General features: G+C 73.0%; 45 protein-coding genes and 3 pseudogenes (1 of these 48 running past the window's edge). 28 read left to right on the top strand and 20 right to left on the bottom strand.

Translation table 11 applies throughout. The features are described from left to right. The 5 genes from ACH4N1_RS29050 to ACH4N1_RS29030 all read left to right on the top strand — a co-directional run. Positions 1–54, top strand: the 3' portion of a protein-coding gene (locus ACH4N1_RS29050; protein WP_398101729.1) for a MarR family winged helix-turn-helix transcriptional regulator. It extends 396 nt beyond the left edge of the window; only the last 54 of its 450 coding nucleotides appear in the window; its start codon lies beyond the left edge, outside the window; the stop codon is at positions 52–54. 282 nt (positions 55–336) lie between these two features. Further along, entirely contained in the window at positions 337–2,166 is a 1,830-nt protein-coding gene (locus tag ACH4N1_RS29045; protein WP_398101726.1) for an ABC transporter transmembrane domain-containing protein, read from the top strand. Beyond that, positions 2,163–3,989 carry an ABC transporter ATP-binding protein gene (locus ACH4N1_RS29040; protein WP_398101723.1) on the top strand — a complete coding sequence of 609 codons (1,827 nt, stop codon included), beginning with the start codon at positions 2,163–2,165 and terminating at the stop codon, positions 3,987–3,989. The genes ACH4N1_RS29045 and ACH4N1_RS29040 overlap by 4 nt, the downstream gene beginning before the upstream one ends. A 468-nt stretch (positions 3,990–4,457) precedes the next feature. Next, on the top strand, positions 4,458–4,928 hold the full coding sequence (locus ACH4N1_RS29035; protein ID WP_398101720.1) for a DUF5709 domain-containing protein: 471 nt from the start codon (positions 4,458–4,460) through the stop codon (positions 4,926–4,928). A gap of 87 nt (positions 4,929–5,015) precedes the next feature. Continuing rightward, positions 5,016–5,270, top strand: coding sequence for a type B 50S ribosomal protein L31 (locus ACH4N1_RS29030; protein WP_398101717.1), 255 nt, complete (start codon positions 5,016–5,018; stop codon positions 5,268–5,270). A gap of 26 nt (positions 5,271–5,296) precedes the next feature. On the opposite strand, the gene ACH4N1_RS29025 is transcribed toward ACH4N1_RS29030, so the two are convergent. Beyond that, positions 5,297–6,091: a metal-dependent hydrolase gene (locus tag ACH4N1_RS29025; RefSeq protein WP_398101715.1), complete on the bottom strand. Its 795-nt coding sequence runs from the start codon at positions 6,089–6,091 to the stop codon at positions 5,297–5,299. A gap of 145 nt (positions 6,092–6,236) precedes the next feature. Here ACH4N1_RS29025 and ACH4N1_RS29020 point away from each other — a divergent pair, with 145 nt between their 5' ends. Next, positions 6,237–8,750 carry a DUF3516 domain-containing protein gene (locus ACH4N1_RS29020; protein WP_398101712.1) on the top strand — a complete coding sequence of 838 codons (2,514 nt, stop codon included), beginning with the start codon at positions 6,237–6,239 and terminating at the stop codon, positions 8,748–8,750. A 46-nt stretch (positions 8,751–8,796) separates the two neighbouring features. Next, positions 8,797–9,663, top strand: a complete 867-nt coding sequence (locus ACH4N1_RS29015) for an acyl-CoA thioesterase (RefSeq protein WP_382784642.1) — start codon at positions 8,797–8,799, stop codon at positions 9,661–9,663. On the opposite strand, the gene ACH4N1_RS29010 is transcribed toward ACH4N1_RS29015, so the two are convergent. Then, positions 9,609–10,562 (bottom strand): DUF6397 family protein, encoded by a 954-nt coding sequence (locus ACH4N1_RS29010; protein WP_398101709.1) that lies wholly within the window; start codon positions 10,560–10,562, stop codon positions 9,609–9,611. The genes ACH4N1_RS29015 and ACH4N1_RS29010 overlap by 55 nt on opposite strands. Before the next feature lie 127 nt (positions 10,563–10,689). Continuing rightward, positions 10,690–11,103 carry a roadblock/LC7 domain-containing protein gene (locus tag ACH4N1_RS29005; RefSeq protein WP_398101707.1) on the bottom strand — a complete coding sequence of 138 codons (414 nt, stop codon included), beginning with the start codon at positions 11,101–11,103 and terminating at the stop codon, positions 10,690–10,692. A 105-nt stretch (positions 11,104–11,208) separates the two neighbouring features. On the opposite strand from ACH4N1_RS29005, the gene ACH4N1_RS29000 reads away from it, so the two are divergent. Beyond that, positions 11,209–11,637 (top strand): PPOX class F420-dependent oxidoreductase, encoded by a 429-nt coding sequence (locus tag ACH4N1_RS29000; protein ID WP_398101705.1) that lies wholly within the window; start codon positions 11,209–11,211, stop codon positions 11,635–11,637. A 48-nt stretch (positions 11,638–11,685) separates the two neighbouring features. Here ACH4N1_RS29000 and ACH4N1_RS28995 read toward each other — a convergent pair whose 3' ends face one another. From ACH4N1_RS28995 to ACH4N1_RS28975, 5 genes are all read right to left on the bottom strand, one after another. Next, positions 11,686–12,291: a GTP-binding protein gene (locus ACH4N1_RS28995; protein ID WP_398101703.1), complete on the bottom strand. Its 606-nt coding sequence runs from the start codon at positions 12,289–12,291 to the stop codon at positions 11,686–11,688. Positions 12,292–12,537: 246 nt separating this feature from the next. Continuing rightward, positions 12,538–12,951, bottom strand: a complete 414-nt coding sequence (locus tag ACH4N1_RS28990; RefSeq protein WP_398101700.1) for a DUF742 domain-containing protein — start codon at positions 12,949–12,951, stop codon at positions 12,538–12,540. A gap of 21 nt (positions 12,952–12,972) precedes the next feature. Then, entirely contained in the window at positions 12,973–13,410 is a 438-nt protein-coding gene (locus ACH4N1_RS28985) for a roadblock/LC7 domain-containing protein (protein WP_398101698.1), read from the bottom strand. Then, on the bottom strand, positions 13,407–16,019 hold the full coding sequence (locus ACH4N1_RS28980) for a nitrate- and nitrite sensing domain-containing protein (protein ID WP_398101696.1): 2,613 nt from the start codon (positions 16,017–16,019) through the stop codon (positions 13,407–13,409). The genes ACH4N1_RS28985 and ACH4N1_RS28980 overlap by 4 nt, the downstream gene beginning before the upstream one ends. Before the next feature lie 46 nt (positions 16,020–16,065). Continuing rightward, positions 16,066–16,857 (bottom strand): MHYT domain-containing protein, encoded by a 792-nt coding sequence (locus ACH4N1_RS28975; RefSeq protein WP_398101694.1) that lies wholly within the window; start codon positions 16,855–16,857, stop codon positions 16,066–16,068. Positions 16,858–17,009: 152 nt separating this feature from the next. Between ACH4N1_RS28975 and ACH4N1_RS28970 the strand changes: the two genes are divergently transcribed. After that, entirely contained in the window at positions 17,010–17,609 is a 600-nt protein-coding gene (locus ACH4N1_RS28970) for a class I SAM-dependent methyltransferase (RefSeq protein ID WP_398101691.1), read from the top strand. A gap of 120 nt (positions 17,610–17,729) precedes the next feature. Here ACH4N1_RS28970 and ACH4N1_RS28965 read toward each other — a convergent pair whose 3' ends face one another. Beyond that, positions 17,730–18,626 carry an oxygenase MpaB family protein gene (locus ACH4N1_RS28965; protein ID WP_398101688.1) on the bottom strand — a complete coding sequence of 299 codons (897 nt, stop codon included), beginning with the start codon at positions 18,624–18,626 and terminating at the stop codon, positions 17,730–17,732. Positions 18,627–18,725: 99 nt separating this feature from the next. Here ACH4N1_RS28965 and ACH4N1_RS28960 point away from each other — a divergent pair, with 99 nt between their 5' ends. Then, positions 18,726–19,055, top strand: coding sequence for a hypothetical protein (locus tag ACH4N1_RS28960; RefSeq protein ID WP_398101685.1), 330 nt, complete (start codon positions 18,726–18,728; stop codon positions 19,053–19,055). Between the two features lie 137 nt (positions 19,056–19,192). After that, entirely contained in the window at positions 19,193–20,041 is an 849-nt protein-coding gene (locus ACH4N1_RS28955; RefSeq protein WP_398101682.1) for a hypothetical protein, read from the top strand. Positions 20,042–20,089: 48 nt separating this feature from the next. Here the strand turns inward: ACH4N1_RS28955 and ACH4N1_RS28950 are convergent, their stop codons facing one another. After that, complete coding sequence (locus ACH4N1_RS28950; RefSeq protein ID WP_398101679.1) at positions 20,090–20,272, bottom strand: hypothetical protein; 183 nt, start codon at positions 20,270–20,272, stop codon at positions 20,090–20,092. A gap of 234 nt (positions 20,273–20,506) precedes the next feature. Between ACH4N1_RS28950 and ACH4N1_RS28945 the strand changes: the two genes are divergently transcribed. The 3 genes from ACH4N1_RS28945 (at position 20,507) to ACH4N1_RS28935 (ending at position 26,139) form a co-directional block, all read left to right on the top strand. Further along, on the top strand, positions 20,507–23,368 hold the full coding sequence (locus ACH4N1_RS28945) for a DEAD/DEAH box helicase (RefSeq protein WP_398101676.1): 2,862 nt from the start codon (positions 20,507–20,509) through the stop codon (positions 23,366–23,368). After that, entirely contained in the window at positions 23,365–24,660 is a 1,296-nt protein-coding gene (locus ACH4N1_RS28940) for an SWF or SNF family helicase (protein ID WP_398101673.1), read from the top strand. Before ACH4N1_RS28945 ends, ACH4N1_RS28940 begins: the two co-directional genes overlap by 4 nt. Positions 24,661–24,795: 135 nt before the next feature. Continuing rightward, positions 24,796–26,139 carry an esterase-like activity of phytase family protein gene (locus ACH4N1_RS28935; protein ID WP_398101671.1) on the top strand — a complete coding sequence of 448 codons (1,344 nt, stop codon included), beginning with the start codon at positions 24,796–24,798 and terminating at the stop codon, positions 26,137–26,139. A gap of 164 nt (positions 26,140–26,303) precedes the next feature. On the opposite strand, the gene ACH4N1_RS28930 is transcribed toward ACH4N1_RS28935, so the two are convergent. Together ACH4N1_RS28930 and xylA are read right to left on the bottom strand one after the other, a co-directional pair. Further along, positions 26,304–26,777: a hypothetical protein gene (locus ACH4N1_RS28930; protein WP_398101668.1), complete on the bottom strand. Its 474-nt coding sequence runs from the start codon at positions 26,775–26,777 to the stop codon at positions 26,304–26,306. 321 nt (positions 26,778–27,098) lie between these two features. Then, positions 27,099–28,265, bottom strand: coding sequence for a xylose isomerase (xylA, locus tag ACH4N1_RS28925; protein WP_398101665.1), 1,167 nt, complete (start codon positions 28,263–28,265; stop codon positions 27,099–27,101). Between the two features lie 116 nt (positions 28,266–28,381). Here xylA and xylB point away from each other — a divergent pair, with 116 nt between their 5' ends. From xylB to ACH4N1_RS28890, 7 genes are all read left to right on the top strand, one after another. Continuing rightward, positions 28,382–29,827 (top strand): xylulokinase, encoded by a 1,446-nt coding sequence (gene xylB / locus ACH4N1_RS28920; protein WP_398101662.1) that lies wholly within the window; start codon positions 28,382–28,384, stop codon positions 29,825–29,827. A 14-nt stretch (positions 29,828–29,841) separates the two neighbouring features. Further along, positions 29,842–31,071, top strand: a complete 1,230-nt coding sequence (locus ACH4N1_RS28915; protein WP_398101659.1) for an ROK family protein — start codon at positions 29,842–29,844, stop codon at positions 31,069–31,071. Positions 31,072–31,213: 142 nt separating this feature from the next. Next, a complete protein-coding gene (locus ACH4N1_RS28910) occupies positions 31,214–32,482 on the top strand; it encodes a GAF domain-containing protein (RefSeq protein WP_398101656.1) in 1,269 nt (422 codons plus the stop codon). A 175-nt stretch (positions 32,483–32,657) separates the two neighbouring features. Continuing rightward, entirely contained in the window at positions 32,658–34,181 is a 1,524-nt protein-coding gene (locus tag ACH4N1_RS28905) for an aldehyde dehydrogenase family protein (protein WP_398101653.1), read from the top strand. Positions 34,182–34,391: 210 nt separating this feature from the next. Next, positions 34,392–35,188 (top strand): IS5 family transposase gene (locus ACH4N1_RS28900; RefSeq protein WP_398101650.1). Its coding sequence is split into 2 segments (ribosomal slippage): positions 34,392–34,724 and positions 34,727–35,188, totalling 795 coding nucleotides; the frame shifts between segments, so codons are not numbered across the junction. A 183-nt stretch (positions 35,189–35,371) separates the two neighbouring features. Then, complete coding sequence (locus ACH4N1_RS28895; RefSeq protein ID WP_398101647.1) at positions 35,372–36,196, top strand: alpha/beta fold hydrolase; 825 nt, start codon at positions 35,372–35,374, stop codon at positions 36,194–36,196. A gap of 69 nt (positions 36,197–36,265) precedes the next feature. After that, a complete protein-coding gene (locus ACH4N1_RS28890) occupies positions 36,266–36,589 on the top strand; it encodes a putative quinol monooxygenase (protein WP_398101644.1) in 324 nt (107 codons plus the stop codon). 1,044 nt (positions 36,590–37,633) lie between these two features. On the opposite strand, the pseudogene ACH4N1_RS28885 reads toward ACH4N1_RS28890, so the two are convergent. Next, positions 37,634–38,392: pseudogene (locus tag ACH4N1_RS28885) on the bottom strand (RICIN domain-containing protein); the annotation flags it as partial. A gap of 1,136 nt (positions 38,393–39,528) precedes the next feature. Next, positions 39,529–39,984, bottom strand: a complete 456-nt coding sequence (locus ACH4N1_RS28880; protein ID WP_398101641.1) for a hypothetical protein — start codon at positions 39,982–39,984, stop codon at positions 39,529–39,531. Positions 39,985–41,331: 1,347 nt separating this feature from the next. Here ACH4N1_RS28880 and ACH4N1_RS28875 point away from each other — a divergent pair. From ACH4N1_RS28875 to ACH4N1_RS28860, 4 genes are all read left to right on the top strand, one after another. Continuing rightward, entirely contained in the window at positions 41,332–42,816 is a 1,485-nt protein-coding gene (locus ACH4N1_RS28875) for an MFS transporter (RefSeq protein ID WP_398101638.1), read from the top strand. Beyond that, positions 42,813–44,792, top strand: a complete 1,980-nt coding sequence (locus ACH4N1_RS28870; protein WP_398101635.1) for an alpha/beta hydrolase family protein — start codon at positions 42,813–42,815, stop codon at positions 44,790–44,792. Before ACH4N1_RS28875 ends, ACH4N1_RS28870 begins: the two co-directional genes overlap by 4 nt. A 246-nt stretch (positions 44,793–45,038) precedes the next feature. Continuing rightward, positions 45,039–46,982: a RiPP maturation radical SAM C-methyltransferase gene (locus ACH4N1_RS28865; protein ID WP_398101632.1), complete on the top strand. Its 1,944-nt coding sequence runs from the start codon at positions 45,039–45,041 to the stop codon at positions 46,980–46,982. A gap of 103 nt (positions 46,983–47,085) precedes the next feature. After that, positions 47,086–47,772 carry a DUF5825 family protein gene (locus ACH4N1_RS28860; RefSeq protein WP_398101629.1) on the top strand — a complete coding sequence of 229 codons (687 nt, stop codon included), beginning with the start codon at positions 47,086–47,088 and terminating at the stop codon, positions 47,770–47,772. Between the two features lie 103 nt (positions 47,773–47,875). Here ACH4N1_RS28860 and ACH4N1_RS28855 read toward each other — a convergent pair whose 3' ends face one another. The 3 genes and pseudogenes from ACH4N1_RS28855 to ACH4N1_RS28845 form a co-directional block, all read right to left on the bottom strand. Beyond that, entirely contained in the window at positions 47,876–48,946 is a 1,071-nt protein-coding gene (locus ACH4N1_RS28855) for a hypothetical protein (protein WP_398101626.1), read from the bottom strand. Between the two features lie 19 nt (positions 48,947–48,965). Further along, positions 48,966–49,550: a TerD family protein gene (locus ACH4N1_RS28850; protein ID WP_398101623.1), complete on the bottom strand. Its 585-nt coding sequence runs from the start codon at positions 49,548–49,550 to the stop codon at positions 48,966–48,968. 188 nt (positions 49,551–49,738) lie between these two features. Then, positions 49,739–49,996, bottom strand: a pseudogene (locus ACH4N1_RS28845) (ion transporter); the annotation flags it as partial. Between the two features lie 392 nt (positions 49,997–50,388). Between ACH4N1_RS28845 and ACH4N1_RS28840 the strand changes: the two are divergent. Beyond that, a complete protein-coding gene (locus tag ACH4N1_RS28840; RefSeq protein WP_398101622.1) occupies positions 50,389–51,330 on the top strand; it encodes an oxygenase MpaB family protein in 942 nt (313 codons plus the stop codon). Continuing rightward, the gene (locus ACH4N1_RS28835) at positions 51,327–52,832 is read left to right on the top strand and encodes an aldehyde dehydrogenase family protein (protein ID WP_398101619.1); all 1,506 of its coding nucleotides are present in this window, start codon (positions 51,327–51,329) and stop codon (positions 52,830–52,832) included. The genes ACH4N1_RS28840 and ACH4N1_RS28835 overlap by 4 nt, the downstream gene beginning before the upstream one ends. 53 nt (positions 52,833–52,885) lie before the next feature. On the opposite strand, the gene ACH4N1_RS28830 is transcribed toward ACH4N1_RS28835, so the two are convergent. Continuing rightward, positions 52,886–53,512: a TetR/AcrR family transcriptional regulator gene (locus ACH4N1_RS28830; protein ID WP_398101616.1), complete on the bottom strand. Its 627-nt coding sequence runs from the start codon at positions 53,510–53,512 to the stop codon at positions 52,886–52,888. Positions 53,513–53,640: 128 nt separating this feature from the next. Between ACH4N1_RS28830 and ACH4N1_RS28825 the strand changes: the two genes are divergently transcribed. Beyond that, entirely contained in the window at positions 53,641–54,780 is a 1,140-nt protein-coding gene (locus ACH4N1_RS28825) for an acyl-CoA dehydrogenase family protein (protein ID WP_398101613.1), read from the top strand. 143 nt (positions 54,781–54,923) lie between these two features. Here ACH4N1_RS28825 and ACH4N1_RS28820 read toward each other — a convergent pair whose 3' ends face one another. Continuing rightward, positions 54,924–56,756, bottom strand: a complete 1,833-nt coding sequence (locus ACH4N1_RS28820) for an AMP-dependent synthetase/ligase (RefSeq protein WP_398101610.1) — start codon at positions 56,754–56,756, stop codon at positions 54,924–54,926. Positions 56,757–57,040: 284 nt separating this feature from the next. Further along, positions 57,041–57,250: pseudogene (locus ACH4N1_RS28815) on the bottom strand (hypothetical protein); the annotation flags it as partial. Positions 57,251–57,671: the final 421 nt, after the last annotated feature.

Raw genomic sequence — 57,671 nt, 5'->3', positions numbered from 1 at the left:
CTCGGCGATCTGCTGGACACGTTGATCGGCGGGACGGCGGCTCCCCCCTGCTGAGGCGTCCACGCACCGCACGAGGGCAGGCCACGGCCGCCGCTCCGGGATACCGGAGGGGCGGCCGTCGCCGTTGGGACGACTTTCCGACGACGGGCCGGCCGCACCGGGTGCCGACGGCGGGTCCCTCGGGACGGTGACCGCTTCCGGTGGCAGCCGGATCCACGCGGTGCCGCGGAAAACCGGTTGATTCCGACCACCCTGCGGAGCGAACCTTTCACGGTTTGCTGTCGCCGCTCACCGCGGTCCCCTCCCCCCATCCCTGACACGAGCCACCAGGACGTCATGAAGATCCGAGACCTTCCCTATCCAGACCCGGGTGTGCCCGACGCCCGCTCGGGGCCGCGATTCCTGTGGTGGCTCGGACGCAGTCAGCTGGGCGGTCAGCTCACCTCCCTGGCCTGGGGCCTGCTGCACTTCACGGCCGTCTCGGCCCAGCCGTTCTGCGTCGGGTTCGCCGTCGAGGCGGTCGTCGACCGCTCCGGCGCCCGGCTGGCCCTCGCCGGTGGGCTGATGGCCCTGTTCGGCGCCGCCACCGCGCTCGGGGACACCTTCCTGCACCGCGCCGCCGTCACCAACTGGATCACCGCGGCCGCCCGCGTCCAGCAGCTCCTCGCCCGCAAGGCCTCGCAGTTGGGCTCGGCGCTCAGCCGGCGGGTCGCGGCCGGGGAGGTGGTCGCCGTCTCCACCGGCGACGTCGAGAAGATCGGCTGGTTCGTCGAGGCCGTCTCCCGCTTCACGGCAGCCGCCCTCACGGTCGTGTTCGTCTGCGTCGGCCTGGTGGTCTACCAGCCGGCCCTCGGCGTCGTCGTCGCCGCGGGCCTGCCCGTCGTCGCCTTCGCGGCGCTGCCCCTGCTGCCCCGCGCGACCCGTCGGGCCGACTTCCAGCGGGAGAAGGCCGGACGCGCCACCGAACTGGCCTCCGACACCGTGGCGGGCCTGCGGGTACTGCGGGGCATCGGCGGCGAGGACCTCTTCCTCGACCGCTACCGCCGCGCCTCCCAGGAAGTCCGTCACGCGGCCGTGCGCAGTGCCCGCATGTGGTCGCTGATCAGCGCCGTCCAGGTCCTGCTGCCGGGGCTGCTGCTGATCGCGGTGGTGTTCTACGGCGTCCACCTGGCCCGCGCGGGCCGGATCTCCGTCGGCGAACTCGTCACCGTCTACAGCTCCGTCATGGTCCTGGCGTATCCCCTCAGGCACTTCGAGGAGATCGCGATGGCCTATTCCTTCTCCCGCCCGTCGGCGAAACGCGCCGCCCGCGTCCTGTCGATGGAGCGGGTCACGGACGCGGGCGGATCACGCGCCGCGGACCTGCCCTCCGGTGACCTGTACGACCCGGCCACCGGCCTGCTCGCCCCGGCCGCACGGCTCACCGCCGTGGTGTGCGGCGACCCGGACGCCGCCGGACGGCTGGCCGAACGCCTCGGCGGCCACCCTGCCGAGAACGGCCCGTCCGTGCTGCTCGGCGGGGTCCCGCTGGACGAGTTGCCGCTGGACAGCGCGCGCGCCGCCGTCCTCGTCCAGGACAAGGACCCGGTGCTGCTGTCGGGCTCGCTGCGCGACCTGCTCGACGTGCCCGCCTCGGGCGCGGTCGGCGCGGCCGCGGCGCTGGCGGCCGCCCGCTGCGGGGACGTCCTCGACGCCCTCGTCCAGGGATCGCTGGACGTGGACGATCCGATGGACGCCCACATCACCGAGCGGGGACGCTCCCTGTCGGGCGGCCAGCGCCAGCGGCTGGCACTGGCCCGGTCGCTGTTCACGGACCCGGAGGTCCTCGTCCTGGACGAGCCCACCTCCGCCGTCGACTCGCACACCGAGGCACGGATCGCCGAGGGGCTGCGGGAGATCAGGACGGGGCGCACCACGGTCCTGTTCACCTCGTCCCCGCTGCTGCTGGACCGGGCCGACCGCGTGGTCCTCGTCCACGAGGGCGTGGCCGTCGCCGCCGGTGTGCACCGCGAACTGCTGCACACCGAGCCGCGGTACCGCGCGGTGGTCACCCGCGAGACCGACGAGGAGACCGCGCTGAGCGGTGTGCTGGACGAACCGCACGGACTGCACGGACTGCACGAACTGAAAGACACAGCACGGCACGAGATCGAGGAGTCCGCATGATCGGCGTGGCGCCACCGGCCTACGATCCGGCCGCACCGACGACAGCCAACACGCTGCCCGTCGGCGCCCCCGCGACCGTACGCGCCTATGTGGCCGAACTGCTGCGCCGGCACCAGCGTGCGTTCGGGATCCTCCTGGCCGTCAACACGGTCGCCACCGTCGCCTCGATGGTGGGCCCGTGGCTGCTCGGCGACGTCGTGGAGCGGCTGTCGGAAGGAGCCCGCGAACTCCACCTGGGCCTCATCGCGACGCTGTTCACCCTCGCCCTCGTCGTCCAGGCCGTCTTCGTGCGGCAGGTGAGGCTGCGCGGTGCGATGCTCGGCGAGCGCATGCTGGCCGACCTGCGCGAGGACTTCCTCGTCCGGGCGGTGCGGCTGCCGCCGGGCGTGCTGGAGCGGGCCGGCACGGGTGACCTGCTGTCGCGCATCACCACCGACATCGACCGGCTGGGCAACGCCATGCGCGAGGCCGTGCCGCAACTGACGATCGGCGTGATGTGGGCGGCGCTGCTGCTCGGCGGACTCGTCGTGACCGCTCCGCCACTGGCACCGGCCGTACTGGTCGCGGTGCCCCTGCTGGTGGCCGGCTGCCGCTGGTACTTCAAGCGGGCCCCGGCCGGCTACCGCTCGGAGGCCGCCGGTTACGCCTCCGTCTCCGCCGCGCTCGCCGAGACCGTGGGCGCCGGCCGTACCGTCGAGGCCCACCGCCTGGGCGACCGCCGCGTCGGACTGTCGGAACTGCGGATCAAGCAGTGGACGGCCTGGGAGGACTACACGCTGTGGCTGCGGTCGGTCCTCTTCCCGGTCATCAACCTCGTGCACGTCACCGTCCTGGGTTCGGTCCTCATGCTCGGCGGGGTGTTCGTCCTGCAGGGCTGGATCGAGGTCGGTCAGCTGACCACGGGCGCGCTGCTCGCCCAGATGCTCGTCGACCCGGTGAACCTGATCCTGCGCTGGTACGACGAGCTCCAGGTCGCGCAGGTGTCGCTGGCCCGGCTCGTCGGGGTGCGCGACATCGAGCCGGACGCCGGTGACTCCGGGCTGGAACCGGACGGGCGGGACGTGCTCGCCGAGCGGGTCCACTTCGGCTACCGCGAGGGCGTCGACGTGCTGCGCCAGGTGTCCCTGGAGGTCGCGCCCGGCACCCGGCTGGCCCTCGTCGGCCCCTCCGGCGCGGGCAAGTCCACGCTGGGCCGGCTCCTCGCGGGCATCTACGCGCCCAGGGACGGCCGGGTCGCCCTCGGTGGCGCGGAACTGTCCCGGATGACCGCCGAACGCGTCCGCTCGCACGTGGCGCTCGTCAACCAGGAGCACCACGTCTTCGTCGGCTCGCTGCGCGACAACCTCCGGCTGGCCCTGCCCCACGCCCGCCTCGAGGAGGAACGGCCTGATCAGGACGGCGCCGGGCCGGAGGAGGAGGCCGCGCTGTGGGCGGCGCTCACCGCGGTCGACGCCGACGGCTGGGCGCGCGCCCTGTCCGACGGCCTGGACACGGAGGTCGGCTCGGGCGGGCACGTGCTCACCCCGGCACAGGCCCAGCAGATCGCGCTGGCCCGCCTGGTCCTCGCCGACCCGCACACGCTGGTCCTCGACGAGGCGACCTCGCTGCTCGACCCGCGCGCCGCCCGTCACCTGGAACGCTCCCTCGCCCGCGTCCTGGACGGCCGCACCGTGGTCGCCATCGCCCACCGCCTCCACACCGCGCACGACGCGGACGTCATCGCCGTCGTGGAGAACGGCCGCATCAGCGAGCTGGGCAGCCACACCGAGCTGGTCGCCGCGGACGGGGCCTACGCGGCCCTGTGGCGGTCCTGGCACGGCTGAGGAGGCGGATCCGGGGCTCGGGCGGACAGGAACCGGTCGCGGCCGGCCCGCAACCGGACAGCCGGGCGGGAGCCGGCCGCCCGGCTCACCCGGGGCGGACACGACGGCCGGACCACCGCGGGACGGGCGGCTGCCCCACGAGACCGGATCACCGCCGGACGAACGGAGGAGGGCACCGCACCGGGGTGACGACGCCGCGCAGGACCGGTGGGACCTCCGTCGGCGGACCCCCGGAGCCGCCACCCCCGCGGCGCCGGGGGAGGCCCTCCGCCCGCGTCCGAGCGTCCCGGCGCGGCTCTGGCGTTGCGCACTCCCGAAGGGGGGTGGAACGCTGGAGAACGGCACCCCCGCGGCAGGCAGCCGGGCCGGTCGATCCGGCGCGCACCGCCGCCGGTCGGTGTCCCGTGCCACGGTCGCCCACCGCCGACCTCGCGGTGAGGACGGGCCCGTCACCCCCTGGAGGTACCCGTGAACAGCGCCGACGGATGGGGAGACGACGTCTACCAGCCCGACGCCTCCGAGGTCCAGGACGACGCCGGACTTCTCGACGCGGAGGACACTCTGGAGAACGACGGCGTCGGCGATCCCCTGGACCGGGGATGGTCGCCTCCTGAGCGGCCCTGGGCCGTGGAGCACTCCGGTGTGACGGCCGCGGAGCGCCGGCAGGGCGAGACCCTGGACCAGCGGCTCGCGGAAGAACTGCCCGACCTCGTCGCACCCGACGGCGACGGCCTCGGCGACTGCGACGGCACCGACGGGGAACTCCTGGACAACGAGGTCGGCGCCGTCCGCTCCGGCCGGCTCGTCGCACCGGACGAGGGAGCCCACGAGGACGAGGAGAGTGCCCTGGTCGCCACCGACGTCGGTATCGACGGCGCTGCCTCCTCCGCGGAGGAGGCAGCCATGCACATCGTCGACGAGGACACCCTGCCCGGCTGATCGGCATCGTCCGTCCGGTCCGGCCGCCACGGCCCACCCGTGCCGGTCGGGCCCGCACCCACCGCACGCACTGTCCGAGGAGCACCCATGCAGCAGGACAAGCAGCCCGACTACCACTCGGTCGTCTTCCGCGACCGCACCGCCGGCTACGCCTTCCTGACCCGGTCCACCGCGACCAGCGACCAGACGATCGAATGGGACGACGGGGAGACCTACCCCGTCGTGGATGTCGAGATCTCCTCGGAGAGCCACCCCTTCTACACCGGCAAGGCCCGCACCGTGGACACGGAAGGCCGCGTCGCCCGCTTCGAGCGGCGCTACGGGGAAGGCACGCAGACCTGAGCCGATCCCGTCGGCCCCGGCAGGACTCAGATGTAGTTGAGCGCGGCCGCGCCGCCCACTCCTCCGAGCACCATGAACACGGGCATCAGCACCTTCAGCTCGACCCAGCTTCCGGCCCGGAACCGCATCGCCTTGGGCGGGCCGATCGGGTACCAGCGCTTGCGCCCGATGGGTATGGGCCACAGAACCGGACAGCCCGAGACGGTCAGCGCGTCCCCGATGTCGTGGACCAGGGCGCCGAGCACGATCGGCAGTCCGAGCCAGAGGTACTCCTGGCCCGGGTCCGTGAACAGCCAGTCCGACCCGTTGCCCGGCTTGTCCAGCACACCGGCGATGATCCACGCGGTCGCCGCCGCCAGCAGCCACACCAGCACGTCGCTGCTGGACCCCCGCGTCGCCCGCCACAGCAGGCCCTCGATCGCCAGGACCATGTGGACGAAGAGCAGTGCCAGAACCGCCCAGCGTCCACCGGTGATCGCCAGCGCCGAGGAGCCCGCACCGATCATCACCGCCCACAGCCAGGTGTGCGTCAGGGTGCGGTGCCCGCCGGAACGCCGCGGGTCGCCCTGCTTGCGCGTGCTCTTGTAGACGGCGTAGGAGAGCTTGTCCACGATCTCGCACAGCCAGCGCGAGAGGGGTCCGAAGGCGCGGGAGATCGTCGCGGCCTTGTGGTCGAGGTCCGGGGCCAGAGCAGCGCCGGCGCAGATCAGCGCACCGGCGAGCAGCACCGGCCACGGCATCGAGTGGCCGGCCGCGGCTGCCGCCGCGCCGACGCCGAGCCAGGCGGCGGCGCCCGACAGTGAGTGTGCTGGTCCCATCATGGCCGTTGCCCGCCCTATTCCTCGTGCGCCGCTGTCCAGTTGACCGGGTGCGATGACGCTCCGTCGGCGACACAGCGTAGCTGCCGTGATCTTCGGTCTCGCATCCGATTCCCCCGTTGCTCACCGGGGCAGGCAAGATGGGGGCGTGACCCTCATCGATCAGTTGCCGCCGACCGCAGATCCCGACGCCCTGTACGAAGCCTTCGAGTCCTGGGCCCAGGAGCGCGGACTGACGCTCTACCCCCACCAGGAGGAGGCGTTGATCGAGGCGGTCTCCGGGGCGAACGTGATCGTGTCGACGCCGACCGGCTCCGGCAAGAGCATGATCGCGGCGGGTGCGCACTTCGCGGCCCTCGCCCGTGACGAGGTCACCTTCTACACCGCTCCGATCAAGGCGCTGGTGTCGGAGAAGTTCTTCGAGCTGTGCAAGATCTTCGGCACGGAGAACGTCGGCATGCTCACCGGTGACGCGTCCGTCAACGCCGACGCCCCGGTCATCTGCTGCACCGCCGAGGTGCTCGCGTCGATCGCGCTGCGCGACGGCAGGCACGCGGACGTCGGCCAGGTCGTCATGGACGAGTTCCACTTCTACGCGGAGGGCGATCGCGGCTGGGCCTGGCAGATCCCGATCCTGGAACTGCCCCAGGCCCAGTTCATCCTCATGTCGGCCACGCTCGGCGACGTGTCCTTCTTCGAGAAGGACCTCGCCCGGCGCACCGGCCGGCCCACCGCGGTGGTCCGCTCGGCGACCCGGCCCGTACCGCTGTCCTACGAGTACCGCTTCACGCCGCTCACGGAGACGCTCACCGAGCTGCTGGAGACGAAGCAGGCTCCCGTGTACATCGTGCACTTCACCCAGGCGCAGGCGGTGGAGCGGGCGCAGGCGCTGATGAGCATCAACATGTGCTCGCGAGAGGAGAAGGAGCGGATTGCCGAGCTGATCGGGAACTTCCGCTTCACCACCAAGTTCGGCCGCAACCTGTCGCGTTACGTACGGCACGGCATCGGCGTGCACCACGCCGGCATGCTCCCCAAGTACCGGCGACTCGTGGAGAAGCTCGCCCAGGCCGGCCTGCTGAAGGTGATCTGCGGGACGGACACGCTCGGCGTCGGCGTCAACGTGCCGATCCGCACCGTGTTGTTCACGGCGCTGACGAAGTACGACGGCAGCCGTGTCCGCACGCTGCGGGCCCGTGAGTTCCACCAGATCGCGGGCCGGGCCGGCCGGGCCGGCTTCGACACGGCGGGCCTGGTGGTCGCGCAGGCGCCCGAGCACGTCGTCGAGAACGAGAAGGCGCTCGCGAAGGCGGGCGACGACCCGAAGAAGCGCCGCAAGGTGGTCCGCAAGAAGGCGCCCGAGGGCTTCGTCGGCTGGACCGAGAGCACCTTCGAGAAGCTCATCGCCTCCGACCCGGAACCGCTGGCCTCCCGCTTCCGGGTCACGCACACGATGCTGCTGTCGGTCATCGCACGCCCCGGCAACGCCTTCGAGGCGATGCGGCACCTGCTGGAGGACAACCACGAGCCGCGCAAGCAGCAGCTGCGGCACATCCGGCGCGCGATCGCGATCTACCGTTCGCTGCTGGACGGCGGGATCGTGGAGAAGCTCGACGCGCCGGACGCCACGGGCCGCGTCGTGCGCCTGACGGTGGACCTCCAGCAGGACTTCGCGCTGAACCAGCCGCTGTCCACCTTCGCGCTGGCCGCGTTCGAGCTGCTGGACCCGGAGTCGCCGTCGTACGCGCTCGACATGGTCTCCGTCGTGGAGTCCACCCTGGACGACCCGCGGCAGATCCTCGCGGCCCAGCAGAACAAGGCGCGCGGCGAGGCGGTCGCCGCGATGAAGTCGGACGGCGTGGAGTACGAGGAGCGCATGGAGCGTCTCCAGGACATCACGTACCCGAAGCCGCTGGAGGAGCTGCTGTTCCACGCGTACGACACGTACCGCAGGAGTCACCCGTGGGTGGGTGACCATCCGCTGTCGCCGAAGTCGGTGATCCGTGACATGTACGAGCGGGCGATGTCGTTCACCGAGCTGGTGTCGCACTACGAGCTGGCCCGCACCGAGGGCATCGTGCTGCGCTACCTGGCGAGCGCCTACAAGGCGCTCGACCACACGGTCCCGGACGACCTGAAGTCGGAGGACCTGCAGGATCTGATCGAGTGGCTCGGCGAGATGGTGCGGCAGGTCGACTCCAGTCTGCTGGACGAATGGGAGCAGCTGGCCAACCCGGAGGAGATGACCGCCGAGGAGGCCCAGGAGAAGGCCGACGAGGTCAAGCCCGTCACCGCCAACGCGCGTGCCTTCCGCGTCCTCGTCCGCAACGCGATGTTCCGCCGTGTCGAACTCGCCGCCCTCGATCACGTCGACGAGCTGGGCGAGATGGACGGTGAGTCCGGCTGGGACGCCGACGCGTGGGGCGAGGCGATGGACAAGTACTGGGACGAGTACGACGACCTCGGTACCGGTCCGGACGCCCGCGGTCCCAAGCTGTTGGTCATCAAGGAGGAGTCGCAGCACGGGCTGTGGCGGGTCCGGCAGATCTTCGACGATCCGAACGACGATCACGACTGGGGCATCAGCGCGGAGGTCGACCTGGCGGCGTCGGACGCCGAGGGTCGCGCGGTGGTGCGCGTCACCGACGTCGGCCAGTTGTGAGCACAGGACGAGGACGAGGCAGACACCGCACAGGAGAAGCACACCCATGACGAATCCGGCCGAGAGGCTCGTGGACCTGCTGGACCTCGAGCAGATCGAGGTCAACATCTTCCGCGGCCGCAGCCCGCAGGAGTCGCTGCAGCGGGTCTTCGGTGGGCAGGTCGCCGGCCAGGCGTTGGTGGCGGCCGGCCGGACGACGGAGGGCGACCGGCCCGTGCACTCGCTGCACGCGTACTTCCTGCGGCCGGGCCGGCCGGGCGTGCCGATCGTGTACCAGGTCGAACGGGTACGGGACGGGCGGTCGTTCACGACCCGCCGGGTCACCGCGGTGCAGCAGGGGCGCACGATCTTCAATCTCACCGCCTCCTTTCACAAGCCTGAGGAAGGTCCCTTCGAGCACCAGCTGCCGCCGGCCCGCGAGGTGCCGGATCCGGAGTCCCTGCCGACGGTCACCGATGAGGTCCGGGCGCATCTGGGCGCGCTGCCGGAGCAGTTGGAGCGGATGGCGCGTCGGCAGCCCTTCGACATCCGGTACGCGGACCGGCTGCGCTGGAGCCCCGAGGAGATCAAGGACGCCGAGCCGCGCAGTGCGGTCTGGATGCGCGCCGTCGGTCCGCTGGGTGACGATCCGCTGGTGCACACCTGCGCCCTGACGTACGCCAGCGACATGACTCTCCTGGACGCCGTGCGTCTCCCGGTCGAACCGCTTTGGGGGCCCCGGAACTTCGACATGGCGTCCCTGGACCACGCGATGTGGTTCCACCGGCCGTTCCGCGCGGACGAGTGGTTCCTCTACGACCAGGAGTCGCCCGTCGCGATCGGGGGTCGCGGTCTGGCCCGCGGGCGGATCTACGACCTTCAGGGGCGGCTGCTGGTGTCCGTCGTGCAGGAGGGCCTGTTCCGGAAACTGTAGGCCCCGGCGTCTCGGACGCTTCCGCGGAGCAGCCGGCCCAGGAGTCCGGTCCTGGGCCGCTCGGTCCGCGAGGCCGGCTGCCGTTCACCGGCCGGCCGCGGCGGGGCGGGCTTCGCGGTGGGTCGTGGTGCCGGTCGGTGTGCGCGGGCCAGTTCGAGGGCGTGCGTCAGGTCGGAGCGCAGCCAGGCGATCTCGTCGGGGTCGGCCGCCGTCATGATCCTCTCCGCCAGTCGCGCTGCCGGTGAACCCGGGGCGCTGTGCGTCGGCGGTCCGGGCCGGAAGCGGTTCAGGTGGGAGCGTTCACAGGGGTCCCTGACGATGTCGGCGACCTGTGCCGGGTCCAGGAGGGCGGCCAGGGCGCCCGCCCGCTGCCAGGGCCCCTCGGCCTGCCGCAGCAGGGATCCGAGGTGCCGTCCGCGCCAGTTCCGGGCCCGTAGGTCCAGTCCGGCGGCCAACTGGTCCCGCGTCCCCTCGGGGGCGCGGCCCGTCAGCAGGGTCGTGTTGTTCTCGTCGGCGGCGAACTGCCGCAGTTCATCGGCGAGATAGAGCCATACGACGGCACGGTAGCGATTCAGGTAGAACGTCACGGGCACCAGGAGACCCATCCGCGCCAGGCGGGTGAACCGGCTCGGCGGCACCCGCATGACGGCTGCCGCCTCGGTGGTGCCGACGGCCTCGACGCTCCTGGTCAGGGCGCCGGGAAAGCCGGGCGCCGCGCGCAGGCGGTCGATCTCGGCGCGGGCCACCCGTCGGCTCCCGCCCTCGTCGTCGGGTACGGTCCTGATGCGTCCGAGATGCACGGCGAGATCGAACTGGCTGCGCTTGAGGCCCAGTTCCCGTGCCGCACGGCTGTAGGTGCAGGAGAGGGCGTGCGGTGGCGCGACGGTGTTGCCTGACATGGTCGGTCTCCCCCGTGGTGTGAAGGGCCCCGCGCCGTCCGCGGTGGCCTCGGGAAAAACCGTAGCCACATTCACGAAACTCTTGGCAGCCTGTGGATAACTCCACGGGGGAAAGCGAAAAAGCAGGTCAGAGGTGTGGGTAGGGGTCGCTGCCGGGTCGGCGTGCGTCGACGGTGAGGTGCTCTCCGACGCGATTGACGAGCAGGGCCATCTCGTAGGCGATCTGTCCCATGTCGGCCTCGGCCGTGCTGAGCACGCAGAGACAGCTGCCGCTGCCGGCAGCCGTGACGAACAGCACCGCGTCGTCGAACTCGACCATCGTCTGGCGCACCCCGCCGACACCGAAGTGACGGCCGGATCCCTTGGCGAGGCTGTGCAGTCCGGACGAGACGGCGGCGAGGTGCTCGGCGTCCTCCCTGCGCAGTCCCGAGCTGGCGCCCGCCACCAGCCCGTCGTTGGACAGGACCAGCGCATGATGCACTTGTTCGACGCGCTCGGTCAGGTCGTCCAGCAGCCACCCCAGGCTCTGCTTCTGTGCCATGATCCGTCTCCCCGTGACGTTTCCCCGTGTGGTGTTCCCGCCTGGCCGACAGGTCCGTCCGCCAGCCTTCCCCACCTCCGGCCGCCGGGCAAGGAGGATGGGGGCATGGCAGAGAAGATGACCGATGAGGAATGGCGGGCGTTCGTCTCGCAGGGCACCCGTACCGCGAAGCTGTCGACGGTACGGGCCGACGGAAGCCCGCACGTGGCACCCGTCTGGTTCCTGCTCGACGGGGACGAGGTGGTGTTCAACACCGGTAAGGAGACGGTGAAGGGGCGCAATCTGGCGCGGGACGGCCGGGTCGCCCTGTGCGTGGACGACGACCGGCCGCCGTTCGACTTCGTGGTGCTGCAGGGACGCGCCCGGATCTCGGAGGACCTCGACCAGGTGCGGCTGTGGGCGACCCGTATCGCTGCCCGGTACATGGGAGAGGACCGGGCCGAGGCGTTCGGTGCCCGCAACGGCGTCCCGGGCGAACTGCTGGTCCGCGTCGGGATCGAGAAGGTCCTGGCGCAGAGGGCCGTGGCGGACTGACGCGAAGGGCGGCCTCCCTCAGCCCATGGAGTCGAAGGGCGGCCTCCCTCAGCCCACGGAGTCGAGGATCCGGGCGGTGTGCATCCGCCCGGCGTACTCGACGAGCCGGATCAGCACCTCCTTCCCCGAGTCGCGGTCGCGGGCGTCGCACAGGACGACCGGGGTTCCCCGGTCCAGGTCGAGGGCGCGGGACACCTCCGGGGCGCCGTAGGGGCGCGCTCCGGTGAAGCGGTTGACGGCCACCACGAAGGGGATGTGCCGGTGCTCGAAGTAGTCGACCGCGGGAAAGCAGTCCTCCAGCCTCCGGGTGTCGGCGAGCACCACGGCGCCCAACGCTCCCTGGGAGATTTCGTCCCACAGGAACCAGAAGCGGTCCTGGCCCGGGGTGCCGAACAGGTAGAGGGAGAGGCCGGAGCGGATGGTGATCCGGCCGAAGTCCATGGCGACGGTCGTCGTGACCTTCCGGTCGACGCCGTGGGTGTCGTCGACCGACCGGCCGGCCTCGCTGAGCAGTTCCTCGGTGCGCAGCGGTCTGATCTCGCTGACCGCGCCCACGAGGGTGGTCTTGCCCACGCCGAACCCGCCGGAGACCAGGATCTTCAGCGCCAGCGGGGTGTTGTCGCCACTCACGGTGTCGGAGTGCTCGGTGACCATGGATCACTTCTCTCGGGAGTACCGGCTTCGGTCGACGTCGGTGCGGGGTTCCAGTGCTGTGGAGGGTCGGCCGCGCGCTGCGGCGCGGGGTCGCGAAGGCAGCATCATGGCAATGACGGCCCGTCGGCGGCCGGTTCGACCGCTGTCCGCGCGATGTGACCGCCTCGCGTCGGTTCGCTGTCCGAGGACGTGCCGGATTCTGTTCGGGCGGGTCCGTCCGCTTCCGGGTCGGTGCGGACGTCCCCTCTACAGTGCCCGCAGTCCCTCCACGACCTCGCGGAGGATCCGCTCGTCGGGCAGTTGTGCGGGCGGTACCGGGCGGCTGACGGCGACGCGGCCGAGTTCCAGCAGGTCACCGAGGAGTACCCGGACCACGCCCACGGGCAGGTCCGAGCCCGCCGCGAGTTCCGCGACGGACTGGGTCTCCGTGCGGCACAGGTCGACGAGGACGCGGTGTTCCGGCCCGAGCTTCGTGCCGTCGGCACTCGGTGCGGCGGGGGCCAGGGTGACCAGGGCGATGAGGTCGAAGCGCACCCCGGTGGGACCGGGGTGCGTGCGCCCACCCGTCATGGCGTAGGGGCGGACCAGGGGCCCGGCCTCGGTGTCGTACCACTGGCTGCCCCGCCCGTGGGGGGCGGCGGCCGTCGTGTCCTCGTTCATCCGCGCGGCCGGCCTCTCGCCTCATCCGGCGGTGGGCGGTCGCGCGGAACTGCGCGGCGCCGCACGGAGGTGCTCTCCGACCCTCTTGACCAACCGCGCCATCTCGTACCCCACCAGGCCGATGTCGGCGGTCGCGACGGTGAGAACGGCCAGGCAGGAGCCGTCACCGGCGGCGGCGACGAACAGGAAGCCGTCGTCCATCTCCACCATGGTCTGGCGTACGCCGCCGGCGCCGAAGTGCCGGCCGGCGCCCTTGGCGAGGCTGTGGAAGCCGGAGGCGATGGCGGCGAGGTGTTCGGCGTCCGCGCGGCCGAGGCCGGTGGAAGCGCCGACGGCGAGGCCGTCGGCGGACAGCACCACGGCGTGCCGTACCTCCCTCACCTGCATGACCAAGTCGTCCAGCAGCCAGTCGAGTTCACCGGACCGCTGGGCCGGCCTCATGCTCGGGTCGTGGGTCACGCGGAATCTCCTTCACTGCTCTCGCGGCGCGGTACGGCACTGCGGCCGGGTTGCCTGCCGCCGCCTCGCGCCCAGCCGTCGCGGTAGGCGGCCATGCGGTCCCTCACACGTTCGGGGGTGTGCCGGTCGTCGTTCCGTGGTCGGGGGTCCTGGACCGGTTCCTCGGCGGCCGGCCTGCGCAGCTGCGGCGCGAGACTGGCCTGACGGACCCGGCGGGGAAGGCCGTCCGATCCGTCGGCCCCACCCGGCCTGTCCGACCGGTCCGACGCGCCCGAGCCGTCGGAGGCGTCGGAGCCGTCGGACGGACGGCGCGGGCGCGGGGTGGTGACTCCGGGGAGTGGGGTGTCGGCCGTCGTCCCGGCGGCGGCCCGGACGCGGGTGATCAGCGCGGGCCGCTGGGCGTCCGCGTGGACGCTGCCGCCGGGCCCGTCGTCCTCGGCCGGTGACTCCTGCGGGCCGTCGGCGGCGTCCACACGCGCGTACGCGTGTTCCAGGGGCTGCCGCTCCCGCGCCGCTTCGCGGGCGGAACGTTCCGGCGCGCCGCCGTGCAGCAGCGCGGTGGGCAGCAGGACGACTGCGGTGGTACCGCCGTAGGGGGAGGTGCGCAGGTGCACCTTGACGCCGTGGCGCGCCGCGAGCCTGCTGACGACGAACAGGCCGAGCCGGTCGCTGTCGAACAGGTCGAGGGCCCCGGACTGTGCGACGCGCCGGTTGGCGTCGGCCAGGGTCTCCTTGCCCATCCCCAGGCCGCGGTCCTCGACCTCGACGGCGTAGCCGTTGCCGACGGATTCGCCGGTGACGTGCACGCGCGTGTGGGGCGGTGAGAACTGGGCGGCGTTCTCGACGAGTTCGGCGAGCAGGTGGGTGAGGTCCGCGACGGCGGTTCCTTCGACGGAGACCTCCGGGAGCTGTCGTACCTCCACGCGCGCGTAGTCCTCGACCTCGGAGACGGCTGCGCGCACCACGTCGGTCAGGGAGACCGGCGTGCGCCATGCGCGACCGGGAGCGGCTCCGGACAGGATGATGAGGCTCTCCGCGTGACGCCGCATGCGGGTGGTGAGGTGGTCGAGCCGGAAGAGGTCGCTGAGCTCGTCCGGGTCGTCGGAGCGGCGTTCCATGCTGTCCAGGAGGCTGAGCTGGCGGTGGACGAGGACCTGGCTGCGGCGGGCGAGGTTGACGAAGACCCCGGAGATGCCGTCGGCGAGTTCGGCGCGTTCCACGGCGGCCCGCAGCGCGGCGCGGTGGACGGTGCCCAGGGCCTCGGCGACCTGGCCGGTCTCGTCCTCGGCCCGGGGGTCTGCCGGGGCCTCCGCCCGGATGTCGATCTCTTCCCCCGCCCGCAGTCTCCGCATGGCCTCGGGAAGTTTTCGGCGGGCGATCTCCAGGGCGACGTTGCGCAGGCCGACGAGTTCGACCACGAGGCCGCGGCCGATCCGTACGGAGATGACGAGGGAGGCCCCGACGGCGGCGAGGCCGAACAGGACGGCGGCGCCGGCCGGGGTGAGCAGTCCGCGGGTGAACGGGTCGGCCCGCTCGGCGACGTCACGCGCGGCGCCCGCCTCGATGGTCCGCATCCCCTCCTGCACACGCGCGTATGCCGTGTTCCAGGTCGCCTCCGGTGCGGCGGCGAGGGCCTTCGTGCCCGGCCCGGTGTCGAGCACCTTGTCCTCCACGGTGGCCACGGCGGCGTGGGCGCTGCCCGCGGCCAGGCCGCGCCAGGCGGTGCGTTCGGGGCCGCGGAGGTCCGCGACGGCCGCCCCCGTGAGGGAGCGGCGCGTCGCGACGGCTCCGGTGAACAGCCGCATGCGCTCACCGTCGAGGCGGCCCGTCAGTCGGGCACCGCCGAGTACGGCGTCCTCCTGGGCGAGGGCCTCGCCCGCGCGGGAGAACTCGACGAGCACGCGCGCGTCGGAGCCGAGTTCGTCGTCCTGGATGCCGGAGAGGGCCCCGGCGACGGAGAAGGCGGCCGCGATCGTGCGGGTGTAGCGGCCGTAGGTGTGCTCCCAGCCCGCGCCGCCGTCGAGGACCGCGGTCCGCAGCGGGCGCAGTTCCTCCGCTCCGGAGACGAACGCCTCGAGCCGCCGGGCGACTCCCGCGGGCAGGTCCTGGCCGTCGGCCACCGTGCCGTGGTCTCCGAGCCGCAGTCCGGCGACCGCCCGGTCGGTCGCCTCGCCGAGTCCTGCGAGGTCGTCACCCTGCCCTGCGCCGGGGTCGGTGGCGTGCCGGACGGCTGCCGCCCGTTCGGCCTGCAAGGCGGCCACAGCCGCCGCCACAGGGGTGCGGACCCGGGCGTCCACGCGCTGCAACTGACGCAGCCGGGAGACGTCCTGGGCCGTCGTGACGGTGGCGTACCCCCACAGGGCCAGGAGCGAGACGACCGGCACCATGAGGAGGCAGACGATCTTGGCGCGCACCGTGCGCGGCCTGATCCGCCAGTGTCCCGCGCGCGGGGGCCGCGCGTCTGTCCGCCGGCCTGTCCGTGTGTCCGTCCGTGCGTCCGTCCGCTCGTCCGGTCCCTCGTGCGCGGGCGGTCCGGCGTGGGCGCGGCGCCCTCGCACGGGGGTCGGTGTCCGGACGCCGTCCGTGGGGGTGCTCCGGGGTCTGCGCATGGCCTCCTCGTTCGTCAGTGGTTCGCAGGTGGGTTGTCCGGTCCCGTCATACGGTCCGGGCCTGCCGGCGGCCGGCGGTGCCCTCCGTCCGCTGGGCGGAGGCGGACGCCTCGTGTTCCCCCGCGGTGGGCGACAGCGCGACGAAGGCCGAGGTCAGGAAGAGGTACGACCCGAGACCCACGGCGAGGGGAAAGACGAACTGCATCGCCGTGGCGCCGGGCAGGGTCTCGCGCGAGGGCGTGACCTGGACGTGGACCGCGAACATCCCGGTGTAGTGCATGCTGCTCACCGCCGCCCCCATCACGAGGGAGGCGAGGGTGACCGCGACCGGCGACTTGATGTCGAGGGCCGCCCAGAGCGCCGCGGTCGCCGCGAGGACGGCGATGACGACGGAGAGTCCGACGAGCATCGGGTCGTAGGTGACGTCGCCGTGCAGTCGCACCGCCGCCATGCCGAGGTAGTGCATGCTCGCCACACCGAGCCCGGTGGTGAGCCCACCGATCAGCAACGCGCGCGTGCGGCCCCGGCTGTGGCCGACGGCGAACACTCCGGCACAGACGACGACCATGGCGACCAGGAGGCTCAGCACGGTGAGGGGAACGTCGTAGCGGATGTCGGTCCCGCCGACGCCGAACCCGAGCATGGCCACGAAGTGCATGGTCCAGATGCCGGTGCCGATCGCCGATGCCGCCGTGACGAGCCAGTTGCGGCGCGAGCGCCCGGTCGCGCCCAGCGCACGGACGGTGCAGCGCAGCCCGAGGGCGGCACCGATGCAGGCCATCGCGTACGACAGCACGGGGGTCAGCCAGCCGAAGGCGGCGTGGTCCAGGTGTCCCATGGCTGGGGGACGCTAGCCGGGGCACGGAAGCACGAAGGGGGCGCATTTCGAAACCTGCCGCAATATGACACGAAAATGCGCCGGGGCGACCGCCTCTCGCCCGAACGTGTACGCGGCGACGGCCTCCCCGCCGGTGGGGGATCATGCGGACCATGAGCGACGACCACACACACGTCCAGGAGTTCTTCACCCCGCGCGCCGCGGACTGGGACAGCCGGTTCCCCGACGACGCCCCCGCCTACGCGGCCGCGGTCACGGAACTCGGTCTGCGCGAGGGCGACCGCGTGCTCGACGCGGGCTGCGGCACCGGACGGGCCCTGCCACCGCTGCGCGACGCCGTGGGACCCTCCGGGGTGGTCGTCGGGGCGGATCTGACCCCGGCGATGCTGGAAGCCGCCGTGCGGGCCGGACGTGACCGTGCCGGGCGACTGCTGCTCGCCGATGTCACCGCGCTCCCCCTGCGCTCCGGTTCGCTCGACGCGGTGTTCGCCGCCGGTCTCGTCGCCCACCTGCCCGACCCCTCGCGGAACCTGCGCGAACTGGCGCGGGTGGTCCGTCCCGGCGGCGCGCTGGCCCTCTTCCATCCGATCGGCAGGGCGGCCCTCGCGGCGCGCCAGGGCCGCAGCGTCACCCCGGACGACCTGCGCGCCGAGCCGAACCTGCGGCCGCTGCTCGCGGGCTCGGGATGGCGCATGACGTCGTACGCCGACGAGGACGCCCGGTTCCTGGCGCTGGCCGTGCTCGAGGGCTGAGGCTCACGCGTCTCCGGCCGCCGCCTTCACGAAGGCGTCGGCCCCGTCGGGCGGGGTGCACCGGCCGTCGCGCGGACGGCGTCGCGGGCCGCACTCGCCTGGCTGGGCGAAACGCCGACGTCACCGGCCGGCCGAGCCGTCACCCTGCCGCGCGGGGCAGCCTCGCAGTCCGGGCGTCGGCCGGGTGCCCAACTGCTCGAGGAGGTAGCCGTCCGGGTAACTCCTGATCTCCCGGTTCTGGCGGGCGAAGTGCGGTGCGCGGCGCGGCGGGAGGAGGCGGACGGCACGTCCACGCGCGCGTACGGCCCGACGGACCAGCGCGCGCGTGGCGGGGGCGGGCGGGGTGTAGCGGAAGGCCCGCAGGAGCGGTTCGTCCAGCAGGGCGAGGGTGACGGTGCGCAGCACGGGGGCGAGCGGCCTCGGGTACCAGGAGGCCATCAGGTCGAGGGTGGCGTCCGAGACCGCCCGCGCGTCCTCGTCCCAGGCGAAGTGGGCCTCCTCGTAGGCGTCCTGAAAGGCCTCGAACTCCTCGTAGGACGAGGGGACGTCCTTGATGCCCATGCGGTGTCCGAGGGTGCGGTAGTGGACGCTGGAGGCGACGATCTCGTGGCGGGACAGCCTGCGCCATCCGTAGGCGTCGATCCAGCGCTTGGGCACGACCACGAACGTGCAGAGCACGTAGCGCATGTCGTCGTCGCTGATGTCGTAGCTGCGGTGCATGCGGTTGATGCGGCGGACGGCCGTTCGGCCCTGTTCGCTGTCGAATCCGTGCTCGACGACGGCGTCGAGGAGCAGCGCGGTGTCGTCGTAGCGTTTCTGCGAGCGTTCCGTGAGTTCCGCCGTGCGGGCGAGCAGACGGCCGATGCTCGGCACCGCGTAGGTGCGGTAGAGGGCGAGTTCCAGGGCTCGGGTGACGTCCCAGGGGAACTCGTGGGCGACGGTCAGCCGGTAGATCTCGGAGGCCTCCGTCACGGGGTCCATGCGCCGGATCCGTTCGAGCCGCTCGTAGCGCTTCACCGCTCCGTCCCCCTTCTGCCGCCGGAGCTCCGACTCTACTCTGAGTGACAGCCGGTGAACGCTCGGTCGGCGCAACGGGCAAGGGGAAGGCGGTCGGCGATGTTCGACTCGGTCCGCAGGGTCTGGGAGCGGTTCCTCGGTGCCACGCGCGGGCGGCCGCGTCCGGGCGGGTCGCGCTCCGCCGGGGATCCGCGGGGATCCGGCACGAGGCGCGCGCCCAACCTGTTCGAGGCAGCCGCCGCGTACGTGGCGGCGTGCGCGGAGGACGACCAGGACGGGATCGAGGAGGCGGCGGGCTGGGTGTCCCCCGAGGCGCTGTCGTTCGGAGTCAACGAACTGGCCTGCCGGGCGGTGATCGCGCTCGCGCGTGAGCGCGACGAGTCACCGCGGACGGTGGCGCGGGCCCTTCTCGGGCTGTCGTCGGCGTGACACTGTCGGCGGCCAGAGGGTGATTCGCCCCCGTCCGGCCGGAAAACTGCAGCTCCGGGCGGGTCGGGGAGTCGTGACAAGCGCCTTCTCGCCGCACTAGGGTGCGCGCCGACGGACGAACCGATGGGGAGGCTGGGATGGCAGGGACGGAGGAGGACACCGTCGCCGCCGCGGACGATGCGCTCTACGTGCTCACGGCGGTGCTGCTGACGCCGGCGAAGTTCCCGAGTGTGCTGGGCGACGACTACCCGGAGGCCTGCGCGGCGCTCGGCCTCGCGCCGCTCGCCGACGGCTACGGCCTGGTGCTGGGCCAGGACGGTGAGGGCGCCCGGTGGACGGTCGTCATCGACGACGTGTCGCTGGTGGCCGTCGCCATCGCGTCGTGGGACTGCGGCATGGAGTACGACCTGTCGCCCGACGAGCGGACGGTGGTCGCCGCCCTGCCCGGTTGGCCCCTGGCGGTGGCCGTCGCGGCGCCCGGCGTGCCGGAGCCTCACGACCCCGAGCCGGAGGCGACGGACGGCCCCGCCCTGCGCCCGCCGGACACGACCACCTGGGGCCCCGCGCAGCGGCGGCTGGGAGCCGACGAGATCGCGCTCCAGTGGGCGTTGTGGCGGGAGCAGATCGACGACGCCGAGTTCGCGCCCGCGCCGGAAGGGGCGGAGGCGGCCGAGCCGGCCGACGGCGGGGAAGGAAGCGGCAGGAACACCGCGGCGGGGCACGGTGGTGTCCGACGTGTCCTCGCGGAGGTCCGCGCCTACGTGGAGACACCGCCTCCGCTGGGGCGCGTGCGCTCCTCGTTCGCTCCGGGTGACGCGCGCACGCTGCGCGCGGACGGCCCCGGCTGGTCGCTGGTGGCCCGCACCGACGACATCGCCTTCGTCCTGCTCGACGACGAACCGGGAGAGGTGCTGCCGGTCGGGCGGGGGCCCGAACTGCCCGGCCTGCTCGAGGCGCTCGACAAGATGGCCGTACGGCCCAGCTGAGCCCACGCGCATGCCGGACGGCGGGGGCCGCGACGCGGCCCCCGCGGATCAGCGGCCGATCTCCTTGCGCGTGACCCGGCGCAGCCTGCGCCGCTGCGAGGGATCCAGCGTGAGGTACGCCACGGCCGGAACCCCCAGCACGATCAGCAGAGCCGCCCACCAGGGCAGCCAGATCAGCAGCAGGAGCCCTACGGCCACACCCCCTGCGGCGATCTTCGCGTTCTTCGACATGTGCGTCGCCTCCTTCGCGGCCACTGCCGCTCTCTGATGTGAGAACGGCTCCGTGCGGCGCCCGGTTCCAGCATCACCCCTGAGACGTCCCTGACGTCCACCCCGAGATGCCCCTGAGACCCCTCGCCCGGGCGTCTTCCGGGAGCCCTTCCGGTGGCGGCACGCGTTGGGTCGCGGAGTGCTGTACCCTCGGCCGCCGACGTCAGTAGTCAAATTTGAGGAGTGGACTTCTCCGTGCAGTGGGTTTCCGCGGGAACGCCGACCGGGATCGTGGAACTGGCGCGTCGGCCCGCCGTGTTCGTGCCCGGCGTCCCCGCGCGCACCGGCCGCTTCGCCTTCTGGCAGCACGACGGCGGGGCCCCGCCCGCCCCCGGGGCGGGCTCACCGGAGGACCTGTCCGTCGTCCGGCCCTCCGGTGCGGGCGTGGCACTGGTCCGCGTACCGGCCGTGCTGCTGCCGGTGCACGAGGCCCTGCCCGTGCTCACCCGCGCGCGGGCCGTTCGCGAGGCGCACCGGGCGGTCGCCTTCTGGGGCGCGGCGGCTCTGACGGCCCTCGAGTTCACCGCGCGCGGGCTGCTGCTGCCCGGCCTCTCCCCGGACGATCACGACGTTTGGCGCGCGGGTCCCCTGGGGCCGGACGACGTCGAGCGGGTGCGCCGGCTGGCCGCCGCCATGCCTCCCGAGGCACACGCCCTGCCGCTGGACCACGTCCCGCCCCTGCGGCTGCCGGACCGGGAACGGCTGCTGCGGGCCTTCCTGGACGCGGTCGCGGACACGCTCCCCCGCTCCCCCGCCGCGCCGCTCCTGACGGGCGGACCGGCCTACGCGGCGCCAGGGCCACTGCACGTGCCGCGGCTGCGGTCCTGGGCCGCCGACGTGGCGGCCGGCCACGACGCCGGGGTACGGGTCTCGCTGCGGATCGAGATCTCGGGGCTCGCCCCGGGCGCGGAGGAAGCGGCACCGTCCTTCCGCGCCGTGCCGCAGGTGCACAGCGTGAGCGATCCCGCGCTCGTCGCGGACGCCGCCGAGATCTGGCAGGGCTCCGGTGCCGGCCGGCCGGCGTTCGGCCCACGCGCGCGGAGGGACGCGCTCCTCGCCCTGCGCCGTGCAGCCCGCGCGTGGCCCGCGCTCACGCCCCTGCTGTCGGCGGCCGTCCCGGACGCCGTCGACCTGGTCGACGAGGAGATCTCGGAACTCCTGGGAGAAGGGTCGCGGGCGCTGGCCGCGGCGGGAGTCGAGGTGCACTGGCCCAGGGAACTGGCCCGCACGCTCACCGCCCGCGCGGTGGTGGGCCCGTCCGACGACGTCACCGGTCCGGACCGGGCCGCCTCGGACACGCCGTCGTTCCTGTCCGCGGACGCGCTCCTCACCCTCAGCTGGTCGTTCGCGCTGGGCGACCAGCACCTCACGCGCGACGAACTGGACCGCCTCGCCGAGGCGAACCGGCCGCTCGTGCGGCTGCGCGACCGGTGGGTGCTGATCGACCCCCGGGAGGTGCGTCGCGCTCATGCCCGGCAGGACCGTGAGGTGACCCCGGTCGAGGCGCTCGCCGCCGCCCTGACCGGCTCCACGGAGGTCGACGGCCGTCGCGTCGAGGTCCGGCCCACGGGATGGCTCGCGGTCCTGCGGGAGCGTCTGGCGCGCCCGCAGGACCAGGAACCGGTGGCGCAGCCCGCCGCACTCCACGCAACACTGCGCGACTACCAACGACGCGGCCTCGGCTGGCTGGCCGGGAACACGTCCCTGGGGGTCGGCTGCTGCCTGGCCGACGACATGGGCCTCGGCAAGACCGTCACTCTGATCGCCCTCCACCTGCACCGCAGGACGGACCCCTCGGCCGCCGGTCCCACGCTGGTGGTCTGCCCGACGTCCCTCATGGGCAACTGGCAGCGGGAGATCGAGAAGTTCGCCCCCGGCACACCCGTGCGCCGCTTCCACGGGCCGCGCCGCGATCTCGCGGACCCGGCCGACGGGGAGTTCGTCCTCACCACCTACGGCACCCTGCGCATGGACGCGGACCGGCTGGGCGAGGTGCCCTGGGGGCTGGTGGTGGCGGACGAGGCGCAGCACGTGAAGAACCCGTACGCGGAGACCGCGCGAGCACTGCGCACGATCGGGGCACGCGCGCGTGTGGCGCTCACGGGAACCCCGGTCGAGAACAACCTGTCGGAACTGTGGGCGATCCTGGACTGGACGACCCCCGGACTGCTGGGCCGGCTGGGCACGTTCCGCACCCGGTACGCCCGGGCCGTCGAGGAGGGCGGGGACCCGGCCGCGGTCGAGCGGCTCGCCCGGCTCGTGACCCCGTTCCTGCTGCGTCGCCGCAAGTCGGACCCGGGTATCGCGCCCGAGCTGCCGCCCAAGACCGAGACCGATCGCCCGGTGTCCCTGACCGGGGAACAGGCGGGCCTGTACGAAGCCGTGGTGCGCGAGACGCTCGCGGCGATCGCCGAGGCGGACGACATGGCACGGCGCGGGCTGGTCGTGAAGCTCCTGACCGGCCTCAAGCAGATCTGCAACCACCCGGCGCAGTACCTCAAGGAGGAGCGGCCGAGGACCGCCGGGCGCTCCGGGAAGCTCGAACTGCTGGACGAGCTGCTCGACACGATCCTCGCCGAGGGGGCGAGCGTCCTGGTGTTCACACAGTACGTGCGCATGGCACGGATCCTCGAACGCCATCTGGCCGCGCGGGGCGTGCCGACCCGGTTCCTGCACGGCGGCACGCCCGTCGCGGAGCGCGAGGCCATGGTGGCGCGCTTCCAGGACGGCGAGGTGCCCGTGTTCCTGTTGTCGCTCAAGGCCGCCGGGACCGGACTCAACCTGACGCGCGCGGAGCACGTCGTGCACTACGACCGCTGGTGGAACCCGGCCGTCGAGGCGCAGGCCACCGACCGGGCCCACCGCATCGGGCAGACCCGGCCGGTGCAGGTGCACCGGCTGATCGCGGAGGGCACGGTCGAGGACCGCATCGCCGGGATGCTGCGCCGCAAGCGCGAACTCGCCGACGCCGTGCTCGGCTCCGGCGAGGCGGGATTCACGGAACTGTCGGACACCGAACTGGCCGAGCTGGTGGAACTGCGAGGGGGAACGCGGTGAACGCGTACGACGGCGGGCGGGAACGCGTTTTCCAGGCGCCGCCTCCCGCACGGGGGAAGGGCTTCGCGCGGTCGTGGTGGGGGCGGGCGTGGCTGGCCGCCCTGGAGGGCGGGGCGCTGGACGGGGAGCAGGTGCGGACGGGCCGCAGGCTCGCGCGCGCGGGAGCGGTGGGCGCCGTGTCGGTGCGGCCGGGGCGGGTCACGGCCGTCGTCAAGGACCGTGACGGCACGGGACACCGGGCCGATGTGCTGCTCGAGGTCCTCACGGACGGCCAGTGGGACCGGTTCCTGGACCTGGCCGTGGAACGGGCCGGGCATGTGGCCGCGCTGCTCGACCGTGAGCTGCCGCCGCATCTGGTCGAGGACGCGGGGACGGCGGGTGTCGACCTGCTGCCGGAACCGGGCGACCTGGAGGCGGAATGCGGCTGCGGCGCGTGGGACCACTGCGGCCATACGACGGCCCTGTGCTACCAGGTGGCGCGGCTGCTCGACGAGGATCCGTTCGTCCTGCTGCTTCTGCGCGGCGGCGCCGAACGGGCCCTCCTCGCCGGCCTCCAGGCCCGCGGCACCGCCGCGGCACCGGCCGAGACCGCGCCCGTCCCGCGGGAGGGCGTGGACGCGCTGGAGGCGTACCTCGCCGGGCATGTCCTGCCTCCGTTGCCCGCCGTTCCCGACCTGCCCGGACAGCCCGGCGTGCCGCCCTCGTTGGACACCGAGGTGCCGCCCACCGGGGAGGTGGAGCCGGCCGCCCTGGAGCTCTTGGCGGCCCGTACGGCCGTACGGGCCCGCGCCCTGCTCGCGGAGGCTCTGCGCGGCGGGACGGAACAGCGGGCTCCGGCCGGAGCGCTGACGGTCGGTGAGGACGCGGTGCGGCTGGCGGCGGGCGGCCCCGGGGACACCGGGACGCCGCGCCCCGTGTCGGACCGGCTCGCTGCCGGTTCCGGGCGTGACGGGGAGCAGCTGGAGCTGGCCGTCCGGGCCTGGCGCATCGGGGGCCGGGCCGCCCTGGCGGTGCTCGAGGAGGAGTGGACCGTCGAGGGCGAGGCTCTCGCACGCGCGCGTGCCGCCCTGGACGCCGCCTGGGCGCAGGACGAGCGGCCGGCGCTAAGGGCGCGGGGCAACCGGTGGACGGTGGCCGGGTCGGCCGGTCAGCTGCGTCTGGGGCGGGACGGCCGCTGGTGGCCTTATCGCAAGGAGCGCGGGCGCTGGGTGCCGGCTGGGGACCCGGCCCGGGACCCGGCGACGGCGCTGGCCGCCGTCGCCGGGTCCGACGGGGAGGAAGGGCCTTCCTGAGGCGGAGGCCGCTCCGGTGGAGGCGGGCGGGACCGACGGTCGGCCGACGGCACGCGTTCACCGGGGCGTCGCACGGTGTTCCGCGGGTGAACCGACTCTGTCCGCTGTCACCACAGATGCTCCTCAGGAGGCTCGATGTCCCCGCATGCCACCGGTCGACGCGCGGTCCACCGTTCCGTCGCGGCGGTCGTACCGCTCACCGTGCTGGCCGCCCTCGCCACCGCCGGCCCGGCGTCCGCCCACCCGCGGCCCGGGGGGGCGCGCGTGATCTCGACGGCGACGCTCGGCGACATCCCGCTCGGGACGTTCAGCAACGCGCTCCTGCCGGGCACCGTCGCCGAGGACCGGGGTGTGGACCTCGGCGGCATCGGCAGCGACATCCATCCGGCGGGCCGCAAGGGCGAGTACTGGACGGTCACCGACCGCGGTCCCAACGGCCAGATCAAGGTGGACGGCACGAAGCGCCGGACGTTCCCCGTGCCCGGTTTCGATCCGGCGATCGTCCGGATCAGGGTGTCCGGGGACACGGTGAAGGTGCTTCGGTCGATTCCGCTCACCACCTCGTCCGGCAAGCCCGTGACGGGCCTGTCGAACCAGGCGGAACGCGACGAGGCGCCGTACTCCTACGACGCGAGGACGCCGCTGCCGTTCGATCCGAACGGGCTGGACACCGAGGGCGTCGTGCCGGCGGCGGACGGCGGCTTCTGGCTCGTCGACGAGTACGGGCCCTCGCTCGTCCACGTCTCCGCGCGCGGGAAGGTCCTCACCCGCTACGTGCCCCAGGGCCTGAACCTGACGGGCGCCGACTATCCGGTGGTGGAGGCGCTGCCCGGGGTGCTGCTGCACCGCAAGGTCAACCGCGGATTCGAGGGGCTCGCGCAGCTGCCGGGCGGCGACCTCGTGCTGGCGATGCAGAGCCCGCTGTCACTGCCGGACAAGGACGCCGGCGAGGCCTCGCGCACGGTGCGCCTGCTGCGCTTCTCACCGAAGAAGAAGGCGGTCACCGCCGAGTACGCGTACCGCTTCGACCCGGTGGCGGTGGTCGACCCGAGCGAGGACGACACCTCCGAACTCAAGATCTCCTCGGTCGTCGCGGTGGGCGGTGACCGGCTGCTGGTCGAGGAACGGACCGACAAGGCCGCCCGCCTGCACCTGGTGCGGCTGGACCGCAAGGCGGACATCCTGGGCGGCCGCTGGGACGACGGGGCGACGTCGCCGTCGCTGGAACAGCTGGCGGACCCGGCGGCCGCGGGCGTCCCGGTGCTCTCCAAGCGGCTGGTCGTCGACCTCGGCGCGGTCGCCGGAGTGCCCGGCAAGATCGAGGGCGTCGCGCTCGTGAACCGCGACACGCTCGCCCTGATCAACGACAACGACTTCGGGATGACGGACGGGGCGGGCGCGTTCGACGCCCAGGGCCGGCTGGTCGACAGCGGCATCGAGACGACGGTGACGTACGTGCGCCTGCCGAGGGGGTTGTGACAGCCGGCCGGTGACGGCGGGCCGTGCGGCACGGGGCCGGGCGACGGCGGCGGGCGTGTACGGCACGCGCGTGTGCCGCACACGCCGTCACGCGCGATGCGGCACAGGGGCTCACGCGCGATGCGGCACGCGACCTCGCGCGCGCGTGCCGCACGACGACAGGCTCACGGGAGCAGCTCCTCCAACGACGGCAGGAGGGACTCGAGATCGCTCGGCAGCACAGTCGGCAGCCCGCTCGGCAGTTGGGACGGCAGCCCGCTGGGCAGCTGGGACGGCAGCTCGGTCGGGAATCCGCTGGGCAGCCCGCTCGGCAGGCGGAGCGAGGGGGTGGGCGAGGAGCCCGTGCCCGTCGGCGCGTCGCCGTCGGGCGAGTCGTCGTTCCCGGAGGTCGTCAGCACCACGGCGACGACGACTGCGGCGGCGACCAGCAGCGCCAGTACGGCGAAGAGTGGGTTCCTGCGCCTTCCGGGGCCGTCGGGAGGGCCGGGCGACGCGGGGGGCGGCGGGGACGGCGGCCGGCCGCCGCCTCCCGCGTCGTGATCGGGGCCGAAGTCCGGGGACGGCGGTCCGAAGCCGCCCGGAGGCGGCGTGTCACCCGGCGGGCCGGGCGGTTTGGGCGGTACGGGCGGCATGGCCATGGCGTCCAGGATCGCGGTGGACGCGCCGACGCGCGACCCGTGAAAGGAAGTTGATACCGACTCATGCCATGGACGGCATCATTCCGGCGTACTCCCCACGGAGGTCCCCGACTCGGCGTGCTCGACGGCACACACACGCGCGTCCGTCCCGACGGCACACACGTACATCCCGACGGCACACCCGCGTACGTGCGAGCCGCACACGTGCCTACGGGGTGAGCCGCACACCCGCGTACGGGGCGAACGGCGCACGCGCGTACGGGGCGAACGGCGCGCGTGAGGGCACCGGAAGGGTCCGGATGCACCCACGCGCGCGTGCCGTCAGCCGCGGGCGCCGAGCAGGTGGTCCATGGCCAGCTGGTCGAGGTGCTCGAAGGCCATGCCGCGGGCGGCGGCCGCGTCGGCGTCGAAGTCCTCGAACGCCGCACGGTCGGCGAGCAGGGCCTGCAGGCCGTCGGCGGCGGTGGGCTGGGCCAGCTGGTCCAGGCGGGAGTCGCGCAGGGCCTGCTGGACCTCGGGGTCGTCGCGGAACGCGGCCGCGCGCTCCTTGAGGATCAGGTAGTTGCGCATGCAGCCCGCGGCCGACGCCCACACGCCGTCGAGGTCCTCGGTGCGCGGGGGCTTGAAGTCGAAGTGCCTGGGGCCCTCGTAGCCGGCGCTCTCCAGCAGGTCGACCAGCCAGAACGCCGAGCGCAGGTCACCGGCGCCGAAGCGCAGGTCCTGGTCGTACTTGATGCCGGACTGGCCGTTGAGGTCGATGTGGAAGAGCTTGCCCGCCCACAGCGCCTGGGCGATGCCGTGCGGGAAGTTCAGGCCCGCCATCTGCTCGTGGCCGACCTCGGGGTTGACGCCGTACAGCTCCGGGCGCTCCAGGCGCTCGATGAAGGCCAGCGCGTGCCCGACGGTGGGCAGCAGGATGTCGCCGCGCGGCTCGTTCGGCTTGGGCTCGATGGCGAAACGCAGGTCGTAGCCCTGCTCGACGACGTACTCGCCGAGGAGGTCGAAGGCCTCCTTCATCCGGTCCAGGGCCACGCGCACGTCCTTGGCGGCGCCGGACTCCGCACCCTCGCGCCCGCCCCAGGCGACGTAGGTCTTCGCGCCCAGCTCGGCGGCCAGGTCGATGTTGCGGATGGTCTTGCGCAGCGCGTAGCGGCGCACGTCGCGGTCGTTCGCGGTGAACGCGCCGTCCTTGAAGACCGGGTGCGTGAAGAGGTTGGTGGTGGCCATCGGCACCTTCATGCCGGTGGCGTCCAGGGCCTGGCGGAAGCGCTTGACGTGCTCCTCGCGCTCGCTGTCGGAGGACCCGAAGGGGATCAGGTCGTCGTCGTGGAAGGTCACGCCGTGCGCGCCCAGCTCGGCCAGGCGCCGCACCGTCTCGACCGGGTCCAGGGCACGCCGCGTGGCGTCACCGAACGGGTCGCGTCCCTGCCAGCCGACGGTCCACAGACCGAAGGTGAACTTGTCGTCGGGGGTGGGCTGGTAGCTCATTGCCGCGGCTCCTTGCTTGCAGACTATTTCGTCATGGCCGTTTACAAATTAGTATGCGGAAGCATCTCTGGGAAGTCAGATCCCGCGGAGCCGCGGAAAAAGTTAGGGAGATCCCGATGTCAGCAGCCGAGGGTCCGCTCGTCGTCGGCGTGGACACGTCCACCCAGTCCACCAAGGTGCTGGTCGTCGACGCGGCCACCAGCCAGGTCGTCGCGAGCGGCCAGGCACCGCACACGGTGACCTCCGGCGCCGGCCGGGAGAGCGACCCGCGCCAGTGGTGGGACGCCCTGCACGAGGCCCTGCGCCAGTGCGGTGACGCGGCGCGCGAGGCGGCCGCCGTGTCCATCGGCGGGCAGCAGCACGGGCTCGTGACGCTGGACGGACGCGGCGAACCGGTACGCCCGGCGCTGCTGTGGAACGACGTGCGCTCGGCCCCGCAGGCCCGCCGGCTGACGGAGGAGCTGGGCGGAGCGAAGTTCTGGGCGGAGCGCACCGGCCTGGTGCCGGCCGCCTCCTTCACGGTCACGAAGTGGGCGTGGCTCGCCGAGCACGAGCCGGAGGCCGTCCGCGCGACCAGGGCCGTCCGCCTCCCCCACGACTACCTCACCGAACGGCTCACGGGCGAGGGCACGACCGACCGCGGCGACGCGTCCGGCACCGGCTGGTGGGCGTCCGCGACCGAGACGTACGACGACGAGATCCTGGCCCGTGTCGGCCTCGACCCGGCGCTGCTGCCGCGCGTGGTGCGGCCCGGCGAGGTGGCGGGCACCGTGCGCGACAGCCACGACCTGCCGTTCTCCAAGGGCACCCTGGTCGCGGCGGGCACCGGCGACAACGCGGCGGCCGCGCTCGGTCTCGGGCTGCGCCCCGGCAGCCCGGTGCTGAGCCTCGGCACCTCGGGCACGGTGTACGCCGTGTCGAAGCGGCGCCCCACCGACCCGACGGGCACGGTGGCCGGCTTCGCCGACGCGCACGGCGACTGGCTCCCGCTGGCCTGCACGCTGAACTGCACCCTCGCCGTCGACCGCGTCGCCGCCCTGCTCGGGCTCGACCGCGAGGCCGTCGAGCCCGCCGCCGGTATCACGCTCCTGCCCTACCTGGACGGCGAGCGCACCCCGAACCTGCCGAACGCCTCCGGTCTGCTGCACGGCCTGCGCCACGACACCACCGCCGGCCAGCTGCTCCAGGCCGCCTACGACGGTGCCGTGCACTCCCTGCTCGGCGCGCTCGACCTGGTCCTCGACGAGGACGCCGACCGCTCGGCCCCGCTGCTGCTGATCGGCGGCGGCGCCCGCGGCACGGCCTGGCAGCAGACCGTGCGCCGGCTGTCCGGACGGCCCGTGCAGATCCCGGACGCCAGGGAACTCGTCGCACTGGGTGCCGCGGCACAGGCGGCCGGCCTGCTGACCGGGGAGGACCCGGCCGCCGTGGCCCGGCGCTGGAACACCGCGCGGGGCCCGGTGCTCGACGCCGTGGAGCGGGACGAGGCGGCCCTGGCCAGGATCGCCGGGGTACTCTCCGACGCGTCCCCGCTGCTGGAGCGGGGCACGGACACCCACTGAGGATCGACGCAGGCATGAGCGCACCGCCGCACGAGGCCCGCCCGACCGGCCCCGGGCGAACGCTGCCCGACACCCAGCAGGGCATGCGCCGCCGCAACCTCGCCCGGGTGATGCACGCCGTCAGCGCCGAGGGACCGCTGTCACGGGCGGCGGTCGCCGCGCACATCGGCCTGACCCGTGCGGCGGTCTCGACGCTCGTCGACGAACTCATACGCACCGGCCTGATCGAGGAACTCGGCCCCGAGCGGCCGGGCAGGGTGGGCCGGCCCGGGTCGGCACTCGCGATCAGCGGGCGCGGCCCGGCGGGGATCGGCGCGGAGATCGGCGTGGACCACCTCGCGGTCTGCGCCGTCGACCTGCGCGGCGAGGTGCGGACGCGCGCCGTACGGCACGGCACGAACCGGGGTCGTGCCCCCGGACCGGTGCTCCGGGAACTCACCGCGCTCGTGCGCCGGGTCGTGGCCGACGGGGAGCGTGAGGGGCTGTGGCCGGCGGGGCTCGCGGTGGCCGTCCCCGGGCTGGTGGGCCGGGACGCCCGCACCGTCGTCCGCGCCCCTAACCTGAACTGGCACGACGTCGATCTCGGCGCCCTGCTGCCCGGCGGGTTCCCGCTGACCGTGGACAACGAGGCCAACTTCGGCGGCCTCGCGGAGCTCTGGCTCGGCGCGGACACCCCGCGGGACTTCCTGCACGTCTCGGCGGAGATCGGCATCGGTGCCGCACTCGTCGTCGACGGCAGCCTGCTGCGCGGCAGCCGCGGTTTCGCCGGCGAACTGGGGCACGTTCCGGTCCGGCCCGACGGGCCGGACTGCGTGTGCGGCGGCCGTGGCTGCCTGGAGCAGTACGCCGGCGAGGAGGCGGTGCTGCGCGCGGCCGGCCTGGAACCGGGCGAGGACCGCGTCGGACTGCTGGCCCGACGCGCGGCGGACGGCGACGAGCGGGTACGCGGGGCCCTGCGCGAGGCGGGCACGGCGCTGGGCGTCGCCCTCACCGGAGCCCTCAACCTGCTGGACCCGGAGGCCGTCGTGCTCGGCGGGGCCCTCGCCGGACTGGCGCCCTGGCTGCTGCCGTCCCTGGAGTCCGAGCTCGCCGGCCGCACGGCCGGCCCGCCCTGGCCGGTGTCCGTCTCCCTGCTGGGCCCGGAGGGCCCGCTGCTCGGCGCGGCGCACTCCGTGGTGCGGGCGGTGCTGGACGACCCGGCGGGAGTGGCGGGGCGGGGCCGAGCGCCCGGGCCCGACGCCTGACGCATCGGCAGGGCCGGGGCGCGAGGGCGTCCCCGCGGGTTGCGCTTGTTCCCCTCTTTCGGGTGACCCCGGTCCAAACGGTTGTCGGGACGCACCCCCGGCGTGACGATGTCCCCAGCCGCATCGCCTTCCGGAGGACGACGTGACCGATCCCTGGGTGGCCCTGGAACCGGGGGCCGACCCTGCCGAGCGTGTACGGACACTGCGACGGGCGCACGACGCGTTCACCCAGGCCGGCAGAGTGCCGCGGCCGGTGCGGCCCGTGGTGGCCGACTCGTGGCGGCGATCGGCGCGGGCGGGCGTCGGGCCGGACGGCACCGCGGACGTGGAGCTGACCGACGCGGACCTCGGCGCCTACCGGGCCGAGCATCCGCTGGCACGGGTGATGCCGCTGTTCCGGGAGCTGATGGGCACGTTCGCCGCCGACGGGGAACACCTCCTCGCGGTCTGCGACGCGCACGGCCGGCTGCTCTGGGTCGAGGGTCACCCGGCGACCCGGCGGCAGGCGGGGCGGATGAACTTCGTGCCGGGTGCGCGGTGGGCGGAGACCGCGGTGGGGACGAACGCCCCGGGGACGGCGGTCGCCGTGGACCGGCCGGTGCAGGTGTTCGCGGCCGAGCACTTCATCCGGCGGGTGCAGCCGTGGACCTGCGCGGCGGCGCCGGTGCACGATCCGCGGACCGGGCGGGTGCTGGGCGCGGTGGACATCACCGGCGGCGACGGGCTGGCGCATCCGCACAGCCTGGGCTTCGTGCAGGCGGTCGCGCGGGCCGCGGAGTCGCACCTCGCGCTGCTCGCCCCGGAGCGGCCGGAGACCGACCCGCCCGAGCTGACCGTGCTGGGGCGCGACGAGGCACATCTCGCCGTGGGCGGACGACGGATCAGGCTGAGCCGGCGGCACAGCGAGATCGTGGTCCTGCTGGCCCGCCGTCCGGAGGGGCTGACCGGGGACGAGCTGCTGTGCGCGCTGTACGAGGACGAGTCGGTGACACCGGTGACGCTGCGGGTCGAACTCGCCCGGCTGCGCGGGGTGCTGGGACCGGGTCTGCTGGCCTCGCGGCCGTACCGGCTCACCGTCCCCGTCGAGTCGGACATCGCCGTCGTGGAGCGGCGGCTGGCGGCCGGGGCGGTCACGGCCGCGGTCACGGCGTACACCGGGCCGCCGCTGCCGGCGTCGCGGGCACCGGCGGTGGTACGGCTCCGCAGCCGCCTGGCCGACGGCCTGCGCGCCGCCCTGCTGGCCGGCCGGGACCCCGACCTGCTCGCCGACTGGGCGCACGCGCCGTGGGGCGAGGACGACATCGACGTGTGGCGGGCGCTGGCGACGGCACGGCCGACGGCCGCGGTACGGACTCGGCTGGCCGCGCTGGAGTCGGAGCTGGCGGCGCCGACGTCGTGGACGCGCCGCTGATCACCGGCCGCCCGCCCGGACCGGCACCGTCGACGCCGCGCGCTGCCCGAGCGCGCCGCCCGGACGGCTCAGGTCGTCACCTGGCCCGCGCAACGTGCATGCAACGTCGGCCTGCCTAGCCTCGCGCGCAGAGCTGCCCAACGGCGGGCAGCGCTGCTGAGGGAGGCCATCCACCATGACCCGTTACGCGGCGCCCGGAACCGACGGCGCGATCGTCTCCTACCAGGCGCGTTACGACCACTTCATCGGCGGCGAGTACGTGCCCCCGGCCCGCGGCCGGTACTTCGAGAACCCGTCCCCGGTGAACGGGCAGCCGTTCGCCGAGGTGGCCCGCGGCACGGCGGAGGACGTGGAGCGGGCGCTCGACGCGGCGCACGCGGCCGCGCCGGGCTGGGGCCGGACGTCGGCGAGCGAGCGCTCCGACATCCTGCTGAAGATCGCGGACCGCATGGAGGCCCACCTGGAGCCGCTCGCGGTCGCGGAGAGCTGGGAGAACGGCAAGCCGGTCCGCGAGACGCTGGCGGCGGACATCCCGCTGGCCATCGACCACTTCCGCTACTTCGCGGGTGCGGTCCGCGGGCAGGAGGGTTCGCTCAGCGAGCTCGACGAGGACACGGTGGCGTACCACTTCCACGAGCCGCTCGGGGTGGTCGCGCAGATCATCCCGTGGAACTTCCCCATCCTGATGGCGACGTGGAAGCTCGCGCCGGCCCTCGCCGCCGGCAACACGGTGGTCATCAAGCCCGCCGAGCAGACACCGGTCTCGCTGCACTACTGGATGAGCCTGGTCGCGGACCTGTTGCCGCCGGGCGTGGTGAACATCGTCAACGGCTTCGGCGAGGAGGCGGGCAAGCCGCTCGCGTCCAGCCCGCGGGTGGCGAAGGTCGCGTTCACCGGGGAGACGTCGACCGGGCGGCTGATCATGCAGTACGCCGCGGAGAACCTGAAGCCGGTCACACTGGAACTGGGCGGCAAGTCGCCGAACATCTTCTTCGACGACGTCTGGGAGAAGGACGACGACCTGCGCGACAAGGCCCTGGAGGGCTTCACGATGTTCGCGCTGAACCAGGGCGAGGTGTGCACCTGCCCGTCGCGTGGACTGGTCCAGCGCGGCAACTACTCCGAGTTCATGGCGGCCGCCGTCGCCCGCACCGAACTGATCAGGCCCGGACACCCCCTGGACACCGACACGATGATCGGCGCGCAGGCGTCCGGCGACCAGCTCAGCAAGATCCTCTCGTACATCGACATCGGCCGGCAGGAGGGCGCCAAGATCCTCACCGGCGGCGAACGCGCCGACTATGACGGCGAGTTGAAGGGTGGTTACTACGTCCAGCCGACCATCTTCGAGGGCGACAACCGCATGCGGATCTTCCAGGAGGAGATCTTCGGCCCGGTCGTCTCGGTGGCCTCGTTCGACGACTTCGAGGACGCCGTCAAGATCGCCAACGACACGTCGTACGGCCTCGGCGCCGGGGTGTGGACGCGGGACATCAACACGGCGTACCGCGCGGGACGGGCCATCCAGGCGGGCCGCATCTGGACGAACTGCTACCACGCCTACCCGGCGCACGCGGCGTTCGGCGGCTACAAGCAGTCGGGAATCGGCCGCGAGACGCACAAGATGATGCTGGAGCACTACCAGCAGACGAAGAACCTGTTGGTGAGCTACTCGCCGAAGAAGCTGGGCTTCTTCTAGGCGCAGAAAAAGGGCGCCTGAACAGGGCTGATGCCCGGCAGGCGCCCTTCTCGGAGCGCATCTAAGTAGCGACTGGAAACACACCCTTACTCCCGATATCTCCCACCCGTGCCCCAGCTCTGACCAGCAGTTCCGGGGCGTTTCCGGGCCAAGGTCTCGCCAACAGGTCATCTCATTTGGGCTGTTCGGTAATCTGCCGGTGCGGGGATCGTGGAGCGGCTGGTGCCGGATGAGCTGTGGGAGTTGTTCCAGCGGGTGGTTCCGGAGGCGCCGACCCGTCCGCAAGGCGGTGGCCGACGCCGACACGGGGAGCGGGAAGTGCTGGCCGCGATCGTGTTCGTCGCGACGTCGGGCTGCACCTGGCAGCAGCTTCCTTCCGCGTCGTTCGGGCCGTCGGGAGCCACAGCCCACCGGCGGTTCACCGAGTGGTCGAAGGCCCGGGTGTGGGCCAAGCTCCACCGTCTGATCCTCGACGAGCCGGGTGCCCGTGGCGAGCGGGACTGGTCCCGCTGCGCGATCGGCTCCGTGAACATGCGGGCCCTGAAAAGGGGGAGCTGACAGGTCCGAATCCTGTGGACTGGGGCAAGTACGGCTCGAAGATCCGCTTGATCACCGAGCGGACCGGTCTGCCCCTGTCCGTCGGCATCTCGGGCGCCAACGTCCATGACAGCCAGGCTCTGATCCCGTTGGTGCAGGGCATACCGCCGATCCGGTCCCGGCGCGGCCGACGACGGCGCAGGCCCGGCGAGCTCCACGGCGACAAGGGCTACGACGACAACCACCTGCGGCGATGGTTACGCGACCGACGCATCACACCCCGGATCGCCCACAAGGGGACGGACTCCAGCCGGCGGCTGGGCCGGCACCGCTGGACCATCGAACGCACCATGGCCTGGCTCGCCGGCCGCCGCCGCCTCCACAGACGCTACGAACGCAAAGCCGGCCACTTCCTGGCCTTCACCAGCATCGCCTGCACCCTCATCCGCTATCGCCGACTCACCAAATGAGATGACCTGTCAACGTCCACTGAGAGCTACCGGTCGGGTCTCAGCACTGCCCCGGTACTGACGTAAGCGAGCCGTCGGCCGGATGTCAGTCAGCTGACGGAGGCTGTCGGCACGGTGGCCGAGCCATTCTCGTGGAGACATCGAATCCGCCCGGTACCCGGGCGAGACCACGAGGAGCGGACCATGCCGTTCGTCACCACCGGCGACGGAGTCGAGATCTTCTACAAGGACTGGGGCTCGGGCCGGCCGGTCATGTTCCACCACGGCTGGCCGCTGAGCTCGGACGACTGGGACGCCCAGTTGCTGTTCCTCGTCCGGCGGGGCTACCGCGTCGTCGCCCACGACCGCCGCGGGCACGGGCGCTCCGCCCAGGTCGGCCACGGGCACGACATGGACCGCTACGCGGCGGACGCCGCCGCCGTGGTGGCGCACCTCGGCCTGCGCGACGTCGTCCACGTCGGCCACTGCGCCGGTGGCGGAGAGGTCGCCCGGTACGTCGCCAGGCACGGTGCCGGCCGGGTTGCCAAGGCCGTCCTCATCGCAGCGGTCCCGCCGCTCATGGTCCAAACGAAATCCAACCCCGCAGGGCTGCCGGTGGAGGTCTTCGACGGCTTCCGCGAGGGCGTGGGCACCGACCGCTCCCAGTTCTACCTCGACATCGCCTCCGGGCCGTTCTACGGGTTCAACCGTCCGGGCGCGGACGTCTCCCAGGGCATCATCCAGAACTGGTGGCGCCAGGGGATGGCCGGCAGCGCGCAGGCGCACCACGAGGGGATCAGAGCGTTCTCGGAGACGGACTTCACCGACGACCTCCGGGCGATCGACGTGCCCACGCTCCTCTTGCACGGCGACGACGACCAGATCGTCCCGATCGCCAACTCCGCCCATTCGGCGGCCACGTTGGTCGAGCACGCGGACCTGAAGGTCTACTCGGGCCTGTCGCACGGCATGTGCACCGTCAATGCCGACACCGTCAACGCCGACCTCCTTGACTTCATCAAAAGCTGACCCGGCTCGGTACCGACGACACACAGCCCGTCAGCACGGAACACAACTCGGAACAGAAAAGGAATCACCATGACCGCAACACGCACCGGCTACGTGACCGTCGTCTGGGACGCGAAGGCGAAGGCGGGCAGGGAGGACGACCTCAAGGCGTTCATCACCGCCGCCGTCACCCCCTCGCGCAACGACCCCGGCAACATCGACTACGAGGCCCACGAAGTCGAGGGCCGACCTGGCGAGTTCGTCATCTACGAACGCTGGGAGACACGCGCCCACCTCGACGCACACCTCGCCGCGCCCCGGATGCGGGAACTCGTCCCGCAGATGCTCGAACTGTTGGACGGATCCATCGAGGACGGCATCCGCCTGCTGCGCCCGTTCCGCCCCGCCCACTAGGGCGTGTTGCGAAAGTGCTGGTCGCAACCACTCGTTGATGGCTGCGACCAGCACGGTCGCCTCGTAACGGACGGCGAGTTTCTCGTATCGGGTCGCCACGGCCCGGTGGCGCTTGAGCCGGTTGATCCCGCACTCCACCGCATGGCGTTCCTTGTAATCGATCTTGTCGAACTTCGGCGCCCGGCCACCGCGGGAGCCGAGCTTCTTGCGGTTGCGGACCTGGTCGGCCTTCTCCGCGGCCGTCATCCGTCCACCGAGGTCGCCGGCGGAACGACCGGCCGGATGGTCGGCATCGTCAGCTTCCACGGCCAGGTGACCCTGCGCTCCTTCGCGTACCTGGGGGTGGACGATCCGGCCCTGCCGGGCGGCGGCCCCGCGGCCTTGGGCAGGGTGCACGTGCTGTCGGGCGCCGGCCCGGGTCCTGGTCAGCGGCGGTCGGGCCGCTGCCGCCGCCGACGGTCACCCCGTCGGTGAGCGACACTTCGCAGCACGCCATGTCCGGCTCGCCGGCCACGAGATCGGGTACCGCCTGGAGGAACCGCCGGGTGCGGTGGATCCCCGGTACCTGCCGGGAGCGCGGGAGTTGTCCGCCGCCCGGGATGCCGACGCGGGCGAGCAGCAGCAGAGGGTGATCCTCGCCCGCGCCGGGACATGCCCGCTTCCGCGATGGGGGCCGCCGCGCCCACGGCCCGCACATCGGCTTCGGCGACCTCGAGTTCGCCGACTTCTCGATCGGACGATCCTCTCCTCCGTTCGGGTACACGGACGATCGGACGCGCCAGGGTGTCGGCGCCGCGAGCGCCTGGTGCGTACGACCGGCATCGCTTCGCGCCCGTTGGCCTCGTGCCGTTCGCGTCGGTCCCGCTCCACACGGCCGGCCGGGACTCGGCGGCCGGCCGCTGGTGGCCGTGGCGGGCGCGGCCCGGCCGTCCCGGCCACGCGCCGCGGGTGCGCACGGTTGCCCGGCGTGGCAGGCAAGTCCTGGTCCGCGCCGGACACGAGCCGGGCGAAGCAGGCCGCGGCCCGCGGGAAGAGGGGCTGTCAGCCGACCCGCACGAGCTGCCACTGCTGGTTGGTACCGCCCCAGTCGGTGTACTGGACGACGTTGGCGCCGTCGGCGGTGGCGGCGTTCTGCACCTCGAGCGCCTTGCCGCTGTTGCGATTGATCAGGCGTACGTGGCCACCGTCCGAGTCGGCGAGCCTGAACTGCTGGTCGGCGTCGTTGCGGTCGGTCCACTGGACGATGCCCGCGCCGTCGGCGGTGGACCGGTCGAGGACCTCGAGGACCTTTCCCGAGTGCCGGGACCTGAGGCGGTGGTAACCGCCGCCCGAGTCGACGAACTGCCACTGCTGCTGCGCCTGGTCGTTGCGCGACCACTGGGTGATGCGCGCGCCGTCGGCGGTGGCGAGGTTGTACAGGTCGAGCGCCTTGCCGCTGTTGCGGTTCGTCAGCACGTACCACGCACTCGTGTCGACCCCGACGGGAGTCCCGGTCGCACCGGTCACGAACGTCGTCACGCTTCGAGCGGGAAGCGTGCCGGTGAAGGAGCCGTTCGACACGCCGGTCGTGCCCTGGGGCGCGACGTTCCTGCTCGCGTCGGTCAGCCAGGACGAGACACTGGACGCGGTGCTGTTGGCCAGGGTGAACTGCTGGCTCACCGCAGAGGTTCCCTTGTTGATGGCCACGACGACGACCCTGGAGTCACCACCCAGGTACGCCGAGACGTAGACGTTCGACGCCGGGTTCGCCGTCGCCTCGATCCGCACATGTCCGGGGCGCACGAACCTGGCGAAGTGCGCCATGTTGGCGCCGCGCTTGCTGATCTGGCCGTCCTCCCGCATGGGGCCGTAGCCGCGCCTGATGTACCACCAGATGTACGCCTGGAACTCGGCGTCCACCATGGCGTGGTGGATGTGCTCCCCCACGTCGAGCGCCTGGGGCCAGAGGTCCGCCGAATCGGTGCTGTTGGGGTGGTAGACCTCGGTCATCCAGAGTTCTTTGCCCGCGCCCTTCTGTTTGAAGAGGGGATAGGGGAAGTTCGCGTACGGCGTGCCGTAGAGGTGAGCCCCGATGATGTCCACGTTGGCGAGCGCCGCGGAGTCGTTGAGGATCGGGTCGGAGATGTTCTTCAGGTACTGGAAGGACTCGGGCGCGATGACCCTGGTGCCGATCGAGCCGGCGTTCTCCCGCAGGAACCGGACCATTTCGGCGGGAGTCCACCACGTCCAGTCATGGGCGTAGTCGGGCTCGTTCTGCACCGATATGCCGTACAGGTTCACCCCGTTGTTCCGCAGGAACCCGTTGAAGTCGTTCAGGTGCTGGGCATAGGCCCCGTACATGTCGTACCTGAGGCGTTTCGCGTCGGTCTGACTGCCGCGGACGAAGGTCTCCACCATGTTCGCGGGGGGATTCCACGGCGACGCGATGACGGTCGCCCCGAGCTCGGTCGCGCGCTTGGCCGTCGCCAGATCGCGGCTGAAGTCCGCCTGTTTCTCGGGGACGGGGATCCTCAGCACGGAGAACCCCAGCCGGCCCTCGCCGGTGCCGAACGCCGTGTCCCGCTGGGCGGCTGTCAGGTCGCCGATCCAGGCCGTGTGGGTCATGCCGCCGAAGCCCCGGATGGTCTGCCGCCGCGCCGACGGGTCGATGACCGCCGTGGCGGCAGTCGTCGCGGCCGCGGCTCTCGAGGCCCCCGCGGCCGACGCCGTGGCCGTGAGGACCGACAGGGCCCCCATCGTCGCCAGGACGGTCCTCCGGCTCGGCGCCCCTTGCTCCCTGCTCGCGGGCTCATTCCGATCTTGTGTCATGTTCTTCTCCTCTTGGCTGTTGGTCCTGATCCACGCCTTCTCGGTCCCCCCGGCCCGCTCGTCGGAGGCTCCAGGAGGTGCTCCCGGAGCTGGGGTCGCCGAGGGTTACGGAGCTGCCGACTCGAATCGCGTCACCCGCACGCCGCCTCCGAGTGATCTGGTGGCGTGGTGGAAGACGGCGTACCGATGACCCATGAAGAACTGCGAGGCGTTGCTGAGGGTGAAGGCGGGACCGGGGAGACGTAGCTGCTGCTGTCGGCGCTGCAGGAGAACCGGGCCTGCCGGCCGGCGACGGGTCTGATGTCGGTGCGGACGCGGAGCCGGACCAGGCTGCCCGTGAGGCCGGTGCTCGCCCGCCCGGCGCCGGTACCGGTGGTGTTCCAGCTGCCGTCCACGGTGAGGCCGTCGACCATCACCACCCGCGTCGTGCCGCCGCCGCTCGAGCCGGCCGCCCGGAGCACCGGCCCGCCGTGCCGCGCTCCGATGCGGTGGCGCCCGTCCTGCATCTCGTTCTCGGGAGTGACCGTGGAGAACTCCCGGTCGAGGACGGTCGTGCACCAGGCGTCGCCCGGCTTGCCGACGGCCACGGCGGCAGTACGGTGCCGGTCATGGCGGGGGCGACGGCTGCTGAGCCTCTGAGCCTTCGCAACCAGCGCCTGAGGGGTCCGGGGAACCTGGCATGGTCGGCCTGCCTTTCGAGCCTGGAGGTTTCGAGGCCCCCACCGGCAGTTGGTGCCGAAGCGAGGTGGGAGCGCTCCCATTGTACGAAATCTCGAACAAGGTTCGGTGTGCCGGAGGTTCGAGGCGTAACGTAGTGATGCTGACCACCACCGTCAACGGGTCCGGAGCACAGAAGCTCACTCGCGTCAGCCCAAGCACATCCACCCACCGCAAGGATCGATGTGCACGCGCCCGGTCCCTACGGCCGCTGACCGCCTGCCTGCCCACCGACGGCGGGAGTTCTGCCGCCTGGTGACCGTCATCGACCTCACGTCGCGCCGTCCGGCCGGACGGGCGAGCGCCGACCTGGTCCCAGCCGCACAACCCGTGTCCAGGATTCGGGTTCATGGCCCGCACCGCGGCCGGAGCACGACCTGCCACCGACGCCGCGGCGGCCGGTACGGACCGTCCGCCTTCGGCAGAGCAGGCCGCGGCGCCCCGAGGACGATCTCGGATTTCCTTTCCCTCCTGGCTCTTTCCCGCTCGCCTCTCGTACGTTTCCGGCCAATAACTCGAGCCGTCGCCGTCGGTCCGGCGATATCCGGCGAGTTGGATTCCGGATATCGCACGGACCCGCGCGCTTGCGTCGGGGCCTTCTCCTCCGGTGAGGTGCGCGGCGTACGGCGCGGCGTCGGCGGGGCCGCGTTCACCACCGGGAAGGCCGTGTACGCCGCCGGCGACGGGTGTGGCGGGCGTGTCCGGCGGTCGTGGCGGGGCGTCGTGGCGCACGGTGCGGCCGGGGCCGGCCGGCGGCGCCCCGTCCTGTTCCCCGCGCAGTTCAGATGCCGTTCCCCACGCGGAGTGGCGCATTACGGCGCATCCCCGGCGTGGTCGGCGACGATCCGCGAAGGGCTCCGCCCGCCCGGAAGGTTCGTTCGACGCCGCGAATGCCAAAGCGAAGCCGGAACACCGGGCGCCGCACCGTCGCCGCCCCGATTCGCCACCCCGGCGCGGTGATCGCGGACGGCGGGCGCGGCGAGAACCGCTCGCCCCGATGCTGTCGCACGGGGGCCCCGGCGCGCCCCGCACCGCTCGTGCAAAATCGAACCAGCCCTCGTTCAGGCGTCCTTGTCCTCCGCGTCGGCGCCTGGTTAAGCTCCCGACTGTTTCAGTTCCTGCACCTTTTCTACACATCTTTGCCAACTGTGGCGCTACTTCGCATGCCATCTCGCATGCGACTTCGAGTGTGACGGCGGAAACGGGGAGGGCTGCGCGTGGGATCTTCTGTTCCCGAAACAGGGGCCTCGCGCGTCCCGGCCGTTTCGACTCCCCCGGTGCTGGTCAAGGGCACCGAGCCCGCCGAGGACACCGAGCCCGCCACCCGCGACGTGCGGCTCTTCTGGTGCGCGAACGCCGCCGACTCCCTGGGCAGCCAGGCGTCCGGGGTCGTCCTGCCGCTGCTGCTCCTCGGGCTCGGCTACTCGCCGGCGGTGGTGGGGCTGGTCGCGGGGGTGTCTACGGCGACGGGACTGGTGCTCGGCCCGCTCGTCGCCGTACCCGCCGACCGTGGCGCGCGCAAGCGGGTGATGTTCTGGTCGGCGGTGGTCTCGGCGCTCGCGATGGGCTCCGTGGCCGTGGCCCTGGCCGTCGCGGAAGGACGGCCTTCACTGGTCCACCTGCTCGCCGCCGTACTCGTGGAACGCACCGCCACCACCTGCTACGAGGCGGCGGCCCGCGGCACGGTGTCCCTGATCTCCACGCCCGGGAACCTCCCGCGCGTGGTGGCCGGGCTGGAGGCGGGTGACCGGGGCGCCCTGGTCGCGGGACCCGCTCTGGGCGGCATGCTGTACCAGGTCTCGCGCGCGCTGCCCTTCGTGCTGGACGCCGTCTCGTACGCCGTCACGGCCGTCTGCGTCCGGGCCATGCGCTCGCACCTGCGGGCCGACCGGACCGACGGCGCGGACGCGGCGGGCACGACGTGCCGGGCGGACGCGGCGGACCTCGCCGGCGGGCCGTCGGAGCCGGCCGGGAGCGCGGCACCTGACGGCTCCGTGCCGCGGCCCGTGCCACCGCCCGCGCCTCGCTCCGCACGCGGCACCCGGTCCGCTCTGGCCGCCGAGCTGAGCGCCGGAGTCCGGCTCGTGCGGACGACGCCCCTGCTGCGGCTGGTACTCGTGTGGACCACCACCGTCAACGGCGTGCTGGCCGCGCTGTACTACGACGCCGTCTTCACCTTGCAGGAGAGCGGCCACGGCGGCACGCCCATGGGTCTGGTCCTGGCGCTGTCCGGCGCCGCCGGGCTCGCCGGTTCGCTCGGCGCGCCCCGGCTGGTGCGCCGGCTCAGTCCCGTGCGGGCGGTGGTGACGGTGTCCTGGCTCATGGTCCCGCTCGCCGCCGCGCTCGCGACGGCCGGGGGGCCGTGGGCGTACGGGGCGCTGTTCGGCGGGTTCTGCCTGATCATGCCGCCGGCCACCGTGATCCTCCAGGCCCGGGCCATCCAGGGGACGCCGCCCGGACTCCAGGCCCGCGCGGGTTCCGTGCTCGCCACCGCCGCCGGCGGAGCCGCCGCTGTGACGCCCGCGCTCGCCGGGTTCCTGACGGTGCACGCGGGGGCCGCGGTGCCCGCGCTCGCCTCCGCCGCAGTGCTGGTCCTGCTCGCTCTGCACACGACCCTCGGCGCGGGACGCGTCCTGGCGCCGGGCGTACCGGCGAAGGCCGCACCGGCGGGAGACGTTCCGGCGAGGGGGCGAGGCAGGTGACCGGATCCCGCTACCAGGTCTACCTCGCCGCCCTGCCCGAGGTCTGCGCCGCCGATCCGAGGCTGATGGCGTTCACCGCGGACGCGGAAGGCCGGTGCGAGGTGTTCGCCTGGGACGCCGGTGCCGGGCGCGCCCGCCAGGTCACCGACCGGCCGCGGGGCACCCTGCACGGAACGATCGACCGGGACGCGAACGTGTGGTGGTTCGACGAGGACGCGCACGGCGAGGGGCACTGGCGGTTCCAGCCCTTCCGCGGCGGCCCCGACCTCCCCGGGCTGACCGGCGTGCCCCCGGGCACCCCGCGGGGCCTGGCGGTGAGCGACGACGGGATCGTCGCCATGGGGCTGGGGGACGGCCGGACGACCACCGTCCACCTGGGCCGGCGCGGCGCTTCCGCACGGGTGGTGACGCGCGTCGACCAGCACGCCACGTTGTCCGGGATCACCGCCGCGGCCGGTCTGCTGGCGATCAGCGGGCCCGCCGGTTCGGCGCACGCCGTGACCGTCCTGGCCGCGGACGGCACACCGCGCGCCGTGCTCTCCGGCTCCGGGGAACACGGCAGACTCTGGTCGCTCGGCTTCGCGCCCACCGCCGGACGCGACGAACTGCTGCTGGTGCGCGAGGACGACGACCGCTATCTGCTGGCCAGTTGGCGGCCGGAGACCGGGATCCGTACGTACCCGTGGTGCGCGTTCGACAGTGAGATCACCGCCCGTTGGTACCCGGACGAGGACGAGGGGCGTACCGTCCTGATCCGCCAGGACCGCCACGGCCGCAGCACCCTGCACCGGGCCCGCCTGGACACCGGCACCCTCACGCGCGTGCCGACACCGCCCGGCAGTCTGCTGGACGCGGCGCCGCGGGCCGGTGGCGATGTGCACTACCTGTGGACGGACACGGCCCATCCGCCGCGCATGCACTCCACGGCCGGCACCGCGCTGCCGGCCCTCGGCACCGTGCCGGGGCGCGTACCGGGCGACCACCGCGACCTGTGGACGCCGACCCCGGACGGCCCCGTGCACACCTGGCTCAGCCTCCCCGAGGGCCACGGCACGCCCCGGGGTCCCGGACTCCCGCGGGGCGGAACCTCCGAGGCCCAAGCCGGTGAGGTCCGGGCGACCGGAGGGCGGGGCGCGCCGCCGCCCGTCGTCTTCCTCGTGCACGGCGGCCCCGCCGACCACGACCGCGACGCCTACGACGGTGTCGTGCACTCGCTCGTGGCCTCGGGCTTCGCCGTCGCACGCGTCAACTACCGCGGCTCCACCGGCTACGGCCCCCGCTGGCGCCGGGCCTTCGGCGCGGGCGTGGGGCTCACGCAGGTCGAGGACCTGGTGGCGGTGCGCGCCGATCTGATCGGGCGCGGGCTGGTGCGCCCGGACGCCGTCGGACTGTGGGGCACCTCGTGGGGCGGCTACCTGGCGCTGCTGGCCCTCGGTACCCGCCCCGGGCTGTGGCAGGCGGGCGTCGCCGTCAAGCCCGTCGCCGACGGCGTCGCCGCCTACCGCACCACCACGCCCGCGCTGCGCACCCTGGACGAACGCCTGTACGGAGGCACACCCGACGACGTGCCCGAGGCGTACGCCCGCAGCTCACCGATCCGGTACGCCTCGCGCGTGCGGGCACCGCTGCTGGTCGTGGCCGCCACCCGGGACGCCAAGTGCCCGCCCGGCCAGGTGCGCAACTACCTCGCCGCGCTGCGCGCCGCCGGAGCCCGCCACGAGTCGATGTGGCTCGACAGCGGGCACGACGGCTACGAGGGCGGCGACCACGTCGCCGTACTGCGCCGCGCCGTGGTCTTCCTCGACCGCGAGCTGCGCGGCACGCACCGCGCCCCCAAGACGCCCCCCGCCGACCGGAGGGGGGATCCCGGCCGCGTCCGTACCACGGCGGCGGCCGGGACGGACACCGCCGAACACACCGAGAGGAGAACCGCCCATGCAGAAGGACATCATCCACAACGACCCGCTCGAGGGTGACGAGGAGAACCGGAAGCCGAGCGTCGGCGTCACGGTCACCATCCCGTTCCGCAACGCGGAGGACGCGGACGAGGACTGATCCCCGCCGGCCGGCCCGGCGGCCACCGCTGCCGGGCCGGCCGGTCGACCCGTCACCCCAGGGGCGTCCGCCGCAACGGGGTTGTCCGTCCCGGCTCCCTTTTCCGCCGTCTTCCCCGTTCCCCGTTCTCCGTTCCCCGTCTTCCGGCCGTCCCACGAGGAGCTGACATGCGCGTACTGCTGGTCAACATGCCCTGGTCACCCATCGACCTTCCGTCGCTGGCCCTGGGAATCCTCAAGCGGAGTGTGGACGAGCACGTGCCGGACGGCAGTGCCGAAGTCCTGCACGCCAACCTCGAGTTCACCGACTGGATCACCCGGCGCATGGAGTTCACCGCCGAGGACTACGAGTACTACGCGCTGGCCTCCTACTTCATGGGCTGCGGCGACTGGGTCTTCTCCTCCGCGCTCTACGACGACCCCGACTGGCGGGACGAGGAGTTCGCCGCCGCGATGAAGGGGAAGCTCAACGCGTCCCGGATGCGGATGACCCGCGAACTGCACCGGCTGGTGCCGGAGTTCGTGGCGGACATCGCCCGGCGCATCGTCGACGAGGCACCCGACGTCGTGGGCTTCACCTCCACCTTCCAGCAGAACACCGCCGCGCTCGCGGCCGCCCGCCGGGTCAAGCAGCTCGCGCCGCACATCGTGACCGTCATCGGCGGCGCCAACTGCGACGGCGAGCAGGGCGCGACGGTCCACCGCAACTTCCCGTTCGTGGACTACGTGATCCGGGGCGAGGGCGAGGCCGCGTTCCCGCGGCTCCTGTCCGCGCTCGGTGAGGAACACCCGGACCTCTCCACCGTGGCCGGGCTGTGCCACCGCGGTCCGGACGGTGCGAGCACCGCCAACGCGATGGCCACCAGCCCGCTGCCGCCCGCCACCATCCTGCCGCCCGACTACAGCGGCTACTTCGAACGCCTCGGCACCTCCGTGGCCCGCAACTGGGTCGAGCCCAAGCTCGTCGTCGAGGGCGCCAGAGGCTGCTGGTGGGGCGAGAAGCACCACTGCACGTTCTGCGGACTCAACGGTTCCTTCATGCAGTTCCGCAGCAAGAGCCCGGACACCTTCTACGACGAGATCATGGATCTCGCCCGCCGCCACCGTGTGCTGGACATGTACGTGGTCGACAACATCCTCGACATGGGCTACCTCTCCACCGTCCTGCCCCGGATCATCGAGAGCGGCTACGACCTGCGGCTGCACATCGAGATCAAGGCCAACATGCGCCGCGCCCACCTCCGTACGCTCTCCGACGCGGGCCTGATCTACGTGCAGCCGGGCATCGAGAGCCTGAACAGCCGGGTCCTGGACCTGATGGACAAGGGCGTCAGCGGCTGCCAGAACGTACGCATGCTCCGCGACGGCGCCGAGACCGGCCTGTCGGTGTCCTGGAACTATCTGCACGGCTTCCCGGGGGAGAGCGCGGAGGACTACGACCCGGTCATCGCGCAGATACCGGCGCTGGAACACCTCAACCCGCCGGTCGACCTCTCGGCCCGTATCGCCATCGAACGGTTCAGCCCCTATTTCAACCGGCCCGAGCTGGGCTTCTCCGGCCTGCGCCCGGAGGCACACTACCGCTTCACCTACGACCTGCCGGAGGAGGAGCTCTACGGCCTCGCCTATGTCTTCGAGGCGCCGGAGCGGGGCATCGGCAAACCCACCGTCACCGCGCTCAACGCCGCGCTCGCCGCCTGGCGCAAGCACCACGCCGACGCGCGTCTCACGCAGGCCGACCTGGGCGACCGCATCGTCCTGGTCAGCAGGCGCCGGGCCTTCGAGTGGCGGGCGATGGAGCTGACCGACCCGTACGAGATCGCCGTGTTCCGGCTCCTGGACCAGCCGCACACACCCTCGGCCCTCACCCGCAAGGCCGCGGGCCGGGTGCCGGGCCGGGCGGTCCAGGAGGACGAGGTGCAGGAGCTGCTCGACCGCTGGGTGGGGCTCGGGCTGGTCTTCACCGACAACGGGCAGTACGTGCACGTCGCGCCCTCGGCGGTGAACGAGGACCTGCTGCGCCTGGACTTCATGCGGCACCGGTACGCGACACCCGTGCCGGCCGCCGAACCGGCCGCCGAACCGGCCGAACCGCACATGACCGGAGTCTGACCCGCCTTTCCTCCTCCCTCCCCTCCCCTCCCCTCCCATTCCCTCCCATTCCTCTCTTTTCCCCCGCCGTCCGACCGTTCAGGCGCACCTGGAGGCCAGTCCGATGAGTCCCCGCTCCACCCTCACCGCGTCCGCCGCCGTCTGGCGTGACTACGACCCCGTCGCCTGCGCGCTGCCGGGGATGTTCCTCGGCGACCTCGCGCTGACCGGTCCCGTCGCCGAGGAGTGCGACCGGCTCTGGGAACTGGGCGCGCGCCGCGTCCGGCTGTCCGACGTCGTGGATCTCGCGGACACGGCGACGCCGGACGCGGCGGCCCGTGCCGTGCGAACCCTCAGTCTGGTCAGGGACCTGACGGCCCGTGCGGTGCTCGTCGAGTGGGACCTGCGGCCGGATCCGGACGGGGGCCCGACGGCCGCCGAGGACATCGGCCGCCTCCTGAGCCACCTCCAGCCGCCGCAGCGGATCGAGGGGGTGGACCCGGCGGGGGCGGACGAGGCGCTGCGGACCTGGCGCAACGGCCACTACCTCGGCAAGTGCCTCTGGCGACAGGGGCCGGGCTTCGTCCAGATCCGCGACCGCCGCTGGGGGGATCTCCGCCGGTTCACGGTGGACGAGCCGCACTACCAGGAAGCGATCGGGCTCCTGGCGTACGGGGCTCCCGCGTCGGCGGTGCCGACGGACGCGCTCGCCGACTTCCGCGAGGAGCGGCTCGTGCTCGCGGTCGGCGGGGTGCAGTGGTGGCTGCCGTACCGCGTCAACCGCTGGATACAGGAGGCGATGACGATCTGAGGCGGGGGTGTTCCCGCGCTCCCCCGCCCGGCGGAGCGCCCCGGCGGCCGGCCCCGCACGCGCGGAGCCTCCGGCGGTCGGCCCGGAAGCGGGAGGCCGGCGGTCAGTCGCCCCCGCCACCCCCGCCGTCCCCGCCCCCGCCCCCGCCGAAGTCCCCGCCCCCGCCGGTGTCGCCGCCGTCGCCGCCGTCCGCTCCCCAGCCGTCGCCGCCGCCGGGTTCGTTGTCGTCCCTGCCCTGGCCGAGGTTGCTGAACCAGGGACGGTTCCACGCTTCGTCGGCGGCGATCGGTTCGCCCCCGTTCACCCGGCGCCGTTCCGGCCGGAACCGTGCCAGGCCCGTCGTGTCGCCGATCCCGAACGCGACGGCGAAAGCGTGCGCCATGACGGCGTCCAGCGGATCGGGGCTCTCGTACCGCACGGGGGCCAGCGGCAGCAGCACCGAGCCGGGCTCGGGCACCGGCCGGCGCGGGGGACGCGTCAGCAGCGCCACTCTGCGTTCGTCGCGCAGCAGCCACGAACTCTCCGCGTTCTCCCGCCGCAGCACCCAGCACTGGCCGGGCAGTCGCACCTCCACGGAACTCCTGGACCTGCGCAGCTTCTTCCTCAGAACGATCTCTGCCGGGGCGTCGCCGATCGTCAGGCGCAGGCCGCCGGACGGTTCGAGGGCGTCGCGGCGGAAGCCGTGCGGCGCCCGGATCCGTACGACGGGGGCGTGCGGTCCCCAGACGTCCACGCGCACCAGGCGCCGGTCCACGGCGACGGTGACCGGCCCGGCGGGTCCGGGCGCGAAGCGCCGCGCGATCCACAGCGGTACGCCCTCGGCCCGGGCCCGGGCCGCCAGGGCGGCCACGCCCCCGGGCCCGCCGCACCGCCGTACCGCCAACTCCCCCAGCGTGCGGGCGAACCCGGCGGTCTGCCGCGTCCTCACCGGCGTGGTGGTGCCGGTGGCACGGGTCACCGGGACGACCCCGAACCCCTCCGGCAGCCGCTCCAGCGGGCGTTCCGTCCCGCCGCCCCCGAGCCAGCACCCCCGCTGGAACGCCTCGGCCATGGCCGCGAGGTTCAGCTCGTCCAGCGGCGTCGTCCGGCCGCCGATCCGCAGCCGGTCCTCGGTCAACTCCACGGTCCGCGCCAGCGGATTCCACGATCGTTCGCCATAGAGCACCTGGCTCACACCAACCCCCGTACGTAGGTCACTTGCTGACGGCGAAACGCATCAGGGCGTGTTCGTCGCCCTGCTTGACCTTGCCCGTGACGTTGATGACTTCGAGTTTCCAGCTGCCGCCGACCCGGACGGCCTTGGCCACGGCGCAGCCGTTGTCCTGGGTGAGCAGGCTCGGCCAGATGTCGGCGACCTGCTGGGAGTTGCCCCCGGTGGCGTCGTAGACCTTGAAGCTGATGTTGCGCGCCTTCTGGAAGGAGCTGCCCTTCTTGTAGGCGGCGGCGACGAACACGATCGACGTGATGTTGGACGGTACCCGGGCGAACTCGACGGTCACCGTCTCGTCGTCGCCGTCGCCGCGCCCGGTCTGGTTGTCGCCGCTGTGCACCAGCGAGCCGTTGCCCATGGGGTCGAGCGAGTCGAGGCCGGCGAGGCGCACCGGGTCCCCGCCCTGCATGGCGACGGCGATCAGGTCGAGGTCGGTGCCGGACTTGCGGCGCAGCTTGCCCAGCACCCCGCCGCTGCTGCCGGCGGTGGGGTCCCAGGAGACCCCGATGGACAGGTGGGTCACTCCGTCCAGGTCGGCCGGGCCGTCTTCCTTCGTGAGGGTGATCATGTGCGTTCGTCCTTCGTCTCACAGTGCTTGTTACCCGCAGAGTGTGCCTTGTGCCTCCGCGGTTCCCCGTGACGGGTCCCGTCGGGCTTGCGGGGACTTCCGGCCGGCCGGGCACGGGCCGTCCACCGGGCCACCGCCGTCCACCGGGCCACCGCCGTCCGCCCGTCTCCCCGTCTGCCCGTCCGCGGTCAGTTCCGGGAGCCGGGCGGCGCGGTCCGGGCGAGTTCGCGTTCGAGCTCGTCCAGGGCGTGGCGGGCCGCGGTGATGCGGTCCAGAAGCGGGTCGTCGCCGTCGGGGGCCTGCCGCCCGGGGAGGAGCGGCGGTTCCTCGCTCTCCATCTCCTTGGCCTCCTCGAGAGAGGTGAGCACCACCCCGATGAGGACGTTGACCAGCACGAAAGACGTGATCAGGACATAGGAGGCGTAGTAGAGGAGGCTCCAGCGGGACGACGAAGAACACGGGAACCCTTCCCCTTCCCCAATACCCCTAGGGGGTAATCGGCGCACGGGTGGCCGAGGCACGGGCGGGGGCACCCCTCGACCCGCGCCGCCGCACCAGTAGCACTTCGTCAGGTTCCGCCCCGTCCGTGGCGGCTTCGTCGGGTGCGCAGAGGTCGTCCGCAGGCGGTGCGGGCACCGGCCCGGCACCTCACGGCAGGCCCTGGAGGAGATCGGGTCTGCAACTCTCGCTCCCGTTAAGGGTATTGACGCCCAATGATACAACTCAATAGTTTCAGTATCTTCGACTCACAGGGGGTGTTCCCCAGGAATCCCGTACGGCCGGCACGACCACGCGCACCGCGAGCCGGTGGCCGCGGTTCCGACAGGAGGGATCATCCATGGGCCGCTACAGCCGGCTCCGCCGCATCCGGCAGATGGATCCGCAGCAGGACTTCGAGCAGATCTACCGGTGGATCGTCCACTACGAGTTCCCCCGCGACTATCTCCACGGGGCCTCGATCGCGTTCCTGCGCGACTACGGCGTCCCGCGCATCTCCCGCCTCCTGGACCGCACCCAGGAGTTCGAGCGCGCCGGCCAGAAGCGGTACGACGACACGGTGCTGCTCACCTACGAGATGGTCCGCGCGGGGACGGACTCGGAGCACGGCCGGGCGGCCGCCCGTCACCTGAACCGCATACACGGCCGGTACCGGATTCCCGACGAGGACTTCCTCTACGTCCTGGCCACCACGGTGGTGGGGCCGAAGCGGTGGATCGACCGGTTCGGCTGGCGGCGCCTGTCCGAGCAGGAGACGGAGAGCCTGGCGCTGGTGGGCCGGCGGATGGGCGAGATGATGGGCATCTCCGGTGCGCCCGACACCTACGCCGCGTTCGAGCGGCTCCACGACGCCTACGAACGGGAGATGTTCGCCTACGACCCCGCCAACCGCAGGGTCGCCGCGGCCACCCTGCGGATCCTGGCCTCCTGGTACCCGGCCCCGGTGCGGCGGACGGCGTCCCGGGTCGTGCTCGCCGTCCTGGACGAACCACTGCTGGAGGCGCTCGGCTTCCGCCCGGAGCCGCACTGGCTGCGGGCCGCGGTCCACCGCGTGTTCCGCGTCCGGGCCGCGCTGATCCGCCTGCTGCCCGCGCGACCGGAGCGGTTCCCGCGCGAGCCCAGGGCGCGGACCTACCCCTTCGGCTGGACCCTGGACGACCTGGGTCCGCACTGGGCGCACTCCCGTCCCCCGACCCCGCTCCAGGACGCGACGCCGCCGGAACGGGGCTCCGCTCCGGCGGGGCCGTCCGCCCCCCACGTTCCCCGTCAGGAGAGCCGATGACCGACACCACCCCGGCCACCGCACCCCGCACCGCCACCTTCACCACGTACTCCCCCGCCACCGGCGAGCCGATCGCCGCACACCCGGTGGACGGGCCCGAAGAAGTCTCCCGCGCCGTGGACCGGGCCAGGACCGCCCAGGCCGGCTGGGCGGCGCTGCCCGCCCCCCGACGCCGTGACCACCTGCTGCGCTGGAAGAAGGCCCTCGCCACCGACCTGGACACCGTGGCCGCCGCCATCGCCGAGGAGACCGGCAAACCGGCCGGTGACGCCGCGCTGGAGGTCGTCCTCACGCTGGAGCACCTGGGCTGGGCCGCCCGCAACGCCGACCGCGTGCTGCGCCGGCGGAAGGTGGGCACCGGACTGTTCACCGTCCACCAGCGGGCCTCGCTGGTGCACCGGCCGCTGGGTGTGGTCGGCGTGATCGGCCCCTGGAACTACCCCCTGTACACCCCGATGGGCTCCGTCGGTTACGCCCTGGCCGCGGGGAACGCCGTGGTCCTCAAGCCGTCCGAGCTGACCCCGGGCACCGGGGTGCTGCTCGCCGAGCTGTTCGACGCCGCCGTGCCCGGGCATACCGGGCTGCTCACCACCGTCACCGGCGCGGCGTCCACCGGGGACGCCCTGGCCCGGTCCGGGGTCGACAAGCTCGCGTTCACCGGTTCGCCGGGGACGGCCCGCAAGGTGATGGCGGTGTGCGCCGAGACGCTGACGCCGTTCCTCGCCGAGTGCGGCGGGAAGGACGCGGTGATCGTCACGGCGGACGCGGACCTGGACGCGGCCGCCGACGCGATCGTGTGGGGGGCGCTGAGCAACGCGGGCCAGACCTGCGCGGGGGTGGAGCGGGTCTACGCGGTGCGGGGGATCCACGCGGCGCTGTGCGAGCGGGTGGTCGAGCGGGCCGGGGCACTGCGCCCGGGTGCCGGGGCGGACGCGTCCTACGGCCCGATGACCCTGCCGGACCAGGTCGCGGTCGTCGAGCGGCATGTGGCCGGCGCGGTCTCGGCGGGTGCGCGGGCCCTGCTGGGCGGGCCGGAGTCGGTGCGCGCTCCGTTCGTCGCGCCGGTCGTGCTGACCGGCGTTCCGGAGGACGCGGCCGCGATGGCGGAGGAGACCTTCGGGCCGGTCGTGGCGATCAACGCGGTGGCCGACGTGGACGAGGCGGTGGAGCGGGCCAACGCCTCGCGCTACGCCCTGGGGGCCGCGGTGTTCTGCCGCAACGGGCGTGCCGGCGCGGCCGTCGCGGCGCGACTGCGCGCGGGTGCGGTGTCGGTGAACTCGGTGCTGGGCTTCGCGGCGGTGCCGGCGCTGCCGTTCGGCGGTTCGCGGGACTCCGGCTTCGGGCGGATCCACGGCGCGGAAGGCCTGCGCGCCTTCACCTGCGTGCAGTCGACGACGGTGCAGCGGTTCACCCCGCCGATCGCGCTGACCTCCTTCGGGGTTCCGGCCGCCACGCGGGAGCGCGCGGTGCGGCTGGCCCGGGCACTGCACCGGCGCCGCTGAACGACCGGGCGGCGCCCGGCGGACCGGACCGGCCGGCCGGACGCTCCGGCCGGTCAGGCCTCCAGCAGCGGGGCCAGGTAGCGGCGGGCGAAGGCCCGGGCCTGGTCCTCGTCCTCCATCTCGATGCAGCTGGCGGGGTTGAGCAGGAAGGACACGGCGACCCGCACCATCAGCTCGGCGACCGGCCGCAGGTCGTCGTCGGGGCGGCCCTCGACCTGTTGCGCGCGGCGCAGATGGACCGTCAGGTACTCGACGGTGGCGGAGAGCGAGGAACTGCCCTGCACGGTCAGGTAGGGCAGCACCAGCTCGGGTTCGAGGCGCAGCAGGCCACCGAAGAGCGGATGGGCGCGGGTGTGGCGCAGGGCGACCACGAAGCCCTCGACGACCCGCTCCTTCATGGTGGGCAGCGCCGCCACCGCCGCGTCCAGCCGCTGGAAGAAGCGGCCGAGCTCGCGCAGCAGGGTCTCCTCGACCAGCTTGTCCTTGGTGCGGAAGCGCCGGTAGACGGTGACCCGGGAGACGCCGGCCCGCTTGGCGACGTCGTCCATGGAGGAGCGACGCAGGCCCAGGAGGGTGAACTGCTCCAGTGCTGCGTCGAGGATCCCGCGCGCCACGGGGTCCTCCGGCTCCGGCTGGGCGAGGGCCCGGGCGAGCCACGAGTCGTTCGTGTCAGTTCTCATGGTGCTCCTCACGATACCGGCGAACACCCCCGCGAGAGACTCTGAAACATCTAGCATGTCTTTGTAACTCTGCTGCTTGCCCGACCCTGACCGAGCCGCCGACCGGCACCCGGAACCCGGAGGACCTGATGGGCAGTCGACTCACCGAGGAACAGACCGCTTTCGCCGCGGCCGTGCGCGACTTCGCCAAGCGCGAGTGCGGCACCCGGGGGCAGCGTGACGCGCTGACGGGAGGCGGCCGCGAGGCCCACCACCCCGGGCTGTACGGAAGGCTGGCCGACCTGGGCTGGCTCGGGGTGTGCCTGCCCGAGGAGTACGGGGGCGCCGGCGGCGGGCTGGCCGACGCCTGCCTCTTCCTGGAGGAGACCTCGTACGGGATGGTCCCGTGCGGAGGTTTCGTCACCACCGTCATCGCCGCGAAGGCGTACGAGAGGTTCGGCACCGAGCGGCAGCGGCAGGAGGTGCTGTCCGGCGCCGTGCGCGGCGACGTGCTGTCCATCGCCATGTCGGAGCCGGGGGCCGGGTCGGACGTCGGCGCGCTGCGCTGCCGCGCCCGGCGGGAACGGGACGGCACGTGGGTGATCGACGGTCAGAAGACCTGGATCTCCAACGCGCACTGTGCGAAGGGCATCCTGCTGGTGGCCCGCACCGGCGAGGACAAGCACGGCGGGCTGACCATGTTCCATCTGCCCGCCGACGCCCCGGGCGTGGAGGTGCGGGGCATCGAGACCATGCGCGGCCGGGAGGTCAACGACGTCTTCCTCACCGGCGTGCGGCTGCCCGCGGACGCCGTCGTCGGCCGGGTGGACGACGGCTGGCGGCAGTTGATGGCCGGCCTGAACCACGAGCGGCTCTTCCTGGCCGCGAACATGCTGGGCCTGGCGCGCCGCGCCTTCGACGACGCCGTCGCCTACGTCCGCGAACGCGAGCAGTTCGGACGGCCCGTCGGCTCCTTCCAGGCGCTCAGGCACCGGATCGCCGATCTCGCCACCGAGATCGAGTGCACCCGGCTGCTGGTGCGCGAGGTGGCTCTGGACTGCGACGCGCAGCCGGACCGGCTGTTCCCGCGCGAGGCGTCCATGGCCAAGCTGAAAGCCACAGAACTCGCCAAGCGGGCCGCCCTGGAGGGCATGCAGATGATGGGCGGTTACGGCTACACCACGGAGTTCGACATGGAGCGCCACCTGCGGGCCGCGGTCGTCTCCACGGTCTACGGCGGGACCAGCGAGATCCAGCGGGACGTCATCGGCAAGTCCTACGGTCTCTGAGCCGGCCCGCGCGAACGGCGGCCGCCCACCCCTCGGACGGGGGGGGGCGGCCGCCGTTCGTGCGGGGGAGGCGCGGGGCCGTGCGGACGAGGGGGCGAGGGGGCGAGGGGCTGCGGAAGGAACGCGGAAGGAGCGCGGCCCGGTCAGTCGGGGTAGAGCTCGGACAGCGCGTCGGCGTACTTGTCCCGGATGACCCGGCGCCGCATCTTCAGCGACGGCGTCAGCTCGCCGGTCGCCGGACCCCACTCCTCGGCCAGCAGCTCGTACCGTTTGACCTGCTCGGTGCGGTTGAGGCGGGAGTTGGCGGCGGCGACCGCCCGGTCCACCTCCGCCCGGACGGCGGGGTGTCCGGCCAGCCCGGCCGGTCCCCCCTCCGCCTCGACGCCGTGGGCCGCGGCCCAGGCGGGGGCGGCCTCCGCGTCGAGCACCAGCAGGGCGACCAGGTAGGAGCGGTTGTCGCCGTGCACCATCGCCTGGCCGATCAGCGGGTGTTCCTTGAGCGCGTTCTCCACCAGGGCCGGCGAGACGTTCTTGCCGGTGGAGGTGACGATCATCTCCTTCTTCCGGTCGGTCAGCCAGAGGTAGCCGTCCTCGTCGATCCGGCCGATGTCGCCGGTGGCCAGCCAGCCGTCGGCGTCCAGGGCGGACCGCACCGAGCCGTCCGGCCGGAGGTAGCCGGAGAAGACGGACGCGCCCCGCACCAGGATCTCGCCGTCCTCGGCGACGCGGACCTCGACGGACGCCACCGGGCGTCCCACCGAGCCGAGCCGGAAGCCGGTCCTCGGGCTGTTGCTGGTGGCCACGCCGGTCGTCTCGGTCAGCCCCCAGGCGTCCATGACGACGATGCCGAAGCCGGCCCAGAACCTCACCACGTCGACGGACATCGGCGCCGACGCGCTGGCCGACCAGGTCACCCGGTCCAGACCGCCCGCGGCCAGCATGGGCAGCAGCACGTCCTCGCGGGCGCGGGCGTAGCGCTCCTCGAGGTCGGCGGGCGGGGTCTCGCCCCGCTCGCGGTACCCGACGTGCTCGCGGGCGACCTCGAACGCACGGTCGATGACCACCCGCTGCTCGGCCGGCATCAGCGAGAGGACGGCCCGCACGGCGGCGGACAGTTTCTCCCAGATCCTCGGCACGCCGAAGAACTGCGCGGGACGCACCTTGCGCACCACCTCGCCGACGCGCGTCGGGTCGGCGCAGAGACGGACGTGCGAGGCCCGGTGACAGGGCAGGTAGATGCCCAGCATCCGCTCGGCGATGTGGGCGAACGGCAGGTAGCAGATGTGCTCGACGTGCGGGGGCAGCTCCACCACGGCGTCCAGCGCCAGAGCGTTGGACATCACCTGGCGGTGGGTCAGGACGACGCCCTTGGCCTCGCCGGTGGTGCCGGAGGTGTAGACGACGGTCAGCGGGTCCTCGGGGCGGGCGGCGTCCAGCTCCCCGGCGAACCGCTCCGGCGCCGGTTCGCGGAGCAGGGCGGCGTACGGGACGTGGCCGTCCTCCGCACCCGCCTCGGCCACCACCAGCCGCTCCAGCGGGGTGTCGGCGTCGGCCAGCAGCGGCTCCCACACCGCCACCTGGGCCGCTCCCTCCACCACGGCGAGGCGGGCCCGGCAGTTGCGGGCGATGTGGGTGATCTGCTCGGGGGCCGCGGTGCCGTAGACGCTGACCGGGACGGCGCCGAGGCGGACCAGCGCCAGGTCCGACAGCCAGTGTTCGGGCCGGTTGGCCATCATCAGCAGCACATGGTCGCCGCGGCCGACGCCGAGGGCCCGGTAGCCGGCGGCGAGGCTGCGGGTGTGCTCCTGGACCTCCGCCCAGCCGAACGTCGTCCAGTCGCCGTCCGGGTCCGCCGACTGCCATGAGAGAGCCGGGAGTCGGGGGTACTCGCGCGCGTTGCGGGTCAGCAGGTGCGGCAGGGTCCGGTCTGCCGGGTCGTCGGGCAGGTCGCCGGTGGCGCGGGGTGCTGATGTCATGGGGTCCCCTTGCGGGTCGGGAGGGAGCGTCCGGGGAGACCGGGGCGCCGGCAGGCCCTGCGGGCGTGCCTGGTGGAGCTGGGGGAAGCGGGGCGGCCGACCGTGAGCCCGGGCTCCGGGGAACGACGGCCCTGCCCACCGGAGCCGGTCGGTGCGCAGGAGGTGCGGGGGCGGCGCGGACCCGCGGAGCGGTTCAGGAGCCGGTGAGGGTCTCGCCCCGCTCGGCCGTGCGCGGCAGCAGCTCGGGCGGGGCGAGGCGGTCGCCGTACTTCCCGGCCGGCGCAGGCGAAGAAGCTCTTCTCGGCGGAGGTGGCGATGACGCCCCGGACGGCGCCGCGGCGTTCCGCCGGCCGCGCCGCGACGGCGGCCGGCGAGTCGATGAACGCGGCGTTCATGGTGTCGGCACTCTGGTCGGGGTCGTCGAGGACGAGGGTGACGACGGGGGCGTCGGACTCTTCCCAGCGGATGGTGGCGGGTCGTGCGGTGGTGTCCATGGCTGAGGTCTCCCGTGAGGGCGAACGGCTGCGGAGGCGGACGGCCGCCGGTCAGAGGCGTTCGACGACGGTGGCGATGCCCATGCCGCCGCCGGGTCCAGGGTCTTTCGTTTGGATCAGGGCGGATCAGGGAGCGGGGTCTGGTGCTGGGGGCACCTCCCACGCCTTTCGGGCAGTGGGGGAGCCTCGCAAGGCGGAGGAGGGAGTCAGGGCGGAGCCCTGGCGACCGACGACAACGCGGCGGTGGGGGTCCCTCCCGCTCGAGCGAAGCCGAGAGTGGGGGAGCGGCACCAGGGCCTGCGAGCCCGGCATGATCCAAACGAGAGGCCCTAGGGCGTGTCTGACAATTCGCGTCGGATCAGTGCGCGGCGTCTGGTGCGGTGCATCGCAAGGCGGAGGATCGCCCGTGTACTGGATGTAC

The organism is Streptomyces sp. NPDC017202, assembly GCF_044331705.1.
GTDB lineage: Bacteria > Actinomycetota > Actinomycetes > Streptomycetales > Streptomycetaceae > Streptomyces.
Note: the sequence above shows the minus strand (reverse complement) of the source record. Positions and strands in the feature narration are given on the sequence as shown.

What these genes read in the sequence shown, in the direction of transcription:
- ACH4N1_RS28830 (WP_398101616.1), bottom strand. Translation starts at nt 53,512, where the DNA reads ATGAGAACTGACACGAACGACTCGTGGCTCGCCCGGGCCCTCGCCCAG.
- ACH4N1_RS28950 (WP_398101679.1), bottom strand. Translation starts at nt 20,272, where the DNA reads ATGTCGAAGAACGCGAAGATCGCCGCAGGGGGTGTGGCCGTAGGGCTC.
- ACH4N1_RS28955 (WP_398101682.1), top strand. Translation starts at nt 19,193, where the DNA reads ATGGCAGGGACGGAGGAGGACACCGTCGCCGCCGCGGACGATGCGCTC.
- ACH4N1_RS28905 (WP_398101653.1), top strand. Translation starts at nt 32,658, where the DNA reads ATGACCCGTTACGCGGCGCCCGGAACCGACGGCGCGATCGTCTCCTAC.
- ACH4N1_RS29000 (WP_398101705.1), top strand. Translation starts at nt 11,209, where the DNA reads ATGGCAGAGAAGATGACCGATGAGGAATGGCGGGCGTTCGTCTCGCAG.
- ACH4N1_RS28820 (WP_398101610.1), bottom strand. Translation starts at nt 56,756, where the DNA reads ATGACATCAGCACCCCGCGCCACCGGCGACCTGCCCGACGACCCGGCA.
- xylA (WP_398101665.1), bottom strand. Translation starts at nt 28,265, where the DNA reads ATGAGCTACCAGCCCACCCCCGACGACAAGTTCACCTTCGGTCTGTGG.
- ACH4N1_RS29045 (WP_398101726.1), top strand. Translation starts at nt 337, where the DNA reads ATGAAGATCCGAGACCTTCCCTATCCAGACCCGGGTGTGCCCGACGCC.
- ACH4N1_RS28975 (WP_398101694.1), bottom strand. Translation starts at nt 16,857, where the DNA reads ATGGGACACCTGGACCACGCCGCCTTCGGCTGGCTGACCCCCGTGCTG.
- ACH4N1_RS29030 (WP_398101717.1), top strand. Translation starts at nt 5,016, where the DNA reads ATGCAGCAGGACAAGCAGCCCGACTACCACTCGGTCGTCTTCCGCGAC.
- ACH4N1_RS28825 (WP_398101613.1), top strand. Translation starts at nt 53,641, where the DNA reads ATGGGCAGTCGACTCACCGAGGAACAGACCGCTTTCGCCGCGGCCGTG.
- ACH4N1_RS28970 (WP_398101691.1), top strand. Translation starts at nt 17,010, where the DNA reads ATGAGCGACGACCACACACACGTCCAGGAGTTCTTCACCCCGCGCGCC.
- ACH4N1_RS28850 (WP_398101623.1), bottom strand. Translation starts at nt 49,550, where the DNA reads ATGATCACCCTCACGAAGGAAGACGGCCCGGCCGACCTGGACGGAGTG.
- ACH4N1_RS29010 (WP_398101709.1), bottom strand. Translation starts at nt 10,562, where the DNA reads ATGTCAGGCAACACCGTCGCGCCACCGCACGCCCTCTCCTGCACCTAC.
- xylB (WP_398101662.1), top strand. Translation starts at nt 28,382, where the DNA reads ATGTCAGCAGCCGAGGGTCCGCTCGTCGTCGGCGTGGACACGTCCACC.
- ACH4N1_RS28960 (WP_398101685.1), top strand. Translation starts at nt 18,726, where the DNA reads ATGTTCGACTCGGTCCGCAGGGTCTGGGAGCGGTTCCTCGGTGCCACG.
- ACH4N1_RS28915 (WP_398101659.1), top strand. Translation starts at nt 29,842, where the DNA reads ATGAGCGCACCGCCGCACGAGGCCCGCCCGACCGGCCCCGGGCGAACG.
- ACH4N1_RS29040 (WP_398101723.1), top strand. Translation starts at nt 2,163, where the DNA reads ATGATCGGCGTGGCGCCACCGGCCTACGATCCGGCCGCACCGACGACA.
- ACH4N1_RS29005 (WP_398101707.1), bottom strand. Translation starts at nt 11,103, where the DNA reads ATGGCACAGAAGCAGAGCCTGGGGTGGCTGCTGGACGACCTGACCGAG.
- ACH4N1_RS28930 (WP_398101668.1), bottom strand. Translation starts at nt 26,777, where the DNA reads ATGGCCATGCCGCCCGTACCGCCCAAACCGCCCGGCCCGCCGGGTGAC.
- ACH4N1_RS28995 (WP_398101703.1), bottom strand. Translation starts at nt 12,291, where the DNA reads ATGGTCACCGAGCACTCCGACACCGTGAGTGGCGACAACACCCCGCTG.
- ACH4N1_RS28840 (WP_398101622.1), top strand. Translation starts at nt 50,389, where the DNA reads ATGGGCCGCTACAGCCGGCTCCGCCGCATCCGGCAGATGGATCCGCAG.
- ACH4N1_RS28990 (WP_398101700.1), bottom strand. Translation starts at nt 12,951, where the DNA reads ATGAACGAGGACACGACGGCCGCCGCCCCCCACGGGCGGGGCAGCCAG.
- ACH4N1_RS28895 (WP_398101647.1), top strand. Translation starts at nt 35,372, where the DNA reads ATGCCGTTCGTCACCACCGGCGACGGAGTCGAGATCTTCTACAAGGAC.
- ACH4N1_RS28935 (WP_398101671.1), top strand. Translation starts at nt 24,796, where the DNA reads ATGTCCCCGCATGCCACCGGTCGACGCGCGGTCCACCGTTCCGTCGCG.
- ACH4N1_RS28890 (WP_398101644.1), top strand. Translation starts at nt 36,266, where the DNA reads ATGACCGCAACACGCACCGGCTACGTGACCGTCGTCTGGGACGCGAAG.
- ACH4N1_RS28865 (WP_398101632.1), top strand. Translation starts at nt 45,039, where the DNA reads ATGCGCGTACTGCTGGTCAACATGCCCTGGTCACCCATCGACCTTCCG.
- ACH4N1_RS28860 (WP_398101629.1), top strand. Translation starts at nt 47,086, where the DNA reads ATGAGTCCCCGCTCCACCCTCACCGCGTCCGCCGCCGTCTGGCGTGAC.
- ACH4N1_RS29015 (WP_382784642.1), top strand. Translation starts at nt 8,797, where the DNA reads ATGACGAATCCGGCCGAGAGGCTCGTGGACCTGCTGGACCTCGAGCAG.
- ACH4N1_RS29025 (WP_398101715.1), bottom strand. Translation starts at nt 6,091, where the DNA reads ATGATGGGACCAGCACACTCACTGTCGGGCGCCGCCGCCTGGCTCGGC.
- ACH4N1_RS28980 (WP_398101696.1), bottom strand. Translation starts at nt 16,019, where the DNA reads ATGCGCAGACCCCGGAGCACCCCCACGGACGGCGTCCGGACACCGACC.
- ACH4N1_RS28835 (WP_398101619.1), top strand. Translation starts at nt 51,327, where the DNA reads ATGACCGACACCACCCCGGCCACCGCACCCCGCACCGCCACCTTCACC.